Annotated in this window: 66 protein-coding genes and 1 pseudogene (1 of these 67 only partly in view); 56 read left to right on the top strand and 11 right to left on the bottom strand. The window is 40.9% G+C overall.

From position 1 onward, the window contains the following. A protein-coding gene (locus tag AC1TPC_RS20370) for an Athe_2463 domain-containing protein (RefSeq protein ID WP_482068634.1) crosses the window boundary here: on the top strand, positions 1-5379 show its 3' portion. Its footprint begins 1347 nt before the window's first position; 5379 of the gene's 6726 nt are visible here — the last part of the coding sequence; its start codon lies off the left edge, out of view; its stop codon occupies positions 5377-5379. A 41-nt stretch (positions 5380-5420) separates the two neighbouring features. Here the strand turns inward: AC1TPC_RS20370 and AC1TPC_RS20365 are convergent, their stop codons facing one another. Next, entirely contained in the window at positions 5421-5837 is a 417-nt protein-coding gene (locus AC1TPC_RS20365; RefSeq protein WP_482068633.1) for a hypothetical protein, read from the bottom strand. Between the two features lie 249 nt (positions 5838-6086). On the opposite strand from AC1TPC_RS20365, the gene AC1TPC_RS20360 reads away from it, so the two are divergent. The 12 genes from AC1TPC_RS20360 (at position 6087) to AC1TPC_RS20305 (ending at position 13610) form a co-directional block, all read left to right on the top strand. Next, entirely contained in the window at positions 6087-6395 is a 309-nt protein-coding gene (locus tag AC1TPC_RS20360) for a helix-turn-helix domain-containing protein (RefSeq protein WP_482068632.1), read from the top strand. A gap of 19 nt (positions 6396-6414) precedes the next feature. Next, on the top strand, positions 6415-7548 hold the full coding sequence (locus AC1TPC_RS20355) for a toprim domain-containing protein (RefSeq protein WP_482068631.1): 1134 nt from the start codon (positions 6415-6417) through the stop codon (positions 7546-7548). A 120-nt stretch (positions 7549-7668) separates the two neighbouring features. After that, complete coding sequence (locus AC1TPC_RS20350; RefSeq protein ID WP_482068630.1) at positions 7669-7926, top strand: hypothetical protein; 258 nt, start codon at positions 7669-7671, stop codon at positions 7924-7926. 343 nt (positions 7927-8269) lie between these two features. Beyond that, positions 8270-8503 (top strand): hypothetical protein, encoded by a 234-nt coding sequence (locus tag AC1TPC_RS20345; RefSeq protein ID WP_482068629.1) that lies wholly within the window; start codon positions 8270-8272, stop codon positions 8501-8503. Between the two features lie 33 nt (positions 8504-8536). After that, positions 8537-8704 carry a hypothetical protein gene (locus AC1TPC_RS20340; protein ID WP_482068628.1) on the top strand — a complete coding sequence of 56 codons (168 nt, stop codon included), beginning with the start codon at positions 8537-8539 and terminating at the stop codon, positions 8702-8704. A gap of 29 nt (positions 8705-8733) precedes the next feature. Beyond that, positions 8734-9204, top strand: coding sequence for a hypothetical protein (locus tag AC1TPC_RS20335; protein ID WP_482068627.1), 471 nt, complete (start codon positions 8734-8736; stop codon positions 9202-9204). A 27-nt stretch (positions 9205-9231) separates the two neighbouring features. Continuing rightward, positions 9232-9453 carry a hypothetical protein gene (locus AC1TPC_RS20330; protein WP_482068626.1) on the top strand — a complete coding sequence of 74 codons (222 nt, stop codon included), beginning with the start codon at positions 9232-9234 and terminating at the stop codon, positions 9451-9453. A gap of 30 nt (positions 9454-9483) precedes the next feature. Continuing rightward, positions 9484-10389, top strand: a complete 906-nt coding sequence (locus tag AC1TPC_RS20325) for a hypothetical protein (RefSeq protein ID WP_482068625.1) — start codon at positions 9484-9486, stop codon at positions 10387-10389. Between the two features lie 83 nt (positions 10390-10472). Then, on the top strand, positions 10473-10694 hold the full coding sequence (locus AC1TPC_RS20320; protein WP_482068624.1) for a hypothetical protein: 222 nt from the start codon (positions 10473-10475) through the stop codon (positions 10692-10694). Positions 10695-11650: 956 nt separating this feature from the next. Further along, positions 11651-11833, top strand: coding sequence for a hypothetical protein (locus AC1TPC_RS20315; RefSeq protein WP_482068623.1), 183 nt, complete (start codon positions 11651-11653; stop codon positions 11831-11833). 24 nt (positions 11834-11857) lie between these two features. Then, positions 11858-12934, top strand: a complete 1077-nt coding sequence (locus tag AC1TPC_RS20310; protein WP_482068622.1) for a Fic/DOC family protein — start codon at positions 11858-11860, stop codon at positions 12932-12934. Between the two features lie 319 nt (positions 12935-13253). After that, on the top strand, positions 13254-13610 hold the full coding sequence (locus AC1TPC_RS20305; protein ID WP_482068621.1) for a hypothetical protein: 357 nt from the start codon (positions 13254-13256) through the stop codon (positions 13608-13610). A 290-nt stretch (positions 13611-13900) separates the two neighbouring features. On the opposite strand, the gene AC1TPC_RS20300 is transcribed toward AC1TPC_RS20305, so the two are convergent. Beyond that, positions 13901-14029 (bottom strand): hypothetical protein, encoded by a 129-nt coding sequence (locus AC1TPC_RS20300; RefSeq protein ID WP_482068620.1) that lies wholly within the window; start codon positions 14027-14029, stop codon positions 13901-13903. 145 nt (positions 14030-14174) lie between these two features. Between AC1TPC_RS20300 and AC1TPC_RS20295 the strand changes: the two genes are divergently transcribed. The 9 genes and pseudogenes from AC1TPC_RS20295 to AC1TPC_RS20255 all read left to right on the top strand — a co-directional run bounded on the left by AC1TPC_RS20295 (position 14175) and on the right by AC1TPC_RS20255 (position 20749). Beyond that, positions 14175-14744, top strand: a complete 570-nt coding sequence (locus AC1TPC_RS20295; protein WP_482068619.1) for a hypothetical protein — start codon at positions 14175-14177, stop codon at positions 14742-14744. Continuing rightward, positions 14741-15004 (top strand): hypothetical protein, encoded by a 264-nt coding sequence (locus AC1TPC_RS20290; RefSeq protein ID WP_482068618.1) that lies wholly within the window; start codon positions 14741-14743, stop codon positions 15002-15004. Before AC1TPC_RS20295 ends, AC1TPC_RS20290 begins: the two co-directional genes overlap by 4 nt. Before the next feature lie 110 nt (positions 15005-15114). Then, positions 15115-16182: a Fic family protein gene (locus AC1TPC_RS20285; RefSeq protein WP_482068617.1), complete on the top strand. Its 1068-nt coding sequence runs from the start codon at positions 15115-15117 to the stop codon at positions 16180-16182. 123 nt (positions 16183-16305) lie between these two features. Continuing rightward, positions 16306-17070: a hypothetical protein gene (locus AC1TPC_RS20280; RefSeq protein ID WP_482068616.1), complete on the top strand. Its 765-nt coding sequence runs from the start codon at positions 16306-16308 to the stop codon at positions 17068-17070. Between the two features lie 371 nt (positions 17071-17441). Beyond that, positions 17442-17864 (top strand): hypothetical protein, encoded by a 423-nt coding sequence (locus AC1TPC_RS20275; protein ID WP_482068615.1) that lies wholly within the window; start codon positions 17442-17444, stop codon positions 17862-17864. A 567-nt stretch (positions 17865-18431) separates the two neighbouring features. Beyond that, positions 18432-18764: pseudogene (locus AC1TPC_RS20270) on the top strand (NucA/NucB deoxyribonuclease domain-containing protein); the annotation flags it as partial. Between the two features lie 81 nt (positions 18765-18845). Continuing rightward, complete coding sequence (locus tag AC1TPC_RS20265) at positions 18846-18980, top strand: excalibur calcium-binding domain-containing protein (RefSeq protein ID WP_482068684.1); 135 nt, start codon at positions 18846-18848, stop codon at positions 18978-18980. 25 nt (positions 18981-19005) lie between these two features. Further along, on the top strand, positions 19006-19902 hold the full coding sequence (locus AC1TPC_RS20260; protein WP_482068614.1) for a hypothetical protein: 897 nt from the start codon (positions 19006-19008) through the stop codon (positions 19900-19902). Positions 19903-20185: 283 nt separating this feature from the next. Then, the gene (locus AC1TPC_RS20255) at positions 20186-20749 is read left to right on the top strand and encodes a recombinase family protein (protein ID WP_482068613.1); all 564 of its coding nucleotides are present in this window, start codon (positions 20186-20188) and stop codon (positions 20747-20749) included. 436 nt (positions 20750-21185) lie between these two features. On the opposite strand, the gene AC1TPC_RS20250 is transcribed toward AC1TPC_RS20255, so the two are convergent. Both AC1TPC_RS20250 and AC1TPC_RS20245 read right to left on the bottom strand, forming a co-directional pair. Further along, positions 21186-21611 carry a hypothetical protein gene (locus AC1TPC_RS20250; RefSeq protein ID WP_482068612.1) on the bottom strand — a complete coding sequence of 142 codons (426 nt, stop codon included), beginning with the start codon at positions 21609-21611 and terminating at the stop codon, positions 21186-21188. A gap of 96 nt (positions 21612-21707) precedes the next feature. Further along, positions 21708-22619, bottom strand: coding sequence for a hypothetical protein (locus AC1TPC_RS20245; protein ID WP_482068611.1), 912 nt, complete (start codon positions 22617-22619; stop codon positions 21708-21710). A gap of 378 nt (positions 22620-22997) precedes the next feature. On the opposite strand from AC1TPC_RS20245, the gene AC1TPC_RS20240 reads away from it, so the two are divergent. From AC1TPC_RS20240 to AC1TPC_RS20205, 8 genes are all read left to right on the top strand, one after another. Beyond that, complete coding sequence (locus AC1TPC_RS20240; RefSeq protein WP_482068610.1) at positions 22998-23468, top strand: hypothetical protein; 471 nt, start codon at positions 22998-23000, stop codon at positions 23466-23468. A gap of 58 nt (positions 23469-23526) precedes the next feature. After that, entirely contained in the window at positions 23527-23712 is a 186-nt protein-coding gene (locus tag AC1TPC_RS20235; protein ID WP_482068609.1) for a hypothetical protein, read from the top strand. Between the two features lie 309 nt (positions 23713-24021). After that, the gene (locus tag AC1TPC_RS20230) at positions 24022-24957 is read left to right on the top strand and encodes a tyrosine-type recombinase/integrase (protein WP_482068608.1); all 936 of its coding nucleotides are present in this window, start codon (positions 24022-24024) and stop codon (positions 24955-24957) included. Positions 24958-25007: 50 nt separating this feature from the next. After that, positions 25008-26099: a GGDEF domain-containing protein gene (locus AC1TPC_RS20225; protein WP_482068607.1), complete on the top strand. Its 1092-nt coding sequence runs from the start codon at positions 25008-25010 to the stop codon at positions 26097-26099. Positions 26100-26180: 81 nt separating this feature from the next. Then, positions 26181-28889, top strand: a complete 2709-nt coding sequence (locus AC1TPC_RS20220) for a DNA topoisomerase (protein WP_482068606.1) — start codon at positions 26181-26183, stop codon at positions 28887-28889. Positions 28890-28903: 14 nt separating this feature from the next. After that, a complete protein-coding gene (locus tag AC1TPC_RS20215; protein ID WP_482068605.1) occupies positions 28904-29935 on the top strand; it encodes a hypothetical protein in 1032 nt (343 codons plus the stop codon). 27 nt (positions 29936-29962) lie between these two features. Then, positions 29963-30688 carry a restriction endonuclease gene (locus tag AC1TPC_RS20210; RefSeq protein ID WP_482068604.1) on the top strand — a complete coding sequence of 242 codons (726 nt, stop codon included), beginning with the start codon at positions 29963-29965 and terminating at the stop codon, positions 30686-30688. Positions 30689-30744: 56 nt separating this feature from the next. Continuing rightward, complete coding sequence (locus tag AC1TPC_RS20205) at positions 30745-31827, top strand: AbiJ-related protein (protein ID WP_482068603.1); 1083 nt, start codon at positions 30745-30747, stop codon at positions 31825-31827. Between the two features lie 61 nt (positions 31828-31888). Here AC1TPC_RS20205 and AC1TPC_RS20200 read toward each other — a convergent pair whose 3' ends face one another. Together AC1TPC_RS20200 and AC1TPC_RS20195 are read right to left on the bottom strand one after the other, a co-directional pair. Further along, entirely contained in the window at positions 31889-32197 is a 309-nt protein-coding gene (locus AC1TPC_RS20200) for a hypothetical protein (protein WP_482068602.1), read from the bottom strand. Between the two features lie 354 nt (positions 32198-32551). Continuing rightward, positions 32552-32713 carry a hypothetical protein gene (locus tag AC1TPC_RS20195; RefSeq protein WP_482068601.1) on the bottom strand — a complete coding sequence of 54 codons (162 nt, stop codon included), beginning with the start codon at positions 32711-32713 and terminating at the stop codon, positions 32552-32554. 397 nt (positions 32714-33110) lie between these two features. Here AC1TPC_RS20195 and AC1TPC_RS20190 point away from each other — a divergent pair, with 397 nt between their 5' ends. From AC1TPC_RS20190 to AC1TPC_RS20175, 4 genes are all read left to right on the top strand, one after another. After that, positions 33111-33962: an ArdC-like ssDNA-binding domain-containing protein gene (locus AC1TPC_RS20190; RefSeq protein WP_482068600.1), complete on the top strand. Its 852-nt coding sequence runs from the start codon at positions 33111-33113 to the stop codon at positions 33960-33962. A 93-nt stretch (positions 33963-34055) separates the two neighbouring features. After that, on the top strand, positions 34056-34604 hold the full coding sequence (locus AC1TPC_RS20185) for a hypothetical protein (RefSeq protein WP_482068599.1): 549 nt from the start codon (positions 34056-34058) through the stop codon (positions 34602-34604). Between the two features lie 12 nt (positions 34605-34616). Beyond that, on the top strand, positions 34617-34940 hold the full coding sequence (locus AC1TPC_RS20180; RefSeq protein ID WP_482068598.1) for a hypothetical protein: 324 nt from the start codon (positions 34617-34619) through the stop codon (positions 34938-34940). Positions 34941-34968: 28 nt separating this feature from the next. Further along, positions 34969-36444 (top strand): hypothetical protein, encoded by a 1476-nt coding sequence (locus AC1TPC_RS20175; RefSeq protein WP_482068597.1) that lies wholly within the window; start codon positions 34969-34971, stop codon positions 36442-36444. 1325 nt (positions 36445-37769) lie between these two features. Here the strand turns inward: AC1TPC_RS20175 and AC1TPC_RS20170 are convergent. Beyond that, positions 37770-37928 carry a hypothetical protein gene (locus tag AC1TPC_RS20170; protein ID WP_482068596.1) on the bottom strand — a complete coding sequence of 53 codons (159 nt, stop codon included), beginning with the start codon at positions 37926-37928 and terminating at the stop codon, positions 37770-37772. Positions 37929-38248: 320 nt separating this feature from the next. Here AC1TPC_RS20170 and AC1TPC_RS20165 point away from each other — a divergent pair, with 320 nt between their 5' ends. The 7 genes from AC1TPC_RS20165 (at position 38249) to AC1TPC_RS20135 (ending at position 42259) form a co-directional block, all read left to right on the top strand. Then, positions 38249-38512, top strand: a complete 264-nt coding sequence (locus AC1TPC_RS20165; RefSeq protein WP_482068595.1) for a hypothetical protein — start codon at positions 38249-38251, stop codon at positions 38510-38512. Further along, a complete protein-coding gene (locus AC1TPC_RS20160) occupies positions 38496-39287 on the top strand; it encodes a hypothetical protein (RefSeq protein ID WP_482068594.1) in 792 nt (263 codons plus the stop codon). The genes AC1TPC_RS20165 and AC1TPC_RS20160 overlap by 17 nt, the downstream gene beginning before the upstream one ends. A 49-nt stretch (positions 39288-39336) precedes the next feature. Next, entirely contained in the window at positions 39337-39801 is a 465-nt protein-coding gene (locus AC1TPC_RS20155; protein ID WP_482068593.1) for a hypothetical protein, read from the top strand. A gap of 534 nt (positions 39802-40335) precedes the next feature. Continuing rightward, complete coding sequence (locus tag AC1TPC_RS20150) at positions 40336-40578, top strand: hypothetical protein (RefSeq protein ID WP_482068592.1); 243 nt, start codon at positions 40336-40338, stop codon at positions 40576-40578. A gap of 135 nt (positions 40579-40713) precedes the next feature. Further along, positions 40714-40965, top strand: coding sequence for a hypothetical protein (locus tag AC1TPC_RS20145; RefSeq protein ID WP_482068591.1), 252 nt, complete (start codon positions 40714-40716; stop codon positions 40963-40965). Positions 40966-41009: 44 nt separating this feature from the next. Then, on the top strand, positions 41010-41465 hold the full coding sequence (locus tag AC1TPC_RS20140) for a DUF5983 family protein (RefSeq protein WP_482068590.1): 456 nt from the start codon (positions 41010-41012) through the stop codon (positions 41463-41465). Between the two features lie 593 nt (positions 41466-42058). Continuing rightward, positions 42059-42259: a hypothetical protein gene (locus AC1TPC_RS20135; protein ID WP_482068589.1), complete on the top strand. Its 201-nt coding sequence runs from the start codon at positions 42059-42061 to the stop codon at positions 42257-42259. Positions 42260-42441: 182 nt separating this feature from the next. Here AC1TPC_RS20135 and AC1TPC_RS20130 read toward each other — a convergent pair whose 3' ends face one another. Next, positions 42442-43338, bottom strand: coding sequence for an ATP-dependent DNA ligase (locus AC1TPC_RS20130; protein ID WP_482068588.1), 897 nt, complete (start codon positions 43336-43338; stop codon positions 42442-42444). A gap of 898 nt (positions 43339-44236) precedes the next feature. On the opposite strand from AC1TPC_RS20130, the gene AC1TPC_RS20125 reads away from it, so the two are divergent. Further along, positions 44237-44530: a hypothetical protein gene (locus tag AC1TPC_RS20125; protein ID WP_482068587.1), complete on the top strand. Its 294-nt coding sequence runs from the start codon at positions 44237-44239 to the stop codon at positions 44528-44530. 157 nt (positions 44531-44687) lie between these two features. On the opposite strand, the gene AC1TPC_RS20120 is transcribed toward AC1TPC_RS20125, so the two are convergent. Continuing rightward, positions 44688-44963 (bottom strand): hypothetical protein, encoded by a 276-nt coding sequence (locus tag AC1TPC_RS20120; protein WP_482068586.1) that lies wholly within the window; start codon positions 44961-44963, stop codon positions 44688-44690. Positions 44964-44992: 29 nt separating this feature from the next. Here AC1TPC_RS20120 and AC1TPC_RS20115 point away from each other — a divergent pair, with 29 nt between their 5' ends. The 4 genes from AC1TPC_RS20115 (at position 44993) to AC1TPC_RS20100 (ending at position 46142) form a co-directional block, all read left to right on the top strand. Then, positions 44993-45181, top strand: a complete 189-nt coding sequence (locus AC1TPC_RS20115; protein WP_482068585.1) for a hypothetical protein — start codon at positions 44993-44995, stop codon at positions 45179-45181. A gap of 68 nt (positions 45182-45249) precedes the next feature. Then, on the top strand, positions 45250-45510 hold the full coding sequence (locus AC1TPC_RS20110; protein ID WP_482068584.1) for a hypothetical protein: 261 nt from the start codon (positions 45250-45252) through the stop codon (positions 45508-45510). Positions 45511-45600: 90 nt separating this feature from the next. After that, positions 45601-45876, top strand: a complete 276-nt coding sequence (locus tag AC1TPC_RS20105; protein ID WP_482068583.1) for a hypothetical protein — start codon at positions 45601-45603, stop codon at positions 45874-45876. Positions 45877-45938: 62 nt separating this feature from the next. Continuing rightward, on the top strand, positions 45939-46142 hold the full coding sequence (locus AC1TPC_RS20100; protein ID WP_482068582.1) for a hypothetical protein: 204 nt from the start codon (positions 45939-45941) through the stop codon (positions 46140-46142). 71 nt (positions 46143-46213) lie between these two features. Here AC1TPC_RS20100 and AC1TPC_RS20095 read toward each other — a convergent pair whose 3' ends face one another. Next, positions 46214-46498, bottom strand: coding sequence for a hypothetical protein (locus AC1TPC_RS20095; protein WP_482068581.1), 285 nt, complete (start codon positions 46496-46498; stop codon positions 46214-46216). Positions 46499-46757: 259 nt separating this feature from the next. On the opposite strand from AC1TPC_RS20095, the gene AC1TPC_RS20090 reads away from it, so the two are divergent. From AC1TPC_RS20090 to AC1TPC_RS20065, 6 genes are all read left to right on the top strand, one after another. Further along, a complete protein-coding gene (locus AC1TPC_RS20090; protein ID WP_482068580.1) occupies positions 46758-47621 on the top strand; it encodes a hypothetical protein in 864 nt (287 codons plus the stop codon). A gap of 36 nt (positions 47622-47657) precedes the next feature. Further along, on the top strand, positions 47658-49163 hold the full coding sequence (locus tag AC1TPC_RS20085) for a DNA cytosine methyltransferase (RefSeq protein WP_482068579.1): 1506 nt from the start codon (positions 47658-47660) through the stop codon (positions 49161-49163). Between the two features lie 103 nt (positions 49164-49266). Further along, positions 49267-49785: a hypothetical protein gene (locus tag AC1TPC_RS20080; RefSeq protein ID WP_482068578.1), complete on the top strand. Its 519-nt coding sequence runs from the start codon at positions 49267-49269 to the stop codon at positions 49783-49785. Then, positions 49778-50335 (top strand): hypothetical protein, encoded by a 558-nt coding sequence (locus AC1TPC_RS20075; RefSeq protein WP_482068577.1) that lies wholly within the window; start codon positions 49778-49780, stop codon positions 50333-50335. Before AC1TPC_RS20080 ends, AC1TPC_RS20075 begins: the two co-directional genes overlap by 8 nt. 1150 nt (positions 50336-51485) lie before the next feature. Continuing rightward, complete coding sequence (locus AC1TPC_RS20070; RefSeq protein WP_482068576.1) at positions 51486-51791, top strand: hypothetical protein; 306 nt, start codon at positions 51486-51488, stop codon at positions 51789-51791. Between the two features lie 44 nt (positions 51792-51835). Then, a complete protein-coding gene (locus tag AC1TPC_RS20065) occupies positions 51836-52294 on the top strand; it encodes a hypothetical protein (protein ID WP_482068575.1) in 459 nt (152 codons plus the stop codon). A 198-nt stretch (positions 52295-52492) separates the two neighbouring features. Here the strand turns inward: AC1TPC_RS20065 and AC1TPC_RS20060 are convergent, their stop codons facing one another. Then, positions 52493-52735, bottom strand: coding sequence for a hypothetical protein (locus AC1TPC_RS20060; RefSeq protein WP_482068574.1), 243 nt, complete (start codon positions 52733-52735; stop codon positions 52493-52495). Between the two features lie 435 nt (positions 52736-53170). On the opposite strand from AC1TPC_RS20060, the gene AC1TPC_RS20055 reads away from it, so the two are divergent. The 4 genes from AC1TPC_RS20055 to AC1TPC_RS20040 all read left to right on the top strand — a co-directional run bounded on the left by AC1TPC_RS20055 (position 53171) and on the right by AC1TPC_RS20040 (position 56321). Continuing rightward, a complete protein-coding gene (locus AC1TPC_RS20055) occupies positions 53171-54346 on the top strand; it encodes a DUF3560 domain-containing protein (RefSeq protein WP_482068573.1) in 1176 nt (391 codons plus the stop codon). Positions 54347-54371: 25 nt separating this feature from the next. Next, positions 54372-54962, top strand: a complete 591-nt coding sequence (locus tag AC1TPC_RS20050) for a hypothetical protein (RefSeq protein ID WP_482068572.1) — start codon at positions 54372-54374, stop codon at positions 54960-54962. Next, entirely contained in the window at positions 54955-55263 is a 309-nt protein-coding gene (locus AC1TPC_RS20045) for a helix-turn-helix domain-containing protein (RefSeq protein ID WP_482068571.1), read from the top strand. Before AC1TPC_RS20050 ends, AC1TPC_RS20045 begins: the two co-directional genes overlap by 8 nt. Before the next feature lie 350 nt (positions 55264-55613). After that, positions 55614-56321, top strand: coding sequence for a YHYH domain-containing protein (locus AC1TPC_RS20040; protein WP_482068570.1), 708 nt, complete (start codon positions 55614-55616; stop codon positions 56319-56321). The last annotated feature ends 256 nt before the right edge of the window (positions 56322-56577 follow it).

The following is a 56577-nucleotide window of genomic DNA, read 5'->3' as shown; positions in this document are numbered from 1 at the left end:
CCTGCAACACCAAAACCAAGTGTGACTCCAACGCCAAGTTCTGGCCCCGAGGTCACACCGACACCAACACCTAGTAGACCAATAAAGGTCGATATTAATTTCGATCCAATCGCCATCTTTACGGGTGAACAATCAAAGCTTGAAAATAGTACAATCAATTGGGTTAGTTATACATGGTCGTTTTCTTCAAATTTAGCGCCGTTGATTCCGGATGCGGAAGATTTTGAGCATGGTCCTATAACGTTTAACGAACCCGGTATTTATAGCGCTACGTTAACGGCCACGGACGTACATGGTTTTTCAGAAACGAAAACGACTTATCTGTCTGTAAATGATCCGAAGCCAACTGCGATTATTTCTGGCGTAACTAGATGGATACAAGGACGTCCATTCCCATCATTACACCATTTGGACAATTCCTATACGCCGCTTGCAAGTAAAGGGGTTACTATCGATTGGAGCCGTTCTGAGAAACGTTATAAAAAGAATGATGGTACAGCTTACATGAGCGGCTGGCCGAATACAGCTCCAACGGAATTGGGAGAATTTTTTTTAGAAGGAAAGGTTTATGATTCCTTTGGCCGAATGAGTGAATGGGCCATTCATCCACTTGAAATTGTTCCCGATGAACCGCCAACTGTAGATATAACAGCTCCAGAAGAGGGCATACGGAATAACGAAGTTATGCTATACATCGACGCTTCAAGTCCAGATGGAGACGATATTACTCAGTTGAAAATCGAGGAGCGATATGATGACGATGGAGACGGCGACTTTGAAGAAGAAGCATGGCAAGTCCTTTATGAAGGATTGAACAAAAATACGCATACCGTTAAATATACAAGTGTAGGAAAGCGCCAATATCGAGCAGTAGCAAAAGAGAATTTTGGATTATCTGCTGTTTCGGATTTGGCTGAAATCAATATCATTAACTTCGCACCTGTAACCAATTTTGATGTGTTCGGTACAATTCAGCAGCCAGACCAAGGCGAGAATAGCGGTCCACCAATCACAAACTATACGCCTGAATCGATCTTGCGCTCATGGACATTGAAAAAACCATATGTAGGCGGAAATGAAGGTAAATCCGGCTGGAAGGTATCCGGTAGCAACCTAACGACAAGAAATGCTGTTTGGGCTGATTTTAATGGCAATTACAATTTAGCAAAAAACCTTAAAAGATTGCCTGCGTGGGAAGGAAAAGTTGAGAACATCTATGCAGGATATAAAACACGTGTCACTGCTGAAACGGGTTATTTTTACGAATATAGTTGGGGAAGTAATAATGTAAATTGGAGGTTCTTGATTCGGGATGCTAGAACAGGTGCCATTGAAGGTGACTATACGCATCATGGCTCTACTTTTGGAAACGGAAGTATCTTAAATATTAATACAGGAGACATTAATACCGCATATTTTAGTATTGGCAGTAAGGCGAATTTAAGTGGAGGTGGATTACGCTTATACAATGTTGTAACTGGCCAGCTTTTGCAGGACTATCCCAATATAACTCCGATCCCTCTAGGATGGGGGAGTACGGATCAAAGTTACGATATTCAAAAAGTCGTTTTCACGGATGATAAGAACTATGCATATGTCACTTCTTTGTTTAATAATGGTGAGTCAACATGGTCAATAAGAAAAAAATTGTATGTAACGAAGTATGCGTTGCATCAAAAGACAGCTCTTTGGACAGTCCTGCTAGATCAAAATGATGATTATGCCACACATTTTGTATCACAACCAATGGCGATCGACAAAAAAGGAAATTTGCATGTCACGTACTACTATCATGGTATGTTTCAAAACGAAAAAGATTGGACAGGTATATACAAGGTTTTTAATCCGGATGGCGTGAATATCAATGGTACTGGATTCTATCTAGGTGTTTTTTCGGGCGTAGTCACTTCACTGGATAAAACAACAGCTTATGTAACAGCCACTAGATATGTATCTGGTAATTATGGCAGATCCCGAGATGTTGGTGTCATGATTTATAATGCTGATTCCAACACTTTCGCGCATATTGAAAATCAGAGTACATCAATTGCTGATATTGTATATCCAAATTTTATGTTTAATCTTCCTGCTGTGAATAAGGACGGCTATGTACAATTGTATAATGGACATATTATAACTCCTTGGGGAAGTTTGAATAAAAATCATCCTTTAAACGTTTTTAATTCTGTTAATTCTATGCTTGCGCCACACAATACCCAACCTAACTACAGCTCTAGTGAACCTAGCTATTACTACAGTTCAGGATTCTATTCAATTGAAGCTCAAGTAGTAGCTTTTAATCCAATAGTTGCGCAGCCATCAGGAGATTTTTATACATTAGGTGGGGGAACAAGATGGATGTACAAATATACACCAGCTAAACCTGGGTTACAAGCTATGGCGAGGGAAGAGAGCTATCAGAAGTATTTGAGCGTTTTTGCGCCTAATCAGAGTGATATTCATTTAGATGGTGTCCAAACCCAATGGATTACGGGTTACAATGGCGCGAAAAGTCAATTTTTGGGAGTGGAATTTGTTGATTCAACCAAAGTAGCACCTGACGGTTCAATATTTATGAATACCAATGATTTTTATCAGTTGGACTCTGTTATGGGTGGGCAATATAGAAACATGGTCATCCCATTTGTTGGAGAATCTACAGGAGATTTACCACGATTGCTTGATGACAATACCGTTGAAGTAGATAGCGAAACTTGGGGCGGTCTTCTTTATGATCCGGCAAGTGTGATGCGAAATCAAGTGCTTGAATTTAACGTAGCAGTTAACAGCATGACCAATAATAAGGTCATTGGTGCTGCCATTAGAATTCAAGACGAAAAGAATTTGTACGCAATAGAGTGGACGCAGGATACGCTAATTCTCTATCGAGTTGTAAATGGCACAAAAACGGAACTAGCAAGATCCTATTTAGCCCGTCCTGTTGGCATACCAACATCATTTAAAATCGAAGCGATAGGCAGCGTGATTCGTATAATCGTCAATAACGTAAAGCTAATCGAAGTCTCGGACGGTACGTATGCAACTGGATCAGCAGGGCTATTGTCACTTGGACAGCAAATGGCCGCTTTCAGTTTGGTGAAGCGGACGAACTACGGTAACAGTTATCCGGAAAATACCTATGAATCGGTGCTGGTGAACGATCCTATTTCTTACGAAAAACTATTTCAAGATAATGAAAGTGATCCGATGGGAGCGGAGGAATGGAGTTATGCTCATAATCCAAATTATTTTGAAAACCCAGAAGGACTAAGTATTCACAATGGAAAGAAATATTCAAGTACCATAAATGCTTTGGACCGAGCAGGCTTGTATGAGATTACCTTCCGAGGTCAAGATAATCCGGGCCTTGCTGCTTATCGAAAATGGTCCGAGCCAGTTAAGAAAATTCTCTATGTCCACCGAAGACCCGTAGCACAGCCAGACGTCCGCTTTACGGGAAGTGTATTCGCTGAAGGTGCATCACTAGATTATGAGACGTTTGATACGTCTTATGATCCCGACATTGCACATGTGTTATCAGAGAAGCTTTTCCGGACACGATGGGCTGATGAAAGCACATGGACGACAGGGAAACGAGAGTATTATAATCGACCGGGTGTGGAGCTGATAGTACAAGAGCAAGTCCGTGATATTCATGGTGCGTGGTCATTTTGGACACAAACTGTTGTTTATAAGGACGGGATACCGCCTATCAATCAAACGAAGCCTGTTATGACCATTACTGTTCCAGCAGGCATTACAGCCGTCACACCTACCGTACTCATAAAGGAACCTACAATCAGGTGGACATACTATGATGCAGAGAATGATCCGCAGGAGCAATACCGGTTAATGATTTCGTATGTGGATAATAATGATACGGCTTTGTACATTGAACTTGAAGGAAATGCACTTACGTATCCGATGATCGAGGGCACAATTGAAAAAGGTCGTGTCGTAAAGGTACAAGGTCAAGTCTATTCAGCAGGAGTTTGGTCAAATTTAAGTAATAGCAGATATTTTGTGTTGGATGCTCCACCGCAAACCTATTTGCTTTCCTACAATGGCTTGGATGGAAACAATCCCATTTATACTAATTCTAATCGTCCGCAGCTTCGTGTTTTCACTGTAGATCCCGAAAATCATCCGATTTCGGCCATCGATTATGAAGTATTCCGGGCAGATGATGGTATAAAAGTAGCGGATACTGAATTATCCACAGCAGCCACTAACTATACGCCTTCGGCTCTAGCAGAGGGTTTACACTACTGGAAAGCAAGAGCAAACGATAGCTACTTATGGGGGCCATATTCAAGTAATGGATTCTTCTTTGTAGACACAGTAAAGCCAGCGGATGTCAATGAACAACTCGTAATCGAGCCAACGTCCGTAACAGTTAATTTTAGTGCTTTCAGTGATGCAGCTCCATCATCAGGACATGCGAACCGGATCTTCTATTTGCAGAAGGTAAATGCCGATGGTTCGGTCACTAACATTGATTTGAATGCTGATGGCAGTACAGAGTACAGCATACCGCTCGGATTGGGTAGACAGTCATACACAGTTGCTGGATTACTACCAGGGCAAGAATACCGTTTAACGGTAGTTGATTATGACGTTGCCGGCAATGAAGGACATTATGCATATATCTATTTCAACACGAATCGTCCACCGGTTGCGGGTTTCGATTGGTCGCCAAAACCACCATATGAGGGTGATGTAATCACGCTCACTAATCTTTCAGTCGATCCAGACGGCGATCAAATGAAATATACGTGGACTGTTACTGGACCAAACGGCTACTACAATAAGACTTTTACGACTAAAGATGTTGTTCTGCCCCATGAAGTTACTGATAATCATCCGGGCGATTATAAAGTGGTTCTGAGCGTTGAAGACATACATGGTCTGAAAGCAGAGGAAGATGCGATTGCTACCATTAAGGTATTGGATCTCACGATTCAAGGCTATGTGAAGCATACGGAGCGATATGAGGAACTGAGATTGGCTTATAATAAGAGTGTAAGCGGTGATGTAAACTCGCCACGAACGCCCGATATGTTTGTAGCAGGCGAAGCATTCGTATTAGAGTCTAATACCACTAATACCGGCGCATCGAGCACCAAAGCAACCGAAGTACTCGTTGTGAGAGAGCCATTTGATTTTGGTGTTTTACTCACTTCAAAAACCAAGATTAATTGGTTTGGAAAAATGGTTGATAAAACGTATAACGAAAAGCTTAAGGATGGAAAGTACACCTTTACATTTAATGGCACGTGGTCAAATGGACATAAGGAATCTGTTGATGTCGTTGTTAAGATTAAAGGAGATACCAGGAGCTATCTCGACATTCATAGGCAGGAAACAAATACTCAATAAAGCAGAAGAGAGAGGATGCATACGCTTCCTCTCTTTTCATTTTAAAATTCATTGAAATACTTTTTATTTTTCGTGAAACGCAGCTCGCCGCCACCGTCGTCGGCGAACGGAGCACGCCGAACCCAGCTTCCGGAAGAATAACCAGGATCACGAGCTGCAGATTCACCGCGCAGCTGGCCGCCGTAGCTCACGGCGAACGGAGCGCGCCGAATCGGCGCTTCCGGAAGAATAACCAGAATCACGAGCTGCAGCTTCACCGCGCAGCCGACCGTCGTGGCTCCTGGCGAACGGATCGCAGCGAACCGAGCTTCCGGAAGAATAACCAGAATCACGAGCTGCAGCTTGACCGCGCAGCCGGACGCTATCGCTCCCGGCGAATCGATCGCAGCGAAACGTGCTTCGGGAAGAACAACCAGGATCACGAGTTGCAGCTTTGCCCCGGAGCTGGCTTCCGTCACCGGCGGCGCCGATCCGTAAAGCGGGAATTCATCCGGAGGGACATGTGGGTGAGCTGTAGTAACTCAAGCCGGCCATCACACCAGTCTACAACTTTATTTTACTCAGTCTAACTATTTTTTTTTTGACATTTGAAGTTTATTAAACAGCGGAACATCAGCGTTTTCCTTCGTTTGTTGAGTTGACTGTAAAGTAAACATTTGGTATAATTATGGTAGAAATTAAGTGACGAGAAATTGCAGGAGGTAGTTATGAAGGACGATCAAACCTTTGGTCAATATGTTCGTTCATTGCGTATAGCAAAGGATATGAAACAAATTGATGTTTGTGAAATTGCCGATATTAAATCTACTTACTTAAGTAGAATTGAAAACGATAGAGCTGATCCACCTTCAGAAGAAGTGTTAATTCGAATGGCGTTTGCGTTAGGAGAGAATCCTTATCGGCTACTAATCCGAGCAGGAAAGGTGCCAACAGATTTTCAAAATGTAATTATCTCTGATGAAGAGGCATTTCAATATTTAGAGCAGAAAGTACAGGCCAGAGCAAAAGCGAATTAAGCAAACGGAGGTCGAGATTATGGCCATGCATTTCTCTACAGAGTATATCGATATACTGCTAAAACAAGTGGATATGATGGAAGTCATGTTAAAACATGATATCAAAGTAAAAGCTGGTGCCGGCAATAATAACTTTTATCAAGCGAGCTTTTGCTGCAATAAAAAGGACTTAGATAACGGTCGAATCAAAAAATCGACCCAAACATACAAATGTTTGTCATGTAAAGAAGGAGGGAACGCACTACATTTCCTACAACGAGTAGTCGGTATGAAGTTTCCGGATGCGGTTATTGAACTGGCCAATATGGTGGGAATGGAATTACCTGTTGTGGATCCCGTAGAAATAGAAGCAAAACAACGTAAAGAGAAAGCGTTGAAGCTCGCTGCAGACTTCTACAGCGCACAAAATAATTATGAGTACATGTTGAGTAGAGGAATTTCAGAAGAGGTCTTAAAACGCCATAAAGTTGGTTATGCACCAGGCGGACGTGCTCTTCGTAGTCATCTAGAGGAACACGGATATTCCAAAGCAGAACTAATGGAATATCGCTTAATCAATTCAAAGGGTCTGGATTCTTTATTTTACCGAGCCGTGATTCCCGTTTACATGCGCGGAAAAGTAATTGATCTATACGGACGAGCTGTAAACGAAAATAAAGCCGGTATTAAACATTTTTATGTGAACGGTGACGATATCTTAGGCGGTTTTGATTTTATTGATTCAAAACGTGTTGTTCATTTGTTTGAATCGGGAATAGATCGTTTAGCTGCTGAGAGTAATGGGATATTAAACGGTGTAGACTCGGGAGGAGCCCATAAGTTCACTGCGAGCCATGCTAAGCAGCTTAAACGAAAGGGCGTCCAAAAAGTAATGATTATTTATGATGGTGACAGCGCAGGGCGTCAAGGAGCCATGTCATCGGGACAATTGCTTGCAACTGAAGGAATCAGGGTCTGGATCGGAGAGCTTCCTGATGGGATGGATGCTGCGAAAATGTTGTTAGAATTAGGAAAAGATGCTTTTGAAACAGCACTTTATAAACCAAAAACGTTCGAACAATTCAAAATGTATGATGAACTTTCTAAGTACAGCCTATCTGACATTGAAAAGTATATTGAAGATATTAAAGCTTCTGCACTTGTTAATTGTTAAGCAGGCAAGAGAGTGTTCGTGGTGAAACATAAAGGATCAATATGGGTTGCAGAGTAAAAAATTAGACGAGACTTTAATTTGGAATGATACAACATATTGAATAGGGAGCGTGCATGAGAAATGACATTCGAATTTCATGATTTTTTTATCAGTATTGCCTATGGTTATCTAGGACAGTTCGTTGTAATAGGGGACGAGGATGCTCTCGCATACGAAGTCCAGTTTGAAGTAGACGAAGACCAGGACAGATTTGTTTTTAAGCAATTTATTACTAAGCCTTCTCATTTTAGTGATTCAGATTTAACCGATGAAATGAAGCGTCAGCTGGAGGATTTAGTTAATGAGCGTTACATTCCTTCTGATGACGTAACAGTTTGAATAACTTTGAACTTGGGAAGGTGATAAAATGTGCAGATGTTTGCAAAATTTATGTGAAAAACATTCCAAAGGATACGCAAGGAATGGTCTGGACGCTTGCGTTAGCGCTCGAATTACGGGGGAAATTCGGATTGTGCAGTTCATCGAGAAACGCGATAGTTTCGGTGTTAAAATAGGCGGACTTAGACGCTCCAAAGCGAGCAAATATGAGTCTATGCCGAAATTTAGATTCTGCCCAATGTGCGGGGAGAAGATTGATAAAGATTATGCGAGCGTTTGGCATGACGAAAACGGTCAAGTATCTGGCTGAATATAAGTGTTCGTAAGGAAGGTGGTCGTTATTATGCTAGAAGCTGAAAAAAAAGAACGTGCTGAAATGATGCTACGAATTGCAAGAGGCGAAGTTGAAGAAGAGAAACCACTGAAACGATGCGAAAGGTGTGGAAAGAGAGAATTAAGCTTGGATAACCGTGATTTATGCACCTGTTGGATGGATGAACCAAAAAATGATGATCCGCACAGCCACTTGTGCTTGAGCTGCGGTGCTGGTATTTGTACTTGTGAAGACGAAAAGTGATTTAACATATTGAATAGGGAGCGTGCATGAGAGATGAAATGGAAAATGATTCGAAGTTTGCCTTACACACATGAATTTGAACTAGAAGGTAACGACAGAATTGAACTTAAACTGTCATGTCGTGAGTCGGAGATTATGCAAAATATGCGACTAGCATTTGGACGTGATGTTGTTGTAGAGCTATTCGATGCTGAATCATAATGAATACGATTGAACATGGAGGCACACGAGTGGATGCTGATCGGGTTTTTGAGCAAATTTGTTGGTACACGGAGGCAGGGATAAATAGCAGCAGCCTCATGGTTAGGAAGTTTGAACAACAATTTCAATATTCGGATGCAGGCTTAGAACGGCTCATTCGATCCTTTTTTCGATCATTTGCAGAAGCACAATTTGCTTGTCTACAGATTCGCAATGTCCCGTTCGATTATGTAGTTTATCCGATTGTTGATCATCATAAGTTCGCACATTTTTTAAAGCAGCCTATAAATAATTATAGAGGGCCACGCCCAAGAGAAAATGAGCGTGTATCCTTTACGGTGTGGGAAGGAAACAATGCTCCAGAACGGTTAGAAGAGTGGACAGGAGAGGTAATTGAAAAACGAAATAATGGTGTTTTTATGGAATATATAATTCGTAGAGATTTTGACCGTGAAACTATAAAATTATCGCGTGGATATATTCGTGATGTAATTCAATGAAAATCAAGTGTACATCTAGGAGGTTGAATGGAAGAGTTCTATAAAGGAGAGATCGAAAGGTTACAAAAGGAAAATGACAAACTCCATGAATTGTGTTTTAAACAGTCTGAAGAATTGGTCCTATTAAGAATCCAGAATCTTTCTTTACATGAACATATTCAAGGCAAAGTTCTAAGTGAGAAGGAACAGCAGCTGCTTAGAGTAGCTAAATCTATCATCCGTGAACTCGATCCGGAAGTATTAAAATGAATACTGACTTTAATAGAGGGGAGAATGACGATGGCTAAAATTGAAACGAAATTGGAGGATCAGTTGCAGATCGTAAGCGACTTTTTCCAGCGGATTATGTATAGAGGAATGGATGGTAAAGCTGGTGCGGTTTGGCCGGTGATTATCCGGAAATGGGGGAAGGATTTTGATGGCCAGCAATACGTGTACCAGTATCCCGCGACTTTTTTCCGAAACTTGATGAACGTGAATTTCCTGCACTTCTCCACAAACACGAAAATCGAACGCTTAAAGGTCCTGAAGGTCATCGTGGACAAGCTCAATGCTAAAGAGATTGATATCCATCTTTACCACTTTGGGCTTTACCTGCTCTATCCGTATGCAGGAGAGAGACTAAAACGAGAAGATACCGAGGCAGCAGGAAAAAGACGATCCGATTTTATGGATACATTGCCACACTTTGAACTCAAAGATAACGATGAATTTATATCCGAAGTTTGGTCGGATCTGATCGAGCGCCGCTTTCCGGATGTTGGGAAAGAGATAGTTCGAGTACCATCATTCAATGAAATTCGGATTCTGTTTACACCAAACCAATTCGGTAATCATACGGGCAGGTACTACTCAGATGCGGACTGGTTGGAGCCTATTCCAAGTTACGAACTTCAAGTCAAGAAATGGATTGGAGAAAAAGATCCGATGACTCGGCAATCAAAAAAAGAGGGGTTAATCGAGGGGCCGATCATACTTGGTCATTCTGGCGAAGGGGGACTTCGACATTATGTAGGCGGTGAGCCTGTGTATGCCGGTAGCTACATCGAGATTAAATTTGGAGATGGTTGGATCCCTGGTAGGTACGAATGGAGCTTTGAACAAGGTAGCCCAATTCATATTCATTCGGCGCGTCATGAGTGGATATCTATACGCGAAGGCCATACTGTACGAATTCAAGGATGAAATGATCAATTTGCATGTAGTAAGTGCCTCTAAGGTTTAAGTCTTCGTCCAAATAATGATGAATAAAGGAGATCTTTAAATTTATGCCACGTATATTACTTCTATTTTTAGTTTTAGGATTGGCAACTTATTTTATTTACTACTATTCTCACGATAATGAAATTCCAGCAGGACTTGTAACCGATGGGAATGAAAAGGATCTTGTTCAATATTGGGGAAAAGCATCATTTCAACTTAGTTTATTCGTTTCATGTTGTACAGTCGTATTTTATTCAATATGGAAAAAGATTGCTAAAAGGAGCTGATCATATGGTTCAATGGGAGTTTAAGAAAAAGAACTTTGTTGTTTTTGGAAATCGCATGTTACCTCTAGGATGTTTTGGTTTTATAATCATTATTATGGGGTGGATGTTACAAATATGGAGTGATTTTTTCAATAAAATCATTTAGTATAGTTATGTTTTCAATAGGAGGGTTGACACTTTTAGCTATTGTATGTTCAATATTTTATTTTTTGTTTCTTTCTCCTTTCATTAAAAAAGGTTCAAATGGATCTTTGGAAGAAGGATCTTAAGAAAGTGACGTAATGGCTGCGTAGAAGATCGCTAATTAGGATCTTCTAGTGGGAAACCGTAAATGAAAAGAAGGTGCCAATAATTAAAGCGTTTAAAATTATTTCCTTTTGTTTATCACGAATATTCGGAAGATCCTTTGATATGGTTGTGATAAGTCTATTCATCTCTTCCCTAGGTCTAATAAGTACTATTCCAGGTATAGTGCCCGTTTTTTTATCTCAAATATTCATTGTCATTTTCGTACTTTATTGTGCTAGAGCAATTTGGTGGCACTTTAAATATGGGAAAAAAGCAAAAATATATGGATATTTACGGCTAGATAACACCATAGAAATGCATATCGGATCGGAAAATTCACGAATTAATTTTCAGCGTAAGGTTAAAAAAACTATAAGGTATGCGCAGCAACATGGTCATCTTATCGAGTATACTTCAGGAATGTTACCTTATGGCAAGCTAATTCAGAAATATGGCAATGCTTTAGTATCCGTAAAACCTCTAGGTATAATCGGTCAAATGTTGAATGGGGCACTCGCATTAAAATTCGTAGGTGATCAGCCCACATATAGTGTTGCTCATCACTTAAAGTTGTTATTGATCCGAATAAAATAACTAAAAATAAAAAATTGTTCAATTAAAAAGCGTTGTGATTCATACAAACGAAATATCAGATAGGAGATAGTTTCATGGCTGAGGAAAAAAAAGTATCGCGTGAAGAGTTTGAACGGGAATTCGAACAGGTTAATGCCTCATGGGGTTATGAAAATGCAGAACTCGATGAAGAGGGCAAAGAGCTCCTTTTCAAGCGATTGAATAATGAAATTACTGATGAAGAATTTAATGAAGCAGTAAAAAAACTTATTCGCTAATACGTTAACAATGGGGGGCAACATTTGAATTTTTCGAGAGATAAATACGAACGGGAATTTGCTCAAGTTAACGCGTCGTGGGGTTATGAAAATAATGCCTTATCTAATGATGAAAAGGAACAAGTTTATCAAAGGCTAGTCGATAAGGATGTAGTTCGAGTGGCCAAAGGTAACACTAAGCGTGCTGGGGGACATAAGATGAGTAGTGAATATCTCTATCCAGGAACAAACGTATTAAAAAACCATTTTGGTATTCAAAATGAAGAGTTGCTTCAAAAAGCTGAACGTTATCATACAGCATACCGCGCAATGGAATTACGTTTTAGTCCTCAACCAAAAACCTTTGATCTAAATCATTTAAAAGACATACATAACCATTTGTTCCAGGATGTTTACCCCTTTGCCGGTCAAATAAGAACAGTCAATATAGGAAAAAGCAACTTCTGGTTTTGTAATGCTAATTTGATTCCTCGTTTAGGAGATCAAGTCTTTTCCGAATTAAAAGGTGACAAGTTTTTAAAAGGACTAAATAAAGATGATTTTGCTCAAAAAGCAGCTTATTATTACACCGAGATCAATTTCATGCATCCCTTCAGAGAAGGAAATGGTCGAGCAATACGAGAGTTTTTTGGCCAGCTCTCAAAGGGTGCAGGCTTTGAGCTCAATTGGCAATTGGTACCTAAGAATGAATACTTTCAAGCTGTAAAGATGACAGACGATCCCAAACAACTCGGAGAACTTATTAACGTTTTTAAAAAATGTCTGTCTCCTATAAAGGGCGCGGAAAAGGAAGTACTGCAGTGGATTGATCCTGAAGAGAGAGTTAAATTGAAAGATGTTTTAAAAATACCGGATGGTTTGCCTGCAGCTAACGCAAAATTAGATGTAGCTGCTTTAAATAAATTTGTCGATCGTTTTCAAATTAATAAAAAAGATTCATTAATAAATGTTAAATTCCAAGGTGAAGATGGTATTTTAGCTATTGCCTTAGAAAAACACCCTTACTTAAACAGTATAAAGAAAAATCAAATATTGGACCAAGCTGCTGCAGCCAAGGGTTTAACTAAACAACTGAGCAAATTCTTAGAGCCAGGTTCTTAATACATATAGTGAAGGTGATATTCATGAAAATGAAAAAAATGTTAATTGCTCTGATTGCTATTTTATTCATTGGTTTTATTGCTTTTTTGATAGGTGGGATTAATGCATTCTTATCCGTTATAATCGTTTGCTTCATCATATACTGTACATTTGATATTTTAAAAACGGGTTTAATGAAATTTAAAACCATTCGTCAATTTTTCACTCAGAACAAATAGCATAAGGGTAATGGGAGAGCTGCAGCTGCAGTTCTTTTTTGTTTTACGTTTCTACTGGATCTGTCGCGTGGAGTACACAGATCGTACCGGGTGGTCATGGTTTGCAAAACCCCGTTGCCGGCGATCGGATGCCGAACCGAGCTTCCGGAAGAATAACCAGGATCACGAGCTACAGCTTCACCGCGCAGCCGGCCGCCGTCGATCCCGGCGAACCGATCGCGCCGAATCGGCGCTTACGGAAGAACAAACAGGATCACGAGCTGCAGCTTCACCGCGCAGCCGGCCGTCGTCGCTCCCGGCGAACGGATCGCGGGCGAAACGGCGCTTTCGGAAGAATAACCAGGATCACGAGCTGCAGCTTCACCGTGCAGCCGGCCGCCCTAGATCCCGACGAACCGATCGCGCTGAATCGGCGCATACGGAAGAACAAGCAGGATCACGAGCTGCAGTTTCACTGAGCAGCCGACCGTCGTCGCTCCCGGCAACCGATCACGCCGAACTGGCGCTTCCAGTGAATCTGTCGGCGAAATACGTTTCCGGAAGAATAACCAGGATCACGAGTCACAGGTTCGCCCGGAGCCGGTCTCCGTCACCGGCGCGCGCCGATCCGTAAAGCGGGAATTCATCCGGAAGGACATGTGGGTGAGCTGCAGCAACTCAAGCCGGCCACCACACCAGTCTACAACTTTATTTTCTTTTGACAACAGAAAAGACAGCAAAAAAATAAGAACCGATTTGTAGTCGGCTCTTATTTTTTCTTATCCTTTTTTCTTTTTTTAAGTGGCAAGCCAGCATCTTTAGCATAAGCAATGATTCCTTTAGCAAAATCCTTTTTTTCTTCCACCGACCATTTTTCATAAGATTTAGCAGTCAACAAGAGAGTATTCACCCTTTCAGAAAATAGAGATTATGTCCCTAGTATGGACAAACAGTCAGCATATTATACCCCTTTCTCCATATAAATTATGATAAGAACGAAGGCACGCCGTGCCTGAGCTAACCAGTCGAGGGAGGTTTAGAAATTGATGGAGAGAAGAGGAGGAGACGAACGAAAGCGAAAGGTCAGATCGGACAAAAAGGTTGCAGTTGCTCCAAACCTAAAAGATGAATATCGAGTATGGATACATCGCATCGCGCGGAAACTGCAGATACCTGAAGGTGAAGTTGGAGCGCGATTAGTTGTTGCTGCATTGGAAGAAGAGAAATGTATAGAGTTTTTTAGAGCGTATTTTAAAAGGGCATATCATATTAAAGAAAATCATGTTATGTATCCATTGTTTAAGCCGGCTAATATATATGACTTTTTGGATATGAGTACGGAAAGCCATGGACGATTTAAAATGAAATTTTCAAAAACCATGGCCGAGAGGTTAACTGAATTTCAAATAGCGCTAGGAATTTCTTTTTTTGCACATGCGGTAAAAGCATTGCTTGAATATGCACTTAAGGATTCAACATTGTTGCAGAAAGTTGCTCCAGGTGTTGTGATTACAGATTATAAAAAATTATTACCCACGGTAGGCTCTGTAAGTGTTAGCTCAAATCCAAACGCATGGAGTATTTTTAAAGAAGAATGGAGGGGAAAAGAATGAATTTTTTCCGAGAGATTATTGATCCCTATTTAAAGTATCGTTCGTTGGTTATTGGTTTGAAACGAAACGATTATCAAAAACTGCAAATGATAGCTGATGATTTAAATGATCATGTAGACGGAGAATACGAATTTACGCCTGAAAATATTGCTTCAAGAGTGATGAAAACCTTTATAGATCAAGCCTATGCCGATAGCACTAGGCGAATTGTAAAGGCAATACTTCCAGAAGTAAATGCATCTGCTTCACGTAGGAGGTAGATGAACTGTTGATGAGAATCGGAGGAATTAATAAACTGTATATTTTGCTAACTTATATATCTATATATTTTGTGATATAATATATGTAGATATATAAAGGCGGTGTTATTGTGAAACTGTTGTTTTTAACCGATCGTTTGAAAGAAATCCACTGGAGCCCGACTACCATGAACATGCTGCAGCGTGTAGCTGAGTTTAAAGGTAAACAGCAGCTGTTCTTCCAGCAATCTCCTGAAATATTAACAGCCATGAAAAATGTGGCCATGATTCAGAGTACGGAATCCTCTAATCGTATTGAAAAAATTATTGTAACTAGTAAACGCCTTACTGAAATAGTAAATGAACGGGCAGAACCGGTGGATCGCTCGGAGTCGGAAATTGCGGGTTATAGAGATGTGCTTAAGATTATTCATGAATCCTATGAACACATGCCAGTATCAACAAATGTGATTCTGCAGATGCACAGTTACTTATTAAAATATGCAACAGGTAATGGTGGGAAATATAAAATCAGTGATAACGATATCACTGAAGAACTTCCGACAGGAGAGACGATTATACGATTTAAACCTGTATCGGCTTTTGGAACCAAGGATGCTATGCAAGATTTGGTAAATGGGTTTCGAAAGTGGAAAGAGGAGGGAATATATCCGGAACTCCTCCTCATAGCCATCTTCATATTAGATTTTCTATCCATCCATCCGTTCTCCGATGGAAATGGGCGAATGGCAAGACTCATTACCCTTCTACTACTTTATCAAGCAGGCTATGAGGTGGGCCGTTATGTCAGCTTAGAAAAGTGTGTCGAGGACACCAAAGATCAATACTATACCACACTTCAGAAATCGTCTGTAGGCTGGCACGAAGAAAATAATGATGTCAGGCCATGGGTCGAGTACTTCCTAACCATGCTCATAGAAGCGCAGGAAAGGTTCGAACAGCGGATGGGAGATCTAGATCGAGGGAGAGGCTGGAAGTCGCGCCAAGTGGAGGCGGTAATTCAGCAATTGATGGGGCATTTTAGTGTGTCCGATCTAGTTGATCGGTGCCCGGGGATAACCGGTCCTACAATCCGTCAAGTGCTTGCTCGGATGTCCAAGAAGGGAACAATTGTGGCCGTCACAATGGGACGAAACGCTAGGTGGAGAAAAGTGGATAATGAGGAGAGCTTGGAGTAATATCCAAGCTCGTTACATTTTAGTGGTAGACCGATATAATTCACTTCAAAATCGCGGCTATAGGCATTTAAAAGATCCAATATAACGTCGGTTTTGTAATAGAGAATGGAGTGAAGAAGTGACATGGTTAAGCTATCTGATATTGACCCGGAATATTTAAACATGACTATGTTTTTGATGAAATTCACACAAAAGGAATTTGCTGAATCTTTGCAAAAAGGAAATGTCTTTATGAACGATTTTCGAAAATATATCGAAATTGAAAAGGAAACTGGTGAAAAGGGACAGGGAGACGATCTTGAGGGGACATCTGTCTTAAATGTTTTAAATTTCAAGTTAGTTGATCCTGAAACTGAAGAAGTCTTTCTTGAAGGTAGTGCATCACGTGGGAAAATGACACATTATGACCTGTTGTATCAACCGGTTTTTTGTGCGACTAGCTTGGATGGAAGTCTGCTAGAGGTCATAGCTGAGGACGACGATTTTTATGAAACGCGTTTGGTATTCAGTGAGCAGCAGAAGAAGGCATTCACTGAAATTTTCAAGGCTGATCATGTTGTTATTATCCCATTTGATGTATTTGCAGATAAAATCAAAACTCACTTTAAAGAAGAAGGAATAAATATAACAGGGAAAAAGGTCATCTACGATGATTACTCAATTAATCAATCGAAACGATTGCTAACATATCAGAAACTGGAGAACGACGCCTTTTTCTATAAAGAAAAATCGTTGGCGTATCAAAACGAATATAGAATTGTTATATTAGATGAAATGAAAGCACCATACATCGCGAGAATAGGCAACCTAACTGAAAACAGTAAGATAATGACGACAGATGAATTGTTTAGTGGACAATTTGGTTTGACGATCCGAAAAAAAAAATAAAAATGAGTATGTGTAATGTTTGGATGCTCAGGAGTCATCTTGTAATAAGGTGTCTTTTTTTTGTCTTCGATTTATTCGTAACAGAATATACATTCTGTTACGAATGAATAAGAATTCAGGTCCTTTTTCCTTTATATGTGATAGAATGAAGCTAGATTATTCGTAACAGAAGTTTTTTTCGTTTTTCACATGAGGTTAAGCTCCGAGAGAAATCTTTTAGTAAGATTCAATTGCTTGCGAGTAAAAGATATTATTGACATCACTTACCAAATAAAATACTATCAAGATGTAGCGGAAGCACCGCACACAGAGGGACCACAAGGAGAAGCACTCCATGTGGTCCTTTTCGATACCAGGAGGTGAATCCAGTAATGGACAAATTTAAATTGAAACTACAAATGCCCGAACTTCATACCATTACGCCTTATTTGCCCGATAGTACTCAGTTTGAAAAAGAAATTGAAGAAATGAATAGAGAGAGGGAAGAAGAGCGCGAACGTGAACGAAAATATAAAGAAAACGTTCTACATGCATTAAATAATATCGAAAGAAATACTGGAAATATCGTCGATATTGTAAATCTCATCAGAGTGAACAATGATAAGCAAGATCAAGTAATTGAATTGCTTTCCGAAATACTAAGCGTGAGTGGATCCAAAACCCAGGCCGAGGCCGAATCAAAATTTAGAGAAGCGATGAAGAAGATTCAAGAGTTCAATGGGGATGTGGAATCCGTTCAAAAACTTATGGGAGTCTTATCCATGGTGTATAATTCTGTTAGTGGAATGTTTTAGATATTCTGATAATGTAATCTCAGTGGCGAACGTGTCCCGATAACGGTCGACTAACTATCGTGAAACGGGATACAAAACTGGATTTTTTAGGAGTTGTGCTTAAAACGAGAGGGCTGCAGCTGCAGTCTTTTTTGCTATTATGAGTTGGAATAATGTAGTAAACTTTTTTCAGATTATCATAAAGGGGAATGTAGAGTGGGCTTCTTAAAAGTACTAGGTTGGATCTGTATACCATACGTCATGATTTTTATTTCTTGGAAAAGACTCAAAGGAACAGGAAAAGCATTCGGGGTATTATGGTCTTTCATCGCAGCACTAATGGTTGTTACGAATATAGCTAACGGAGAATCGAATCAACAGAATTTAGCGCCTGTAACCCAAACTGAAGTTGCTGTGGTAGCAACAAAAACGCCTATACCTTCCGCAACAACCGATCCAGTTAAAACCGATTCGACTATTACAACCGAGCCTGTTATCACTGAATCCCTTTCAGATTTTTTTGAGCGTAGGCGCGTGATTCTTGAGCAGGAAAAAGAAGACCGGCGGCAAGAATCGATTAAACAGGCAGAGAATAGACAGGAATACGATGTGATCCTAGAATTCCCTGCGGATAAATATCCAGAAACAGCGGCTCATATCTTAAAAGCAATCAAAGCAGGCGAATCTGCTTTTTGTACGATTGATCGTGATGGTGCTGATGAAAATAGAGATGAATCATTAGTAGGCATCCCAACAAAAGATGGGTACGATAGAGATGAATGGCCTATGGCTATGTGTGCTGAGGGTGGTTCAGGGGCAAACATCGAATATATTTCTCCATCGGATAATCGCGGCGCTGGTTCCTGGGTAGGTAATCTACTAGAGGGATATGATGATGGTACACGCGTATTATTTGTTATTGATGGTGAGAGTGACAAAACAAAACCTGCCGCTACTGCAAAGCCTACTCCGATCCGTACACCGGAGCCCACAAAAGACCCATTGGTAGAAGAGGAAATCGTTTATTATGCTAACTGTGCTGCTGTAAGAGTAGCAGGAGCTGATCCAATTTATGAAGGAGATCCGGGTTATAGTTACAAATTAGATCGTGACAAAGACGGAGTGGCTTGCGAATAATAAATAAGGTTTTGGGGTGAGATATATGCCAAATATGTATAATATTAAAATGAATTTTGAAAAAGATTGGGTCGCTATGATACGCCGAAAACTGATAGAAGTAGGATATATACCTAATTTGAATGCTGATGCCAACTCTATTGGTTACCAATACTTCAATCTTCAACGTAGGCTCATACCCCCATTACCAAGAACAATTCTTAAAGCTGCAGACTTTACTTGTCCGGTTGACATGCTTGTTGGTTTACAGATGCTTGAACAGAAAATTACGAATGGGGAATGGCTTAAAGCGTACTTAAGTAGAAGTTTAACCAAGGACGATGATCTACTTAATGATTGGGGTATTTACCATTTACATTTAGGAATTGAGTTGGAGGATGATGGATTCATAGAACGGACAAAACCTGTTTTATTTGCGAGATTTGATAACAATCATGTTTATTTTATAAAAATTATGGAGCATGGAAGAGGACTTCATCCCTGGACGAAACAAGAGATGATTAGAATTATTCATCAAAACTGGCCCGAAACAATCGAAGCATTTCGATTAAATGGGGTAATGGGATTAGAAAAAGCTGTAACTGACGACGATATCAAGCTATTACGTAAATATGGTTCAGTTGCCTTAATTGAACCCGAACCGGGAGTCATTTATGGTCCCATAGGTGGTGGGTACAGTACAGCCAGAACAAGTGTTGAAGATCGTAGAGCATCTGACTTTTGCCTTCAACGTATTCGTGACTATGAAAGGTATCTGCGCGAAAATATAGTAAATATAGTGAAGGAAGTACGCAAAAATATAGGCGTTGACTTTGGTCATAATCTGCATTTTAATCTCGGACTTGAAAATAATGATATTTACGCCTTGGAAATATATCATCGCGTATTTATCAAGCTAGGTCCATTATTTAGTAAGTCTTAAGTGAGTAAATCAATCCAATAATCAATGGATCGTTACGCTAACGAAGAACGATAGTTAAATAAGAAGCATGCTATCCGGACTCTTTTGAGTACCGGATTTTTTTAATACATAAGATAAGTATTAGAAGATAATACTGTCTAAAAAACGATCGTTTTTTAGACTTTATAAACATTAACTGAAAATGCCCCAAACTGACCATTGTTTTAGTCTATTAATTCATCTATTATTCAAGGTACATTAAATATGTTAATCAAAGGTTTAATAGACAAAAGGGGATTAGTAAATGGCTAAAGTTGGATATGCGCGAGTTTCGACTTCCGATCAGTCCATGGATTTGCAAATCGATTCTTTGATGGCTTCCGGATGTGAACGTATTTTCGATGAAAAGGCCTCTGGAAAGAAAAGTGATCGACCTGAGTTAGCTCGTTGCTTGGAGTACTTGCGTTCCGGGGATACATTAGTCATCTGGAAATTGGATCGACTTGGTCGGACGACAAAACAGTTAATCGAGCTTTCGCATGACCTTAAAGAAAGAGGAGTCAGTCTGCAGATCATCACTCTGGGAGTAGATACTAGCACACCAGCGGGCAAGCTTTTTTTCGCTATTATGGCTGGTTTAGCTGAAATGGAGGCAGAGACAATTCGAGAGAGAACCCAGGCCGGCTTACTAGCCGCTAGGTCTCGAGGTAGAAAAGGAGGAAGACCGCCATTGGATAAGAGCAAAGTTGAAATGGCGTTGCTTTTGTATGAAAGTAGGAGATATACGATAAAAGAAATAACAGAGCAGACAGGAGTATCTAAAGCAAAGCTATATCAAGTTCTCAAAAACAAAAACACTTTAGTCTGAAATATCACTTACAGGTCTATGGAATTTCAGCGATCCTTATATAATCAGATTCGTTTTCCTACGGTCATTGGTGTAAGGACGTAATCTACAGAGACGCGGGCCGAGTATATACATGTGTCATTATATCTTATTACGCGACATCTAAATCAATCGATATCATACGCATTGAAAATTGTAAACTTTACATATATCAATTATTTATAGATTAAAAAAGCCCTAGTCCCCTGGGCTCTTTTTTTTATTATCATCCAAATATTGAAGTTTGTTAATGTGATAATGAACTATAGATGTTTCAAGGTAACCAGATACCGTACCATGCAAACTGGCCGCACTGCGTATGTGATCGTATATCATCACTTGCCACAATAGAAACAAACAGTCGAGCCGGCACGTGGAACCGAAATGATTTTCCAAGAATTAGTACGAGCCGGTAGCGTCATGTAGTGACTCTGGAAGGTGCTTTTTTATTACCTGTATAATTAGATGCTAAATAAAACAATAAAGCTGCTATAGGCATCGCATAGAGAGCAGGGTATCTAATTAAATTTATGAACATAAAAAGGAATGGTAATAAGACAATAAGCATTCTGGATTTTGATATATAGCCGTTTACGGCAGTCTGTAAAATGAAAATTGATGAATTAATAAAAAAACTAACAATTCCGACTGCCAAAGCAAGTATGACTAGGAGCATTGCATCATTTCCTTCATACCAAACATATGAGCCTCGCTCATAGAGAGTTGTACCCCAATAGTTTAACAAAAAGGATATTAATGTAGTGGCATATGTCCATCTCTTAATTTTCTTACCATCTGTGGCCAACAATTTTTGGCTATATTGACGTTTACGTTTAGTCGTCATAAACCCACCCCTTATATGAGGAATTACGGTAAGATTTAGAAAAAGTTCCCGATAGAACGAGATAAGGACAAAAGTTTACCGATAGTAGTTTATTAACTAAAAAGGAAGATCAAGATGGTAGGCACCCGCAAGATTATCAATTTTGCTTTTCGTTTCATCATCTAGATCTCTTAGCTCATCTAGATACTGAAATGGCATTTTGTATAGTCTTACATTTCCGGGTCCAGTAAATTCAGCGGGTTCCAGTAATCCTCGATCCGCTAGATTTGTTATTACACTACGGTAATTTTCTGATAATGTACTGGTATTTGCAAACCTTCTTTCCCATTTCTTAATTAATTTTATAGTGTCTTCTTCCATCCACCTAAAACCAAAATCTCGATTACCTGTATCGAGAATATATGCGAGCAATAATATTTCATTTGTTGTCAGTCGTTCTATGATTGTGTGCAAGGAATCAGTAGTCATCGTCACTTTAGTTTGAATAGGATCTACAGTAGTTCTTTTTTGCTTATCTTTCAAAAGTATTACTATTTTATAAAGGTGATCGATAATATTTGTAGCATCGTATGGCGCATAAACGCCACTAGCCCCATATTGAGCTTTAAAATCACGGACTTTTTTAACTTCATCTAGGTCAACGTTAATAGGAAGATTTTTTTCTACAAAGTAAACCATAACCTCTTTGCCTTGCTCAATAAAAATATTAATCTCTTCAAGGGTACCTGATAAGTTCTTTAATGTAGCTGTCCCGAGCTTAGTCCAGAAAACACCAATGACGATATCACATTTGCTAACAAGCTGCTGATTGATTATTTGTTGTGCTTCGATTCCACTATATGCTGGGGCAACATCATCCTCCCAACGTCCTGGAAGCAGAACAATATTCAATTGTTCAGCATACAGTTTGTTCCATTTAAATATTGCAGTTTCGATCGCGTCACGTTCAGGTGCTACATCCGAAGGTGACGCGATTAAAACGTACAAAACTTCTGCTTGAAAGCTCATGCAAACGGCCCCTTATCTAATTAAATTTACGCATTATAGTTAGCAATTCTAAGACTTACTTTATTTCTCAGTCTACAACTTTATTTTCATAGTTCACAACATTATTTTTCAGTCTTAGGTTATAACAACCTGTTGGGTTATCGTACTCAGCCGTCGCGGCAGCACAGGTCCCATTAGGAAGTAACAGCCGACCAGCACGCAGATCTGCAACGGAGAAGCTATAGCTGTTAATCGATTTTTCAGTCCGTTAAACATCCTAATTTTTCCTGAAAACTTATGCTTTACAGACAATATCTATGGTATAATTAGTATGTAAAATAGAGTTATTACTGTGTTTATAAAAGACCAAAGTTCTGGAATGAAAGGAAGTTTTCTGTCATGAAAGCTAAACAATCCGCGTATCTCATTTGCTTTATTTTTTCACTTGTACTATTTGGAGCAGCAAACATCATCGATCAAATAGTAGGGCAACCAGAGTTTTCAAAAAGCTATCCATTATTCATTTTTATGGTCTGGACGGCGGTTGTAGCCACTTTTTTGCATTTAGGTTGGCGAACAGTCTTCATCGTAAATGCACTTTTTTTATACGCAATTCAGATCTATACAGTCATTTATCATGCTCCAACAATAAATCCATCCAGCTTACAATGGTTAATCGGTTCACTTCCCTTCGCTCCTAAATATATGATTTCCATTCCAGTTCTCTTCCTTGTCAGTCTGGTTTACCAATATATCTCTTTCTTGATTCAACGTAAAAAAGCAGACATTGAGTCTGAGTACGAATACGTATATGAAGACGAAGAGGAAGAAGACCAAGAAGAGTACAATGCCATTCAACCTAAAATTTAGAAGTGCTCGGAAAGACAAGTTCATATAGGTTGATATTGAAAGGGGGTGATATTGAAAAATGGAGAAACAGTCAGGCAAGAGTAATAAGCTTCTTTCCAGCCTGCTAATTGGACTAGGAGTTTGGTGTTTGTTAAGTGTAATTTCGGGAATGGGGTATTCTTCAAACGAGCAGCGATTGATTTTAATGGTTTATGCAGCTGCACTAGTATTTATGGGAGCCTGGAGTTTTGACCAACGGTATTAAAGGAGTAAAGATATGAACTATCCCAAATGTGACGCCAAAGTGCTAGAGACTATCGGGTACTTTGAAATCAAAGCAGGACCACTGGAGCTGAAGAACTCTCAAAATGTTTTTGGTGATATACCAGCAATAACCTTGCAGGTATGTAGTCGTGAACCATGTGACTACGCATTATTAAGGGCAGCCCCCGAATCCCTCTCTTTGGCCAAGAGAACTGTTAGGGATCACGTGCATGCGCACCGGAAACTGCCGTAAAACAAGATTACCATATTCAGAGTTTGAAGCATATGGTACTTAACGGCAGGGGTTAAAATGGAGAATTATAAAAAGTGGCTTTGCGATCGAAAAAGTAGCAAGCACACAATAACGAATTATTTGAATGTTGCTCAATACTTCCAAGAATGGTACCTCAAACATTTAAACGTTAGTTCATTCGATCCAATTCATGTTACCAATGAGATATTACAGGATTGGAAAAACTTCTTGTTAAATGAAGCAACATATACTCGGTTGCATGAAACAAGAGGGACCATTCCAGCGCATAAACGTTATTCTATTTCTTCCGTGCAGACATTCATTAAGTCAATTAGAAGGTATTTTGAATTCCTAAAAGATTCTGGTGTGATAGACAGCAACCCAGCAATCGATCTTCATCCTCCAAAAGTAGAGTATGATCCTAATGATGATCTCCGCTGGTTAAAGGAAGAAGAAAAATTAAAATTAATTGATTTTGTTGTAGATCCAGAATTAAAAATGAAGAACGAATGGAAGTATACACGTAACAAGGCTATCATATTTGTTGGCCTTTACGCTGGATTACGTCGAAGCGAAATAGTCAATTTGCAGACCGATCACATCTCTTTCGAGAATGCATCATTGACAGTAAGTGATGGAGAGAAAACAAGAAATATACCCATTCATAAAGATTTGCTCTTCGCATTAAAGGATTGGTTACAATTGCGTGGGGAACAAGATCACCCCTATTTTTTCGTCTCACAACGCGGTGGCATGCTTTTTGAGAATGCCATTTGGCGGCTTTGCGAATCGATAGCTATTAAAACTAAAATTGCTTATTTTACACCGAGTACGCTCCGACATACTTATGCACGCGACCTTGTTATGAATGGATATAAGTTAAAGGACATTGCTTATTTGCTCGGTCACACCAACCTAAACTTTACTCGGGCCTACAAGCGCCCGGGTAAAGTAAAAGAGAAACCTGATAAAAAATCAACAAAGAAGCATTGAGCAAATATCAATTACTTTTAAATCAATATTCATGAAAAAGGGAGATTAGTATGGAAGAGATATTCAATTGGTTACCCGTATTATTTATTTCCGCATTGTCAGCCTCATTATTCATTATTACTTATCTTCTATATAAAAGATGGCGTACACGCAATTATTTTGTACTGGCATCAACAGCCGGCTTTACTTCAATTATTCATTTCATTCTATTTTTAGCAGCTGCGATTGGAACTAAAGGATCTTTGCCACTTGAAGAACTATACAGCGGATTTTCTGTTGGTTTATTTGTATGTTTGCTGGCTGCGTACTTCCATTTTTTTATTCCGAAGAAAAATAAAGAATTTAAGATCCTCTTGATCCTAGGCGGGAGTAGTCTGTTACCTTTAGTTCTTTTTTTCGTGAGTAATATTATTGCTGCTAGTTTACTTAGCATCCTAATTTTTGGATTCACCAGCTATATGATCTTTAAGATCATTCCCCAGCTGCCCAAGCAAAGAAAATTCCTTCTAGCTCATGTCTTGTTTGCAGTGGGGGGGATCTTACAAGTACTATTTCTGCTGATTAAGGTGGAGAATAGTTTATTAATCACATCGCTGCTCATTACCGGCGCATATGTTTTTATGCTTGCCATTTTTTATGACCGGATTGTTGATATGGTTGAGGCTGTATCTTATACAGCTGTGACAGATGGTTTAACGGGCTTGTATAACAAGACGCATTTTGTTCGGAAGGTTAAGGATCATATCGATAATAACTCAGCTGAAGCATTGATCTTTACGGACATTGATAATTTTAAACGTCTGAATGATACGCAGGGGCATTCCGTAGGTGATGAAATATTGAAACTGGTAGCAAAGACAATGAAGGAAACCTTCCAAGATGTAGGGCTTACTGGCCGTTACGGCGGAGAAGAAATGGTTGCTCTGATTACCGATCACAGAGTTGATCCTGGTGAGCTTGCAGAGCTATTTCGTTCGCGAGTCGAAGAGCTTACGCCAGCTTTATATCCTGTAACAATAAGCGTTGGTTACAGCGTTTATGAGGATGAAGTGACGCCGGAGCAGTTCATTAAAAAAGCCGATGAAGCTATGTACTTAGCGAAAAACAGCGGAAAAAACAAAGTTATTGCTTATCAGGAGTAAAGAAAATAGAATTTTTATTTTTTCGTTATCAGTGTTGCTTAATAGTAAAGTTACTTCAGACAAATGAGGGGGATCTCAATATTGTATAACAGAGTCATTCTTGCTGAGAAACCCGATATGGGCGATAACATAGCCAAAGCTTTAGGGATTGTCTCAAAGAAGCGCGGCTACATAGAACTGAAAAATGGGGATGTTGTAACCTGGGCCATTGGCCATCTAATAAGATTGAAATCACCTGATGCCTATCCAGAATATAAAGCATGGACATGGGATGCGTTGCCGGTGATTCCTAAACAAATGGATACTGAGGTTTATCCGACGAAGGTAGACCAGTTTAATATCGTTAAAGAATTACTTAACATGAGTAAAGAATGTATTTTGGCAACCGACCCGGAACGAGAAGGCGAGCACATTGGGCGGCTTATTCTTAAGCAGGCAGGGTATCAAAAAAAATGGAAACGACTATGGATCGATGATCTCACAGAAGCGACCATACTTGCCGGCATGGATAATTTGAAGAGTTCAGACGATTTTACGTATTTGGGGGATGCTGCTTTAGCACGTTCCTATGCAGATTATTGGCTTGGATTTACAGCCTCTCGATTCTTTTCACTACTTGCAAGTGATGTAACAGGGGGCCGTGCTAATCTTTCTGCTGGCCGCGTTCAAACGCCAACGCTGCGCCTTGTATTTGATCGCGAAAGATTGATGGAAAACTTCACACCGCAGCCATTCTACGTGCTAACTGCTGAATTTGTAACGTCTAAAGGATCTTATAAAGGACAGTGGTTTAAAAATGAAAACGATACGACAATAAACAGATTTGACGACAAATCAAGGGCAGAGTTTATAAGAAAAAAGATTGTTGGCCAAACGGGTGAGGTTCAAAAGTATACGGTCAAGGAAGTGAAGCGTGCTGCGCCGCTACTCTTGAATACCTCGGCCCTAAAAACAGCTGCGAGAAAATCACTAGGATTTAGTACGGTGAGAACAACTGGAGCGCTGCAGGCGCTCTATGATAAACAATTTGTATCGTATCCTCGAGTCGATAGCAGACATCTTTCTGAAAATAAAGCGGATGAACTGGCCAAGCATTTAACTATTCTTAAAGGGAAAATCCAGTATACAAACCTGTTTCCTGAGTCGATTGAATGCTTGAAAGGAATAAGTCGCTTTGTAGATGACAAGAAAGCAGCCACACACCATGCAATTGTTCCAACAGCAAAAGATCCTTCTTCAAACAGTTTGGATGCAAAACAAAAACTCACAGAAGACGAAGGGAAACTCTATGAGCTCATTTTGCGGCATACTCTGGCAGCGCACCATCCAAGCGGTCTCGATCGGGAAACAGAAGTTATTACGCAGATAGCGTCTGAAACTTTTTATACCAGATCAATTGAAGTAATTAATCCAGGATGGCGAACATTGCTTAAAGCTGATGATGAAGAGCAGGAGAACGATGAGGCAGCAAAGGCTACTCAAACAGCGCGAATACCCGGTCTTGAGAATGGCATGCCGGCGAAAGCGGCCGCTGCAGATTTCACACCAGGTAAAACATCTAAACCGAAACGTCTTAATGATGATGAGCTCGAGAAATTAATGGAGAATGCAGGGCGTTTTGTTGATGAGAACGTGGACGATGCTATTCTCGAAAAAATAAAGGAAAAGGGGATCGGTACTCCGGCTACAAGGACCAATATCGTACAATCCCTAGTCGATCGGGAATACATTGAGATCACGAAGAACCTTGTTTATTTAACCAATAAAGGGCGCTCGTTTATGGAAATGGTCTATGAGCATCCAATCGCTAGTATTGAGCTCACCGGTGAATTTGAAAAAAAGCTGAGCGATGTAGAAAAAGGAGAACGGCCAGTCGCGGAATTGCTTTTAGAATTTAAGCAATACACCGCAGACATGCTGCAAACCAAGGAAGATCTTATAAAACGAATATCTCAATTGCCGCAATCAAATCATACTTTCGAGAATGTAGAGGAAATTGGGGCATGCCCGAAGTGTGGAAAGATGGTTACTGAATCACCCAAAATGTTCAGCTGCAGCGGTAGGAAAGATGGTTGTGATTTCACCATTTGGAAGGAATTCCGTGGTACCACCATTAAAATGAAGCAGGCTCGGGATCTCGTTAATGGGAAAGAAATTCTCCAAAAAAACATTTCAGGAAAAGATGACAAGCCGGCATATGAAATCTATCTCAAACTCGATGACGGGAAACTCCAAACCCGGTTTCCAACGGTTGACGATAATAGCCTTGGAAGCTGTCCGACTTGTGGTAAAGCTGTTGTTGAAGGCGCAAAAGCGTTTGGATGCAGCGGTTGGCGATCAGGCTGTAAATTCACGATATGGAAGTCATTCCGGAATACAGAGTTAACCCCAAAAATAATTAAGTCGTTATTAGCAGGAAAAGAAGTGCAGCTGCAGGGACTGCAGAGTGAGAAAGGTCCTTATGATCTTTATCTTAGCCTTAAAGGTGATAAAGTCGAAACACGTATGCCTACAGCAGAAGATAAAAGCATTGGCAGTTGCTTACTTTGTCAAAAGCCAGTGGTTGAAAATGAAAAAACTTATGGCTGCAGCGCTTGGAGAGATGGTTGTAAGTTCAAGTTAAGTAAAGAATTTTTGGGCCAAAAGATCGCAACCGTTCAGATCAAAAAACTATTAAAAAGCGGCAAAACTGATAAGATATCAGGATTTGTAAGCTCTACGAAAGGAACTTTCGATACGGCACTTGGCTACGATAAGGCATCTAATCGCTACTCATTTATTAAAGCTTAGAGGAGGATTTGAACATGATATTAAACCGTGAGCAAGGACTAGATTACTTGCTAAATATGAATGACAAAGAGCTATCTTTGTTAACCGAGAACAATACGGCATGGAAAATAAGTACGTATAATCCAGATGGTCAAAAAGAATATGTCGCGATCCGCTTAAATGAATATGATGCGGGAACAATTGACGGGAAAATGGGCGAGGTGCTTTCTTCAATTTTTAATGGGAGTGAATCCATATTGATCAAAAAAGAAACGAACCTCAAGACATTACAAGAACTTTATATAGCTTCACCGGAGCAACATAAAGCATTCTTTGAAATCGATGGTAAAAGAGATTTTTATAATGAGTTAAATGCTATGCAAGCTGGTGAAATGAAGGAGTTTCAATTAGGCAGCAACTTAAATGATATTTTTGTTGAAAGGCAAGGTATCATGTTTACGATTCGGGAAGAATCCGCAGCTGCGCCTATCCATTTTACTGGTACTTTAGAGCAGACTATGGCTGAACTTTCAAACCTCAATAAATCTTTGATGGAAAATCGTGTGTCTGACTTAATTAAGGGCATTCAAGCAGATGAGAAAATGAGGTTTTTCTTCAATGATAAGAGTCCGATCGATGTTACTAAATCTGGAGAATCCTTTATAGCAAAAAAGCTTGTTAATGATCAACCAGAGGTTATAATCATTGGAACCGTCAATCAAGTTTCAGCTTCAATAATTAAGTCGAATGGAATCGGACCTGTTGCAGCTAAAGATTCACGACAATGGATTCATCCACTATTAGATGAGAACTTAAAATCAGTACTTATGAAATCAAAAGGAGTTCCAACAGAAAATCTACAAGGGAAATTAGATCAAAGCGTAATGAAATACCGCTTAACAAAAGATGGAACTTTGGATTATATGGCTAAAGACCAGATTAATATTCATTCAATAAAATTAAAAGATGCGCCGTATCTAAATCAACAAAATAAATCAATAATGCTCGATGTTGCTGCCGGAAAAGTAAAACTCATGCCTAATATGTCTCTGAATCAGCAAATATAAAACATACAGTAAAGTGGGAGAGTATCGATGTCTCGTAAGAAAAAGAAACAACAGCGCGAACTTGAAAAACTTATAGAGGGCTTTTTAATGCTTTGCATATTTGGTGCCTTTTTTGGCGTGTTTAAGGTGACGCAATCACTCGTAGCCAGCGGCATCTCAGCAGGAGTAGTCATTGGTATTTATATTGCCATTCGCTTATACCGTAATATGCTTTATGAAGATAAATTAAAAAAGTCAGGAATCAGGGACATTGATAAAATGGAGGGGAGGCAATTCGAGCTTTATTTAGGGCATTTGTTTAGAGGGCATGGTTATAGCGTAGAAGTAACGAGAGCGTCTGGTGATTACGGCGCGGACTTGATCATTAATAAGGCTGGCAAGAAAATCGCTGTGCAGGCAAAGCGTTACAGTAAGTCTGTAGGACTAAAAGCCGTGCAAGAAGTGAAATCATCAATAGCTATTTACGGTGCTTCTGAGGGATGGGTTATTGCGAATCGTGATTATACAGATGAAGCATATTCGTTGGCAAAAGCGAACAATATTAGATTGATTAATCGAGATGAGTTAATCGAAATGATATTGATGCTAAAACAAGGATCGGTACTTACGGAGAAGGTGGCTAAAGAGCAGCAGGCTAAGCACCAAAAATTCTGTAAACAATGTGGTAAAGAAATGGTCTTACGTAAAGCCTCAATAGGAACAGTTTATGCCTGCAGTACTTATCCAAAATGTCGTCATGTTGAAGCTGTTTAGTTTATGGAACTGCTTTCCTATAACTACAGAGGCTATGTTATAACGAAGGGAATGTGATGGTGATTATAATTAACGAAGTTGTTCGTCGTAATTTACTTGATGAACTTTTCTTGTTACCTTACAGATTTGAGGGCAGATTGAGTAATACAACAATTTTTCTAAAACGATTTTTGACTCTTAATCCTAAGTTGGAAAGAGATATAAATAAACACGTTGACACTTTTAGTGATTGGGATGAAGAGTATTTATACTACGATGTTTTAAATATTCTTGCCGTTGAAGATGGAGTGTTTTTGAAGTTTCTAAATGAGATTGTTCATCCTGCAGTAAGGTCGGACGACGGTTCTCAAAAAAGCTTAGTCGGAGTGATAAACAAGTATTTATCTCATGTTGGCTATCAGCTTCAAGTAGTGGGTGATATTACAGGATATCCTGTGTACGAAGCAGTGAAAACAGGATCAGCAAAGGGAAACATTAAGAACCTGATATTTTCTGCAAACGGATATAAGCCGGAAATCGTCATAGATGATTCCCTTGAAAACAATATAAGGATAGTAAAACATGAGGAACATTGCTTAGTATACGATTTACCGATTCCAACCGCCATAGGGATGACATGGAATAATTTAGTTGACTGGTGGGCAGCAAAAGAGGGACTTGTATGGAAAGATAGTGAAAACAGCTTATATTCTCGATTATTTAAGTCTTTAGATTCTCCACCCGAAGAACTTCTATTTCATACATACTTTAAGGAATTTCATGATAGATTGGGCGAAAAACTGCCAGCATTAATCCCGCAAGTTTATATGCATTATGATCCACTTACTATGACACAGCTAAGGGGTGTCACTCGGTTACCTCGTCAAAGGATGGATTTCCTGATTCTGTTTCCAACCAATGAAAGGGTCGTCATAGAGATCGATGGAAAGCAACACTACTCCGAAGATAATATAGCAAGTCCGAAATTGTATGCGGAGATGGTCGCGGCAGACCGTGACCTAAAGTTAAAAGGATACCAACTATATCGGTTCGGCGGTTACGAGCTTCTGAAAAGCCAAGGGGGGGCCGGCTTGATCGTTGACTTCTTTGAGAGGTTGTTTGTGAAACAGGGAATTATCCAAAAAGTAACAACGAAGTAGTCCATCTGAAAATGCAAAAACATAAAAGCCCTCCTTAATTGGAGGGCTTTTTTATGGAACTTTATGATAGGCTGCTAGCGTGGTTCACAATTTCCATTGATCTTTTCAAAGCCTCTAGCATACCACCGTAGCTGTTAACACTTGAAATAGATGAACCATCAGCAAAGCCAATGCTGCCTTCCCAGCCTGAAGTTAGTTCTACTACTTGATTCATATTTATTAAAGCTGGATAAGGAGCTCCATCATCTTTAATGTACTTTGTTTTTATTGTACTTCCTACTAATTCAATTTTACAAAATCCATGTTTAGAGAGTACTGGAACTAGATCATTGAATTCAACGTTGCTTATCTCATCGGATAAACCATTCACCGTTACAATAACGGTTTGTTCTCTTCCCTTTACGATGCACTTAATCCATTAAGCGCAAGATGTTTGTCCCCACTTATAACAATAAATTGCTGCATCACAAATGCCTCCCCTTTTATTTAACTCTATTAATTATCTAACATATACCATGAACAGATACAAATATCAACAATTTTTACCAGATCAAACTAAATGAAGCGAACCCCAGGGAATTAATAAAGGAGTTCGCTTTCTTTTTTTACCCCGAAACCTCAATGACATTCATGAAAAGAAACAAGAAGGTAGCAGACCAGATAAGGAAGCAAAGGGAAAAGGTAGACAACCGGCTCTCGCCAGTTGTCCTTGTTTGCTCATCGCCTAACGGCAGTCGCCGATCAACGGAGGTTGGAAACGAATGGACGTGGTGCGAAGCTGGCTTGCTCCTCGATGTTTTGTCCCGCGTTCATCCAAGATGTTTGCCGTATCCGTCATCTTAGACTGCCGTACCGAACCTTGTCCTGCAAGGGTGGCTTTTCTCATTCGAGAACGCCATCCCTTCGGGCATACCCTTGCACGCCAAGAACCGGCACAGCAAAACGGTCTATGACGGCTACGACAAACGGATGAACGCTCCTTCAAAACATCATACGTAAGGCAGCAAGTTCGCAAGTCACTTTTCTGTTTCCTACCTCCTAAATCATTGCGCTCATTGCCGCGCAGGCTAGACAAGCAAACGAAGCCGGATAAAGGGGTTCACAACTATAGATTTCATTAGGGAGATGGTCAGTAATGTCCAGAACAGCACAGGTTATAGCGGTTTCTCAGCTTAAAAGGCGTTTAGAAATGCGGAAATTAACGGTTGTTGGTTCGCTTCTTATCAAATAATTGGACGGTGAAAACACCTGTCCCATATTGCAGTTAAAAAAGGAGAGGTTTTATGAAAAACGCAAAGCAAACTACAAAAAAGCAGCCGAAGGTAAATGATCTATTTAAGAAGTTAGAAGAGGGGGTAAAAAACGTTTATTCCTCGGAGACTTGGAAAAACATGCTCAAATTCCAATCCGCTTTTCATGATTACTCATTCAATAACATGCTACTCATTTATCTGCAATGCCCGAATGCTACCCATGTTGCAGGGTATGATGATTGGCAAAAGCTCAAGCGTCAAGTGAAGTACGGTGAAACGAGCATTAAGATCATGGCACCAAATTTTAAAATAGAGCGAAACGAACAAAACGGCGAAGAAAAAAAGATTTTGACAGGTTTTCACCAAACGTCCGTTTTTGATGTCAGTCAGACGAAAGGAAAGGATCTTCCTGAGCTCATCAAAGAGCTGAAAGGCGATACAGCAAGCTTGCGCCAGTTCTATGAATTTGCTAAATCGATTAGTCCTTTTCCTGTCGATGAAGTCACGCTGAAGGATGGAACAAAGGGTTACTTCTCTCATGAGACCGTGTCTATCGGGATTAAAAAAGGTATGGCTGTTAAACAAAAATGTAAAACGCTTATTCACGAATTAGCTCACGGCTACTTACACCGCCTTGACGATCCAAGGCGCGAAACACTTTCACGGAGCGATCGTGAAATTGAAGCAGAAGGCACAGCTTTCGTTGTTCTATCCTACTTTGGATTTGATACAAGTGAATACAGTTTCCCTTATGTGGCTTCATGGAACGGTACAACAGCAATGGAATCCATCCAGCGTGCTGGTGATGTCATTCAAAAGACAGCAAAAAAGATTATCAATCAATTAAACGCAGTAATGAATGAGCGCTCGGAAGCTGCTTAAAGGCTTCTGAAGTGCCCTCCCCCAAAAATGGGGGAGGGTCCAAATAAGGTAAATCCCGCGTCGGGTTTTCGATTAGAAGGAGAGGAAAAACCTATGTTTCTAGATACTAAGCAAACCCTCATTAAAACGGCCATAGAACATTTTAATATCTTAAGATCGGATCTAAAAGAGATTATGAGCATGCATAGTCAAACGGTGCAAATGGATCGAGCCGTTATGCAATGGGATGATGAAGCCGTTTGTCTGAGCGGTGAACAAGTGGATCGGAATATTTTTTCAGAGTGTGTGACTGATGTCATCAGTTTAAAGTATGGGCTGAAGGTGGCCAATGAGATATGGGAAGAACACGTTGACAAATTATTTTATTTTCATTTGCGCATTGTTTTGTTCAGCGATACAGCATTAATGGATATTTCATATATCACCGTGCCTGCGCTCATACGAAATCGCGGATTAGCTGATCACTTTTTTAAATGGGCAGCTAGCCTGGCATTAGAACTGAATATTCCGCTGGAGGTCGAAATGGCGGATGTAAGCCCAGATTACAACGAATATGAAGGAGTCACCACGCACCTTTGTAAGAAATATAACTTAGTTCCTCGGATCGACTTATTTTCAGAATATGGGCTGTATACAGCTTAAAGGAGAGAGTATATGAAATTGACTAATAAACAAAGAAAAGCATTATCCGAACTTGCCGTAGCCTACGGCAACCTCTCAAGTGTTTGGCCTGACGAATGGGAGGGACCAGATAATTTTGGCGGTGCGCTTAATCAAGAAGGACTTTTACCTCGAATCTCACTGGATGAAGCCGAAGGGGTGCTATATTCCCTTCTAGATAAAATACAAACCCCGGGTCTTGTGAGCTGCCAGCCTTGCGGGGGTGAAGGGAAAAAGGACGGCGAGAAATGTGATATCTGCTCAGGCAGCGGTCTTGTATCTGAAGGGGAGCCTGGCAGCGAAACATGTATTGAATAGATCAAATTCAAGGATGGGGGGAATAAGGGTGGAAAATAGAAGAGATGCAGCAATGATTGAATTTCAAAAGAATAAAGAAGTAATCGTAATAGATAGAAAAGGAACTTGGTTGACGGGTTATATTTGGCGGAAAATGTATGACTATACGAAATTCGCTTTTAAAATCGAGCTAAATTTCATTCCCAATCCGGATCGCCTGCCAGCTGCTGATCCAGATGGATACAAAGCAGAAATCTTTATGCGAATGAACGAAGATAGGGATACATTAAAAAAACGGATAAAATCATACATCGGTTATACACCGGATAATGAAACCGTTTATTTTGTTTGGGACCGGTTGGAGCATTTCAAGAATGCGTATGCGGAAGAAGATGCATTCTATGCTGGCCAAGATCGAGCAGCAGCGCAGCTGCACTTGCAAGAGCTCATCAAAGTAGCCGTTGCACGATTCGTTGCCGGCGAGAAAATTGAAGATCATTCGCGCTGGAAGAATTCAAAACCTATTATGGAACACTACTTAACAGAACAAGAAATCGAAAGTGCTACTGAAGCACAAAAGGTTCTGAATGGTCATTCCTATATTGAGCCGTTAAGTGTATTAGGAAAGGTGGGGCATCTAGTAGCATTTAATAAAACGATTGATGATGAATGTATCAAGTTAAACCGCATGCAAGAATGGCAGGATTCGCAGCTGAGAAATCAATGGCACCGAGAGCTATTGGAATCGGATGTTGCGTTCCGCCGTTTGGTAGCGCTGGTGCTGCATGCAAAGAAAGAAATACGAGCATCTAGTCTTGATAAGGAAGTTGCTCAAGCGCTATTCGGATACTGTCGCTCCTTTGATGAATATCGAGATCGAGTGTATCCGCATTTCCAGGACCTTATGAAGATCTACCGCTTAGATTCCTACGATACACACAACCTTTGGATCCTTGGGAATGAGTACATCAAAGAAGGAGGCATGCTACCTCTTCCCCTTCAATCCGTACATACCCGAGAGGAAGGAAAGATTTATTATGGCGATTATGTTCATGATGGTTCGGTAGGTTATGAGGTGGAGTCTATTGCACTTAAATACGTTTACACCCGTTATGGGAAAATTTTAAAGCGTTCTGTTAGGCATTTTGAATACATCCCTTATATAGATAATCCGATTACGGTAGATGATTATCTGCAGAACGAACGAATTAAATTAAATAATTACCGTTCGATTCCCAATGCACATGAACGTTCAATGCAAGATGTTATACAAATCCTTTGGTCAAAGCGTGTGAAATACAAACGGCGGGAATGCTATTATAAGGAAATGGTTTCATCCGAACAGAACCTATTAAAAAAGAAAGCACTTCAATACTTCATGGATGGTCTACGGGTTATGGAATTACGTGATCAAATGGCTAACCTCAAAGCACTTCACAGTTTCTCTATTCAAGAAAGCTATAACCGAGCACAGCAAGAATTAGAACGCATCGAAAAGCGAATTCCATTCCTCATATGTTCTTGATTCAACCAGCTGCTAAAGCTAGCTTTCCCCCAGCTCGTCCAGTCGGAAACGCTAAGCGAACGGCCGGTTCTAAGGCGATCAAGTCATTCGCCTAAGAACCGGCAAGTTCCATTACCCTTTTAATCCTCCTTTGCGTACCGAAGCAAAATCTTTAAACCATCAAAGACGAACAACTAGTAGACAATCTAGGATGTAGTTGAGTATAGAACCCGAACATTAGGAGTGAAAATCAATAGAAAATGTTCGTAAAGCTCTTCATTGGTTTAAAGCATAGATGTGGATTTTATAAAGAATTTTTATAGAAAAAACACAGAAAAAATACAGATATTTAAACGTGAATCACCGAATAAGTCTGCTATACTATTAACATGAACAGAATTGGGCGCCGTGATTACGGCGCTCTTTTTTCATACTATTTGAATCTGGTCCTGATTATATCAGGGCCATTTTTGTATGCAAAAAGAGCAAAACGCTCAGCCGAAAAGGCTTTTTAAACCGAGAGGGTGGTTATGACAGCCATATCGACACTATAAGAGTAACAAGCTGCTAAGAGTACTAATCAGCTGCACACTGTGTTCATCAAATTGTAATCAAGCAGGCAATTTTGATATTTTTCTCCGCCTATGATAAAAAACTGTCCAAGCTTTATTGATATTTGTAAGTGAGAGGGGTTGTAAATTGCTCAGTTGTCGCACATAACTGTGAAGCGCATTATTTCACTCCAAGGGAGAAGCTTATTAGATAACAGAAAAGGTAGACTTACGCCGACCACAATGTGTGCGAAACATACCGTGCACATCGTTATAACCAAGGAAAGGAGGCATGGCTCATGATTGTATGTAAATGGAGGGATTTCAAAGCGTAGCAGCTATTAGAATCCGAATGTGTGACTAAATTCATTCGAAAGGAGGAACCCGCAATGATGAGCTTTCTTGGTACCGCGTATGTGCTAGTGAAGTTAATCGGTGCAACAGCTGGCACGATTTATGCCTGCGTGAAGTTGTACCGCATTAGAAAGCTCGGCAAAACGAAATAAACCGCTGCATAAGGGTTGCAGCCCTTAAGAGCGGTTTATTTAGCCGAGTATTCTGTTTTGAATCGAATCCCTGGTCGTAACCGCGATCGGGGATTCATTATACCTATTATTGCCTCTATAATAACATTCAACCGCAGCACCAGCAATTCGTAAAGATGAATGGATCTTACCCGGTCGTAGTAATCCACGAAGCCTAGCATTCCTGAAATAAAAAAAAGACAGCACAGAGGGCTGTCTTTCTTTGCGCTATGCTTCAAGAAAGACAACCTCTGCAGAGCTGATGCCTCCGCTACGCTGCAGCATCATAAGGCACCGGCGAATCGCACCTTTCGGCCACCATAGGCTGCTCCACTACTATCGTTTTCAACCGCTGTATCCGTACCCATAACGAATCCGACATCCTAGCCTGCCATTCAGAACCTTGTCCTGCTAGGGTGGCGTTTCTCATTCGAGAACACCATCCCTCCGGGCATACCCTTGCACGACAAGAACCTTCACAGCATTTCGGCTATGACGGCTACGTTATACGGATGTTCAGCTCTTTGAAAACGACATACGCTTTGCAGAACGCCAGCGGTGGCGGAGTGCTTCTTCACAGGCAAGACCTTTAGGATTTCCGCTCATTGCCGCTCAGGCTAGACCGGCAAACGATACCGGATGTTTAGGGAGGAACTGTGACTACTGTGTGTTGGGGGTATGAAAAATGTTGTGTCGGAGAAAGGTTGTTGACTATTTCTTGATGGAATTTTACTGAACGGGGGAGTGTTTATGGTTCAAATGACAATTCAAGATTGTGGGGTAGACATGCTTCAGCTTGATAGTGTGTTTACCGAATTATCCAAGCAGCTCGAGAAGCATAATACTGCGGAAAGCATTTCGCACCTTCAGTTTATGATTGCCATCGAGGAAAGAGCTCTAAAGCTTCAGAAAGGTATTCACCGTCAACGCTGTGAGGTTCGAATAGAAATGTATCAAAATCAGCTATTAAGAATTCAGAAAAAGGAGCTGCATGAGTATGAGTCAGCAAGCTGAAGAAATCGATTTGTTTTCCTTTGTATTTGAAAATGTTGTTACGGAGCAAATGCTCGAGAATGCGCTGAAGGATGTCGTAGCTGCTGCTAAAAAATCGGGTAATACGCATTCCTTCCATATTCATAGGCAACTGAGCAGGTCAACTGCTAACTTATTGCCAGATCTTCAGAGTCGGGGTTTTCTTGAGGTATGGAATCAAGGCAGAATGTGTGAGCTTAAGAATGAATACCGAGATTGGCATGATCCGGAAGAAGTTGCGGCTAATTACCGAGAGGATGCGCTCAAATCAATAGCAAATGGAATGAATGCTTATGATCTAATGTCTAATCGTAATACCATAGTTGGTCCCGGTATTGATGAGGCGGTTGAACTGGTCCGGATTGAATTATTCACAATGCTTGGGATTGATCATGCACGATCAAACAGTAAGGCGCTAGGTTATGCCATTGATTCACAGCGAAAGAAGAACAAGACAATGATTGCTGATATTCATGAGTCTACAAAGAGTCTATCGGATTGGAGATTGGTGAAAGACTATTTCGACACAGCTCGGTTCGAGGAAATTGCTTATGACGGAAAGTCCTGTTATGTCAAATTAAGCCCCACTACCTACAAGCTCATATGTTTAGCACAAACCAGTTCTATCAAGGATGTACAAATGCTCGTTCCCTATTTTGGGAGCTCATCATCGAGGCAGAAACAAAAGGGATGTAGAATCGTTCTTCTAGATGGAATGATTGAGGAAGAGCCAACAGAGGAGCCGCAAGCAGCATGACTAATTAAACATGCAGGATGCCCAATTAAAGGAAAAGGATGTGGTTAGTATGTTCAAAAATATAGTCAATAATTTAAAGTCGGAGATTGCAGCAGCTAGACTAAGAGAGCGCGAGGAGGAGGCGAAAGCAAAAGCAGTGCGGTTGGCCAGCATGCGCCGAAATTGGCGACAATTAGGATCCGATAAGCTTGTGGAGCAAATGGAATTGATTGTTCTAAAGCGGTTGAAAGCCTACCACACTGATTTCTATGAACTCGATATAGCAAGGTTGGTAAGGATCGGCGAGGTTCCATTTTGCTGGTTTGTTCGGAATCACGGTACGGATTTACTGCCAATGGAGGGTGAGGAGCAGACGATGCAGCAGGCGGAGGAGTGGCTGAATGCGCTACGTGTCCAGTTTGGCCAAGGCCAGAAGGTGGCAGACAATACCAAGCTTTATATTTGCTATCCAAAAGATAAACAGATAAAAGCTGTGAAATCATTTTCGGATGTATCTTTTAGAACGATCGTCTAAACGTCAGGATCTCTGGCGTTTTTTTGTTGCGGAAAAGCATGGTGGCCAACGCAAGTCTGCGTGCCTTTTTTTACTCGTCAAACCAATGAAAGGCCAAGTGATAAGGCAGGCCGTCTGCTTCAGCTGCGCTTCTGCAGTCTGGCCCAATGAATGACCGGTAGCCTTCGCAGTGCGATCGCAGCCGGCTGCTGCACTCATGTCGTTTCAAAGGCTGCATCCGCACTCATAACCTATCCGTCATCCTAGCCTGCCATCCCGAACCCGATCCTGCAAGGGTGGCTTTTCTCTTTCCGAGAACGCCATCCCTTCGGGCGAACCCTTGCACGATCTGAACCGGCATTGCAAATCGGGCTATGACGGCTACGTTATACGGATGTTCAGCCCTTTGATAACTCCATACGTTCTACAGCTAACCCGCAGCAGCGTTCTGCTAGTACTACCGGCAATACCTTAAAGATTTCCGCTCATCGCCGCTTAGGCTAGACCGGCAAACGATACCGGATTTTAGGGGTAAATATAAATTGATATCAGGAGATGGTTTTTATTTCGAAGTATCTCATTACGAATTATCGTCATCTTGTCAAAGATCGGGTTTACGAGTTTACCAATTCAGTAGGAGAGGTTTTTACATATCACTATCGGGGATTTCACTACTGCGAGGATTGGGATGAAGATGCGCTGATTTTTTGGGCGCCAGGAACGACGAATAAAGTGGATGAATGGTGCGCGAGCGAGATGGAGAGTGCGCTATTAATTGCCTATGGCGGAGAAAATTAAATAGGATTTGGAGCTGAATAATCATTAAGCGAAGTGGCGTCAAGTCAACGAATCATAGAGTCGAAACCCTGAGAAGGGTCGCTACCGGGTTAATCGCCGGAGCCTGATGACGACAGATTAAAGGAGAAATGAACGATGACTAATCATGAGAAAGTGAAACGTCCTTACATTATTGCACTTTGGGATGGTGATGAGCCTGAAGCTTTGGCAGTAGTGGCCTATGACATGAAGGAAGCGAAAAAAACGGCGATTCAGCAAATCAAAGATAATCGTTGCGAAGTTAAAGATGAAGAGCCGCGAGTCGATCACAGATTTTCTTTCGAGATTTCGTGTGCGGGAGATATGGACGGAAACGTCTATGATGTTGAATTGCGTCAGAAACTTTAAACGGTATGGCGTTCCAACAATCTAATAATGAGGAGATGTATAGCATGTTAATGACATACGGACAGATGAAAGTTACAAAATGGACCGAAGTAGGCGTAGAGGGCTTCGATCATGATGGTGTTGCATTTATGCAGCCAGCACTTAGGGATGCGAGAGGAGATGCTTATTTCTGCTTAAATGATGCAGAATGGTACGCGAAAGAGTTTTTAACCAAAAAAGAATATCCGGTTCAAACGATGTTGGATCTTTCCACTGGCCACGTTAAGAAAGATACTGTTCATTATTTACATGCACAGGCTAATACGCTAAACCCAAGTTTTATCGTCTACGAGAAAGGATATTACGGATTCTTCTTTCCAGTCATGCCGGAGGAGCGAACCGATCTTCCAGAGGACTTACAACAGCTGCTGAAGTATGCCAATGATCGAAATTGTTCCTGGTGCATGCTTGATGCAGATGGTAGTATCGTTAGCGATTTGCCGTTTGAGGATTGGGATTGATAAGTAAAATGGACAAAAGCAGCCTTATGGCTGTTTTTGCGCCGGGAAAAGGTAAACACCGTGATTTCATCCCGGTGTTTTTATTTATGCAACGAGGTAGCGAGCTGCTTCGCAGCTCCTTTTGATTTCTATATTAATTTTCTAACTTCATTTATGAATAAAAAAATATTGGAAAATTGCAAGCGTACGTTTTCAATGAAAATATCGGTTTAGAGAAAATAGAAGCCTGGAGGAAAGTAGATGATCATTGCCACATATACTGATATAGTAAAGCATTCACTAATCTTTCGAGGTTAAGGAAATGCTTTTTTTTCGTTAAAAACATTTTTCATTGACGCATATATGGCCATGGTCGTCCATATACTAGAAGTATAAAGGTAATGATAAGAATGGGGGAAATAGCGGCAAAATATATTTGTGTTTTACACTCTAAATCTGTTATGAAGCTACCAAATCCTACGTATAATAATAATGCGAACACCGTTAAAATTTAACAAGGTTAAAAGTATATATTAACGATCTTTTGTATATAATTTCGGGGAGGTGGTTCTATTGAATGTTTATGGAAAAATAAATAGAGAGGAGGTAAAACGATGAACGATTTATTCGATGCTTTCGTTGATTGGCTTGAAAGAAAAGCCGAGGATGTACATAAAACAACATCCTATGCAAGAGCTATTTATACATCTATACAGTTTGTTGACCTGGCTAAAAAAAAGAAAAAAGAAAAAGAAGAATCAACCAAAAAGGAAGACTCTTCTAGTGGAGAAAACAAGAACAATTTAAACTCTTAATTCCTACCTGCCTGGTAAGCGAAGGAATTAAAAATTAAGCTTTGGGCTCTTGACCGAATCTCACCTCGGTCGAGGGCCTTTTTACTATTATATTTGTCTTTTTAAAAAAACTCTATACTACGAGCCTATGCAAAGTTTGCCCAACTCATGACGGAGCAGAGCAAGTATCCTCATCCAAATCGTTAAGCCGTAGTCGGCCGGCTAAAATAGAACTCCTCGAATTTCGGGGATCGCAGTTTTCCATCTTTAGTGAAGCACTGAAACTTTATTTTGCAACTTATTACCGGTTCAAGAAAGCGCCAATCTTTATTTTCGCCGCGAACGAGCTGCTTGGCTATTTGATTAAATGCACGAATCACATCTGAGCTAGGTGGGAACTCCATCACACCTACATACGCATCATTGACCGTTAATCCCCAGCCAAATCCGCCCTTAAGCCTTACTGACGCTATCTGGCAAATCAAGTACTGATAAGCCTTTATCTTTACTACGTTTTTAGAGCGCTTATCTAAGAGCATGGGGGCATCCGGATTATATTGACAGATCCCCTCTAATCCAAGCTCCTTCGCATTTAAGAATAGAGCTTGGCCATCATCATATATTGGGGTTATAGAAAGGATCTCTGAAGGTTGTACTATCGTTGATAGGGCATCTCTGCGCTCCATAAAGCTCTTATCCAGCATTGACTTACCATCTAAATAAAGGATATCCCACAAGGGGAAATGAGCCCTTAGTGTTGTGGCTATTTGCTTTACAGCAGATTCTTTTTTTGTATTGAATCTGGCCATGGCATCGTCCCACCACAATTTAGGTGGTTGATCTTCAGGCTGCGTTAGATCAAATGCTATACATTCACCGTCAAGGATCGCTGTCTTCACGGGAAGAGTTATATTCATCAGTTCCGGAAACCGTGAAGTGATTTCCGTACCATGTCTTGTAAATGCTCTAACCTTACCATTGTCATAATGAATCAACGATCTAAAGCCATCCCATTTCAAGCTGGATTTCCAGTTATTCTTTATCTGGTTCGGCTGCAAAGGATGTAGCAGCATCGGTTTTAAAGGCTGGTTCAACATCATCGGGCATCACCCTCCATAATAAACATATCATGGTGCTTTGCCTAATTGTATATGGAATCATTGGCTAAGCTGAGAATTATGTACATGTTTCATTATGTCCAATCGTAGGATGCGTAAATCACAAGTTCTTATTCATGGATCAAGTCTAGCCAAGCATAGATTATGTTTTGGATCCCCCAGTAGACCACCCACTAAACGCTAAAGCGAACCGAGAAGAACACTCGGTTCCATTTGGCGTTTTTGCTTTGCTTCACGCCGCAACCGCGGGTACCCGGCAGCAAGGAAGCCAATCATGTCATGCTCTTAAGCTGCGCATTATTCGAAGGGCAATCGAAAGTTATGTTAATAGGAAAGGAGAGACGAACTACAAAATGGGACCGTGCACAGCGACAAGGTGAATCCAGCGCATCAATTGTTAAGCATTCAGAAACTTTTGTATAAGCCAAGCAGCAATGGAGAGCGCCACCAAGGATGAGTGCCGGTATGTTGACGAATCAGATGAAATAACGCACGACCAGGCATTATTCATGGTAGGCGTATTGACGAATGGGATTTCTAAAGGTTACTGGTTGTATATACAAATCGTGCAGTGTGAGCGTTCGCAAGGTAGTGCCTACACTACAGTGTGGAAAAGAAGACAGCATTATTCGGAGGACAATCGGAAGTTATTTTAAATAGGAAAGGAGAGATGAGCTACAATATGGGACCATGAACAGCGACGAGGTACATGTAGCAATGGGAAAGTGGTCAAAACAGGTGAAATAACGCACGAACAGGCACTATTCATAGTAGGAGGATTGACGAATCGCATTTCTACAGGTTAAAGGTTGTATATCCGATACGAATCGTACTGAAATGTGAGCGTTCGCAAGGTAGTGTCTACACTAGAAGGGAGGTGATGCAAGTTGAGGGTTTAATGAGTCGCTACGAAGGACAAGCCAACAAGAACAATAGAGAGGAGGACGAAGCAATGGATTTAGCTCAAGCAATGGACTGGTTAGTAGAAAATGCCAATGTTCTGCACCATTTCGCTAAAACAGTGAGCGTAATTGCTCCAAAGATGCTTAAAAGCGAAAGAAGTAAACCTAAAAAAAAGCGAGAAGAGACCCCAGCTACACAGCAAATGGTCACTTCTCGAAAAACTAAGCGAAACATGAAAAGAAAAAGCAAACAAAAAAATCGTCAAGCTTAATACTCGTCGTAAAAGTCGGTTCGCTCCGACTGTCACCGAAACCCTGCTGGTTGCACCCGGCGGGGTTTTCTTTAGTATAACCGTTTAATCTAACGAAATAAACGTGTTTGCTTGAATTCCCAGCTAATGAGGATCGCATAACTAAACTACGAGACAATCAATAACCACTCATAAAAAACCGTGATGGGTTTTTCACCCTAGCCTTCATTTCCGATTTGCTCCAATCAAGGCCTTCGAAGCAGGGCAGGCAGCATGCCTCCGCTTCTCTCTGGCATCCTTCCCAAAGAATAATGCACCGGTGAACTTCGCGCTTATCGACGCCGCAGGCTGCTGTGCTCCTGGATGTTTTCAACCGCTGCATCCGTACCCCTAACGCATCCGTCATCCTAGCCTGCCATTCAGAACCTTGTCCTGCTAGGGTGGCTTTTCTCATTCGAGAACGCCATCCCTTCGGGCATACCCTTGCACGACAAGAACCTGCATAGCAAATCGGGCTATGACGGCTACGTTATACGGATGTTCAGCTCTTTGAAAACCCCATACGCTTTGCAGATCGCCAGCGGCGGCGAGCTGCTTGTTTCACCGGCAAGACCTTTAAGATTTCCGCTCATCGCCGCTTGGGCTAGACTGGCAAACGATACCGGATATTAGGGGGCCTGAAGGGTCTTTTGTATCTATAGCATTTAAAATTTGACACTACTATATTGGAGGTTTTTTTAATGGCGAGTATGAAACAGGTTGTTCGGAAATATGCGAATCGAGTTATTAAGATGTTTGTGAAAAGTGGTCGAGTTTGGGACGGCGACGAGTGCTGGGAACAAAACATTGAAGGCTTGGAGGGAGTTAGCGAGATTTGTGATAGTTTCCACAAGGAAATGAAAGCTGCAACGGATTGGAAGAAAGATATGCCGGATCTTGTGGAACGCTCCAATATGGTCGAAGTCATCACAACTGAACATTTTTGTGAAAAAGGCTTATAGTGCCGGCAGCATGGGTTCGTCCGTTTTCTAGTAAGCCCATCCTGAAAGAATAGAGTTCTACCACCTATAAGAATTGAAGGCGGTTTTTATATGAAAAAAGCAATCGCTAAAAAGGTATTTGAGGCCATGATTTTCGTTTGGGATCTTGCTGATCGTGAACCAACTAATCGTCAATGTTGGGAGCAATTCTATGATATGAAATTTTCTGAGCTGGATGAAAAATTGAATGATGATGAGTTTACTGCTGTAGTAGCTGAGCTGGTTGCCGCAGCGTTCATAGTCGAGGTTGAAAGACCATTCGTGACATTGTACGCCCCGACGGAAAAAGGTATTGCTCGGCTAGAGGCAGTAGCCCAAGCAGCTTAAGAACGGATTTCGCCATTAATAGATTACTCGGCTCACTAAATAGATAACTGGAGGGAAAGTAGATGACGAAAAAGATAATTGTTAAACACGGTGATGAGGTCATTTTAAAAACAGAAGGCGAAGAGGTGGATGTTAAGAACTGGATTGGTGTTTTTAAAACAATCTCCGTTACTTGCTCTGACGAAGAGGTGCTAATCAGGGTAACGGACAACGATGAAGAGTATGATCGCAGTAAAATTTTAATCCCGACTCAGATAACCGCATGAGGCGTCAGGAAAAAAACGAAATTGAACTTCTCTATAGGCATGATTGATAGCCAGCAGATCGGATCTGAAGGCTATTTTTTATTGAAATGGAAGCCCCGCATAAAAACGGCGCGGGGCACCGATTGGACTTCGGCCTCTGGCCATTTCTGAAGAGAAAAATCGGAAAAGCAGGTCAGCATGCCTGCATTCCATTCCGTCATCCAGCCCCTAAAGAGTCCGGTGAACTTCGCAATGATCGGACGCCGCAGGCTGCTGTGCTTCTGGATGTTTTCAACCGCTGTATCCTTGTCCCTAACGCAATCCGTCATCCTAGCCTGCCATTCAGAACCTTGTCCTGCTAGAGTGGCTTTTCTCATTCGAGAACGCCATCCCTTCGGGCATACCCTTGCACGACAAGAACCTGCACAGCAAATCGGGCTATGACGGCTACGTTAGAAGGATATTCAGCTCTTTGAAAACACCATACGCTTTGCAGATCGCCAGCGGCGGCCAACTGTGTTTCACCAGCAAGACCTTAAGGATTTCCGCTCATCGCCGCTCGGGCTAGACCGGCAAACGATACCGGATATTAGGGGGAATTCGTGATATTACAACGATTATCTAGGAGGTAGATATATGCAAGTGACAATGGATTTTTTTGCAGGTGAGATGTCGATAGCATCCTTCAACACGCGAGGTTTGCGACCGGAAGAAATGACACTATCACAGTTTTTATCTGATCCAACGTGGATCGCTCAGCTGGATCCTCATGCAAAAGGCGAGTCAAAAGGGATGTTCGAGCTGATAGAGCCAGATGGGAAAAAATATAAAGGTGGATGGATAGGTAAGTTTCGCAGTCCAGAACTGGCCAAACGAGATTTTCATAAGAAGGCCATTTATTATTCCATTCACAGAGGCTCCACTTTATCCGAACGTGTCTTGGCTGATTACCCTAAAATGTTGACTGCTCAGCGTGGAATTTTCAATAAGATAAACGATATTCATTTGACGATCGGAACGCACCTCCGGATTAGGATCGGGAATGAAGATCGATATGTTCACTACATGGATATCCCCCTCTATAGCCGAGTAAGCATGAGGGAATTTGTTTGGAATCATCAGCTGGTTAAAGAAGGCGAATCGCGGTATGGGAATGTGCTCGAGCAGATGGCAATCGCACTAGAAGTAAAACTAAAAAATAGCGTAGTCCCTAATGATAACCGACCGCATTTCTTCTTTGGGAAATATGAAGGGGCTTTAAAATATGGTTCGGGTGACACTCGGGTTAGGTTTATGTTACCGCAAGAAATCGATCAAGATGGTTTTGTCATTAGGCATTCCATGCATGAGGGAGTGGTGCAGTATAACGCTGGTTCAACCATGCCAGCTGTCCGTTATGCAGATGAAGGTGCGGAGAAGACCCATACACTTTATCCTTCGCAGTTTATAGCTATTAAACAGGGGAATGCAGATTGGGACTCCGTTCAGCAATCACTATAAACATGGAGATTACTCGGGAAAGGGAGTGGAGATAACATGCAAATTAAAACGGAATTTACTGCGGTCTTTCCATTTGGGGGGCTAGGGGGTGGCGCGTTAGGCTTTCAGGATGCAATGGCAGAATGGGGCGGGTCAGTTGGTAGATGTAGAACGCTCTATTGCGCAGACTCTGACGCGGATGCGTGCGAAGATTTCCGGAATATAACCGGATCCCGCGCTGTGCAATTGGATTTCTTTACAAGGAGTATGTACCGGGATTTTCATGGATGTGAACCGCCAGAGGATTGGCGGGAGCTAACGGCTGCAGATATTTATGACTTAAGTGATGGAGAAACGCCGGATGTGAAATTCTCATCAGCTCCATGCAAGGGATTTAGTTTTTTACTTTCAAATAAAAATTCCAAGTCACAAAAATATCAGGCACTGAATCAGCTTGCATTAAGGGAAACCGAGCTCTACTTAGAAGCATTTGAAGATGATCCTATTCCATTCATGATAATGGAAAATGTACCTGGTATCCGAACGAGAGGCAAAGCTATCTTGAGCAAAATAAAAAACAAGCTTAAGAATGCCGGATATGCGCTGCGTGAAGAGATTTTCGACTGCGGAGTAGTCGGCGGACTCGGGGAGAAAAGAAAGAGATACATCTTAGTTGCTCGCTACATACCGAAAATGTCGGCTGAAGTATATCTGCCAGAACCAAAAAAGCTGAAGAGCATTGGAGATGTGATTGGTCCTTTGCCACTACCTAATGATCCATCCTGCGGACCGTTACATGTGTATCCCAAGCTCGCGTTTATCAGCTCGGTACGACTTGCCCTGATTGATGCTGGCAAGGATTGGCGTTGCCTCAATGAGAAGAACCATAATGACTATGCTCTACAGTATACACCGCGTGGATCCGGTGCTTATGGTGTCCAAGATTGGAATAAGCCAGGTCATACCGTGATTGGAAATGCAAAAATTACGGGAAGCAATGGAGCTGCAGCTGTAGCGGATCCGCGTCTTAAACTAAACCCGAACTGCAAAGCAAACTTGTACCGAATGCACCGTTTCGATGAAACGGCTCCAACGATCACCGGAGCAGCTGGCCCAAGTAACGGCGCACTATGTATTGCAGATCCCAGAGTCATGGATTATCTGCAGCAATTCGATGGCGTTTATCAAATCGTAAAACGGACGAACGAGCTCGTTCCACTCCTGGATTATACGTTAACTCCGGCGAGCCAAAAACGTGGTCAATATGTTGTTCTGTCAGAGGATGGAACTTGGCACCGTGCTGTAACAACGTACGAGATGGCAATGATTCAAGGTTTTAATCCCACGTTACCGGACGGTAGACCTTTTCAGTTAGTTGGCAATGACAAACGAGCGCAGCGCGAGAGAATTGGGAATGCAGTACCTCCGTTATCAGCAAAAGCGTGGGCAGAGGTTATCATGGTCGCATTAATGGCCAGTAGCGTAAACGCTTGGACGATGGGCACCACCGGATTATGGGTGAATCCATTTTCTAAGAATGAAGAGCTGCAGCTGGTGCATTAAGAAATAGAACGAACTTAAAGAGGGGAGTGATTAGCTTGTTAAATAACAATACTTGCAGGAGGAACTATCACTCTCCTAAAAATAAAATCAAGGAGGACTCTGCATGATGTATGAAATTGATGCAAGATCTACTTTACGTTCTTTCATTCGGAAAATAGAAAAAAAGAAGCAGTTTGTTACCGCAAACGGAAAGGCAAACTTGTATGTAGGTAAGACCCATTTATCTATTTACCTGCGGACCATGACCAGTAAGAGATCGATGTCTTTAAAGTTGAGCGTCATAAGAGCGGCCATTCAGCTAACCTATTACACAAGAACCGTAACACGGCTTGATCTGGAGCAATTCACGAAGGGAGCCAATAGCGCACTACTTGGAATCATCATTGAAATTTTCGGTGACAAAGGCAAGATTTCAAAAACGGCAAAAGGCATGCTGCGTCTTACGCTTCGCGGTATTAGATACTTCTTTGCTGGAACAGACCGGATAAAACGAGATTTAGAGATAGCTGCAGCTAATGGAGCGAGGTTCGTTTTAATGAGTTATATTCATATTCGTAATCGAAAGGCATGGAAAAAACATGTGGAAAGGTTAGGTCTTAAAGTGCTTCTCGATAGTGGCTAGTGGCGCATTTACGGAATGGCAAGCCAATAAGAAAGGGAAAAATATAGAACCAATAGAACTGCAAGCATATATACAATTTATTATAGAGCACCAGGATGTCATTTATGGGTTCATGAATTTGGATGTAGTGAATGATGCTGCAGCAAGTAAGAGAAACGCAAACATCATGAAGAAGGCCGGATTGAACCCTATAGAAATTTGGCATATTGGAAGCAGCCTTCGAGAGTTGGAAAGTTTGATTAAAGAAGATCATACACTCATTGCGATCGGGGGAAGCGTAGGGGTTTCTGAAAAGAAGAGAAAGCACGTATTCCGAAGAATATTTAAGTTGTATCCTGAGCAGAATTTTCATTTTCTTGGAGGAAGCAGCATGCTCTTAAATTGTTTCCCCTGGTTCTCCGCTGACTCAACAGGCTGGAGTGTTGGGAGAATGTACGGATCCATCATTGATGAAAAGGGGCAGCGTAAGGCTCCTGCAGGTATGGAAGGGCTAGATGCATTGGCCTATAACTGCAGATATTTCACAAGCCTTGAATTAATGGCATCATAATCATTATGGGAACGGAGAAACTACTACAAAGCGGCTTACGGAAGGGAACTTGTTAAACGCGAGCACTTCCGTAGCCGGCTGCAGCAAGCAACACTTGAAGGAATCAATAACAACACATGTGGTTGTAATGTGAAAACTCGATCTCATTTCCGTGTGTGTCGATTCTAAAAAATAACAATGTCTCTTCTGACTTTTTATCCAAAATTTCCGATCTTAATGTATCCTGAGTTTTAATTATAAAATTGTTTTCATGTCCTGCATCACAAGCAAGCTGGAATCTCTCATAATACACATCTGCTTTTTCATGAAAATGAGCTAATCTTTTCGCACATACTTCGCAAATTACGATAAAATTATGATTAACATCAGACTCCATACAAGCGCTCATCTCAACACTCCATTTCATGATGGTCTTCTCAAATAGTATACAATAAAAGAAAGTACATGGGAGTAAGGCTTGAATAAAGTGGCCCGATGTTAAAACATATAACCAAATGAATATGATCAGGAGTGATTCGTGTGAATTTAATAGATTCCTATTGTGAAGTTTGTAACCAGAAGGGTTATATTGTACCCGAAGGAGCGTTCATAAAACACTATGTTAAAACGCATCAAATCTTTAGTCTTTATTGCCTTGAACAACTCGAGCAGGGAAAAAACATCATACATAACACTAATGGTTGTACAATTTGTAATCCTAATATGAAGGAACCAGGATTCTTCGCTAAGCTTTTCAAAAATAAGTGAATAAATAATAGGTAATGACGCATATAAGCGTCTTTTTTTGTTTTATAGATACAAATATTTTAAGTAGATCCACGCTAAAAGATAGCGCTGCAGGAGTTCGGGACAGTATGCTGCCTGCAGTCGAATTTTATATATAAGCCCCTGGGGAAAGGTAACGAGATTTATTCAAATCTCCTCTTGAACGATATGGTTTTAAACCTCACGCTCCGACCTTACCACTCCGCGCCTATGGCAATGCAAGGCCGAGCCCCTAGCGGGGTGGACGAAGACCATTCCACGGCGGGAGCAGAGAGCGGACTAGTCGCCCGTCTCACATCCCTTGTTCCATTCGTCCAGCCTTGCATTGCCGGCGCTTCATGGTGCGGACTGCGCGTGAGGTTGAAGAAACAAGGAGATGATTCAAATGAAGCAAGGGCAAATCGTATATTCATTCTTCATTGTAGATCAAGGTCTACTTTATTTGGAGAGCTTATTCATGACGGAAGATCGAAGCGAGGCTGAGCGTTACGCCAGAACGTTTACAGCCGAATATTTGGTCACCCATGGTTACGACGGTGGAGGGATTGAAAAAGAAACAGATGACGGTTACGCCATCATTGTTAAGTCTCGTTATGGTGTCGCTGCATGCGTCTATCAAGAACTCATTTGGAACTATCGTATGAACGGTGAAGAACCTATAAATTGGGAGGAAGGCAAAAATGCGTATTAAATCGAAAGATATCAAACAAATTCTAAATATGAGGAGCAATGAAAATGAAGACAAATAAGATCCCCTTTTATCTCTTATTAGAACAGTTGGTTAGCCATTTAAATAACCTTGATCCAGACAGGGATCTTCTATACTTTGAAACATTCAATACGAAAGTAGAAGGCAAGCAGTTCACTTATGATGATAAGCAGTATCAGGTCATAGATTTCACTTTCGATAATAATGAAATTCCTCTTTTGGATATTCTTCGGAGCGATATAGCCACGCTCTCTCTCGAGTCCCTAGAGTGGGATGAACAGATTAAGCGATGCGAGGATGAACAAGGGTATTACACCTTAGATGAACGTCCTTACATGGATCTACAGTCTCCCTTCTTAGACCATAACAAATGGTGTTTCGCTCCAGGAGGTCGTTATTCGTGGAATATACCTGGCATCGAAAATGGCACATTAATTGGTTTTTACTGGCTTCCGATTACTGCAATCATGAGGGAGCTTAAATAATGATAAAAACGTAATAGCCGGCAGATCAAATCTGTGGGCTATTTTTTATAGCAATGGAAGTCTCGTCCGCGTGGACGTGACCCCTTATTACATTTTGGCCAGTGGCGACCGCTGCCTGAAAAATCACCAGCCAATTGCTCGTCACTGACCGGACGATGTATATCCTCGATGTAAACCACTACAAAAAAAGGCATGTACTTAGCTGTAGCCTTTATTTCCGCTTTGCTCCAATAAAGACCGCCGTAGTAATGCAGGCAGGATGCCTGCCGCTACACTCTGGCACCCTTCCTTAAAGATTAAAGCACCGGTGAACTTCGCAATGATCGGACGCCGCAGGCTGCTGAGCTGCTGGATGTTTTCAACCGCTATCCTTACCCCTAACGCATCCGTCATCCTAGCCTGCCATTTAGAACCTTGTCCTGCTAGGGTGGCTTTTCTCATTCGAGAACGCCATCCCTCCGGGCATACCCTTGCACGACAAGAACCTTCATAGCAAATCGGGCTATGACGGCTACGTTAGAAGGATATTCAGCTCTTTGAAAACCCCATACGCTTTGCAGATCGCCAGCGGCGGCCAACTGCTTGTTTCACCAGAAAGGCCTTTAAGATTTCCGCTCATCGCCGCTCGGGCTAGGCCGGCAAACGATACCGGATATTAGGGTAGAACTAAAAATTTATCAAAAGGAATGATTAGGATGAAAAAGATCGACGGAGTGGTTGTTATTACGAAGAGTAAGGCTGTCATGTAAGAATCTCATACGATTTGATATCGATAGAAGGAATTTTTTCCGCCACGTAAAGGACTTTTGCGAACTTTATACGGGTAAGTGCATTTGAAACAAGCAAAAAAACATTCAAAGGAAGTAGGAAATTATAATGACTAAACAATATATTCTAAATCGCGAAACTTCTAAAATTGAATTGCAGTTCTCTAAAGAAGAGTTTAAAGCGCTAACCACTGATGAGAAAAAATCAATAAAAAGTGCATATCTCTTCTCTGGTTCACGTTCAGCGTGGGTGTCCCGTTCAACCAATAATCATTATTCAGCTATCCGTGTAGCTAAACAACTAGGCTTTACGGATGGCGGTAAAACTGGAGAGCGCTTGTCCTATGCTGAGGAAGTAGAAAGACAAGTGGGAAAAGCAGAAGCAAGTATTGAGCGCTTCGAGAAGTATGCGGACAATGCAGTGACAAGAGCAAAAAACCTGCAATCCGGCTTAAACAGTATGCGCGGTGATAATTCATTTTTTACGCAACCGATTATTGCAGGACATGCAGGAAGTCAACGGTTTGCACGTCATAGAGAAAAAATGTATGACCGTTACCATAAAGGATTTGAAGAGTACCGTAAGAGTGAATATTTCCGTGATAAAGCTGAAACAGCAGAACAAACAGCAAGTATGAGTAAATTTAAGAATAGATCATATTTAAGTAACAGAATTGAAGAATGTAATAAAAATATCCGTGAATACGAGCGTCGAATGGTTCGAGCAGAAGAGACTCAAAACGAAGCATACATGGAAACGCTATTAGAAAAAATGGAATATGAAGTAGATAAACTTGCATTTCTCCATAATAAAATGGACGAGATCGGCGGCGTTCAATTTAATAAGGATAATCTAAAAGCTGGTTATCTCGTTAAAATTCGCGGTAGATGGGATACAGTAGTTAAAGCGAATCCAAAGACTGTGGAGGTTAAACCCGATGTTGTTCCATACACTCTAAAGTACGCTTATGCTGAAATTAAGGAAATGAAAATTCCAGAGGGATGGATGGAAAAGAAAAAGGAAGCAGTTAATCCTTTTGAGGTAGATGATATTGTAATTCGTACAGCTATTAATAGTAATAAAATTATTAAAGCTTTCCAAGTTGTTAAAAAAACGGACAAAAGCGTGACAATCAAACCAATATTGATAGAAAACAACATCCCTCAGATTAATAAATTTAAAATAGGATTACAAGAGAGGCGTACAGTTAAACAAGATAGAAATAACAATTTTGTAGTAAATCATGATGATTGGTATCTATACAAATATAACAGCGCAGTTTAACAGTCATCCATGGAAGGGAATCGGCATGAGCATCATACAAGCAGATCTCAAAAGGAAAAGGGATACAAACGAAGGGAGGAAAGATATGAAGGTGTATCACTTGCACTTTCATATCATATACGATATGATAAATACAGTAATTGAGTTTATGAATGACCCTAAAACGGGTAAAAAGCAGGTTCTTGATCTGATACGGGAACTTGGATTGAAGGGGCAGCAGGACGCTGATATTTTACAGTTGTACATGCTTATCATTCGCGGATTACAGTTTTTAGAGCGGTTCGGCTTACAGGAGGCTTTTAAAACCTATTTTAAGACACATCGGGAAGATGGACTTCCTTATACCATCATGCTGGTAAAAGAATTACGCAATCATGTACCATTGATTGAATTCCGTGTTAACTGGAAGGGGATAGGGGCATTCAGGGCTGTATTCTTTGAACAGCAATGGGATGAGCAGCAAATTCTATTTTTCGTTAAAGCAGTTGTGAAGGACAGGACATTTGATTCTGAATTTGAGCGTGTTGTTCAGGAAACTGAAAACATGTATACCGATTTTTTGACTCATCCAGAGAAATACCAACTTAACTTAGTGGGAGATGGTCAAATTGACTAAACGACTTGGTGATGATTTTAAAGCGCTACAGCAGGAAGCAATGGCGATTCCAGAAGTACGGGAATACCTCCAGAGCTTCTCGGTAATCATTGGAGATATTGTCTATGCACGGCGTATGCAGCTCAATTTATCGCAAAAGGAGCTCGCTGAAAAAGCGGATACGATTCAAGCCCGTATTTCGATGATTGAAAAAGCGAGTGGAAATGTGAGCCAAGATGTTTTGGATCGCGTTTTCCGAGTATTGCAGCTACAAGATATTCATGTTTCGTTTAATGAAGAAGCAGCAACGCTGGCCTACTAGGTTGGCGTTTTTTTTGGCCAAATCGCGCCCGGTCTACATTCTGCTGCTCCTCAGCACAACGTAGGCCGGGCGCGTCCGTTCCGGCCGCGAGCGGTAGCTAAACGCTGTCGCGTTTAGCTGGTTTGTATAAGGTCCAATTATAAAATGAGAGTGTCACTCCTATTACGACGATTGTGGCAACCTCCTTCATTGGGTTGCCTTCATTTTCTCATGAATGGTTTGGACGTTGAAGGTGGGCTGGATTTGACGCTTACGGCTTAACGTTATTGTTGTAAATTCTATTGTTGCATAAGTTTTCCAAAATGCTTTAGTATAGTAGTAGAAAGAAAATATTACTAGGGGGCTATTTTGTGAAGAGAAGTTTAGCTATCATCGTCTCATGTATTTTGATTTTATCCTTGTTTATGCCTACGTTAGCATTAGCGCATTCAGGCCGTACCGATAGTAGCGGAGGACATAATTGTTCCGCAAAATCACAAGCAAAGGGTTTGTGTACTGGTTATCATTATCATAACGGGGGATCAAGTAGCTCAGGATCTAGTTCATCAAGCACATCTATCAAAATAACTAAAGAAAAAATTATAAGTAATGTATATCCTTCAGCCCCGCATTGTAAAAGGGTTAAAGATGTTTACAAGTCGAGTGATACATACTCCAATTATTATGAAAGAGTTTGGGATTGTAATTATTACACTGAAAATGGTTCAGTATATACATACTTAAATTTAAGTTTATACGTAAATAACAATTACCAATCACTTAATACTCAATTAATCAGCATAAAAAATACAACCTATATCTCTGTTAGAGATTTTTCACAAGCATCTGGTTATAGTATTGAGTTTGATAAAGCAAGAGATATTAACCTTAAAAAAAATAAAACTAATATAAAGATACTTAAGGTTAATAATAAGATTCTCTTTAATGGCAAATTTACTGGTGTTAAAGCTGTTAAAGCTAATGGATATTACTACATTCCATTACGTTCTGCTTTAAATTGGACTAATGGAAAAATAAATTCCATCGATAATTTTAATTTGTATGTTTCGATAAAATAAGTTAAAAACCCGCCGTTCTTTGTGAAATACACTCCTTCAAGTAAACATTAGAAAAACCCATCTGGGAAACTGATGATGCTTTAGGGAGTGTATTTTTTATGAAGAAGAAATAAAATTTCGTTAAATAACCGTGTTTGCTGTGACTTGCGGGTGCGCATGCCGTTGGCTTAGGGCAAGTCCGTCTAGCAGCCAGCGAAGTTCGCGGGAAGAGACGGTGACGGCACCTTCGCGTCCCTTTGGCCACTCAAACGTACCG

The organism is Paenibacillus sp. Y280 (genome assembly GCF_056786335.1).
The sequence above is the reverse complement of the archived record's forward strand: the minus strand, read 5'-3'. Positions and strand labels throughout refer to the sequence as shown.

Excerpts from the sequence above, each read along its gene's own strand:
- AC1TPC_RS20155 (WP_482068593.1), top strand. The coding sequence starts at position 39,337 with ATGTTCAAAAATATAGTCAATAATTTAAAGTCGGAGATTGCAGCAGCT.
- AC1TPC_RS20165 (WP_482068595.1), top strand. The coding sequence starts at position 38,249 with ATGGTTCAAATGACAATTCAAGATTGTGGGGTAGACATGCTTCAGCTT.
- AC1TPC_RS20180 (WP_482068598.1), top strand. The coding sequence starts at position 34,617 with ATGAAATTGACTAATAAACAAAGAAAAGCATTATCCGAACTTGCCGTA.
- AC1TPC_RS20190 (WP_482068600.1), top strand. The coding sequence starts at position 33,111 with ATGAAAAACGCAAAGCAAACTACAAAAAAGCAGCCGAAGGTAAATGAT.
- AC1TPC_RS20090 (WP_482068580.1), top strand. The coding sequence starts at position 46,758 with ATGCAAGTGACAATGGATTTTTTTGCAGGTGAGATGTCGATAGCATCC.
- AC1TPC_RS20080 (WP_482068578.1), top strand. The coding sequence starts at position 49,267 with ATGATGTATGAAATTGATGCAAGATCTACTTTACGTTCTTTCATTCGG.
- AC1TPC_RS20260 (WP_482068614.1), top strand. The coding sequence starts at position 19,006 with ATGCCAAATATGTATAATATTAAAATGAATTTTGAAAAAGATTGGGTC.
- AC1TPC_RS20095 (WP_482068581.1), bottom strand. The coding sequence starts at position 46,498 with ATGAGAAAAGCCACTCTAGCAGGACAAGGTTCTGAATGGCAGGCTAGG.
- AC1TPC_RS20145 (WP_482068591.1), top strand. The coding sequence starts at position 40,714 with ATGACTAATCATGAGAAAGTGAAACGTCCTTACATTATTGCACTTTGG.
- AC1TPC_RS20070 (WP_482068576.1), top strand. The coding sequence starts at position 51,486 with ATGAAGCAAGGGCAAATCGTATATTCATTCTTCATTGTAGATCAAGGT.
- AC1TPC_RS20215 (WP_482068605.1), top strand. The coding sequence starts at position 28,904 with ATGATATTAAACCGTGAGCAAGGACTAGATTACTTGCTAAATATGAAT.
- AC1TPC_RS20245 (WP_482068611.1), bottom strand. The coding sequence starts at position 22,619 with ATGAGCTTTCAAGCAGAAGTTTTGTACGTTTTAATCGCGTCACCTTCG.
- AC1TPC_RS20140 (WP_482068590.1), top strand. The coding sequence starts at position 41,010 with ATGTTAATGACATACGGACAGATGAAAGTTACAAAATGGACCGAAGTA.
- AC1TPC_RS20280 (WP_482068616.1), top strand. The coding sequence starts at position 16,306 with ATGGTTAAGCTATCTGATATTGACCCGGAATATTTAAACATGACTATG.
- AC1TPC_RS20250 (WP_482068612.1), bottom strand. The coding sequence starts at position 21,611 with ATGACGACTAAACGTAAACGTCAATATAGCCAAAAATTGTTGGCCACA.
- AC1TPC_RS20055 (WP_482068573.1), top strand. The coding sequence starts at position 53,171 with ATGACTAAACAATATATTCTAAATCGCGAAACTTCTAAAATTGAATTG.
- AC1TPC_RS20050 (WP_482068572.1), top strand. The coding sequence starts at position 54,372 with ATGAGCATCATACAAGCAGATCTCAAAAGGAAAAGGGATACAAACGAA.
- AC1TPC_RS20105 (WP_482068583.1), top strand. The coding sequence starts at position 45,601 with ATGAAAAAAGCAATCGCTAAAAAGGTATTTGAGGCCATGATTTTCGTT.
- AC1TPC_RS20340 (WP_482068628.1), top strand. The coding sequence starts at position 8,537 with ATGAAATGGAAAATGATTCGAAGTTTGCCTTACACACATGAATTTGAA.
- AC1TPC_RS20350 (WP_482068630.1), top strand. The coding sequence starts at position 7,669 with ATGACATTCGAATTTCATGATTTTTTTATCAGTATTGCCTATGGTTAT.
- AC1TPC_RS20195 (WP_482068601.1), bottom strand. The coding sequence starts at position 32,713 with ATGAGAAAAGCCACCCTTGCAGGACAAGGTTCGGTACGGCAGTCTAAG.
- AC1TPC_RS20345 (WP_482068629.1), top strand. The coding sequence starts at position 8,270 with ATGCTAGAAGCTGAAAAAAAAGAACGTGCTGAAATGATGCTACGAATT.
- AC1TPC_RS20130 (WP_482068588.1), bottom strand. The coding sequence starts at position 43,338 with ATGATGTTGAACCAGCCTTTAAAACCGATGCTGCTACATCCTTTGCAG.
- AC1TPC_RS20170 (WP_482068596.1), bottom strand. The coding sequence starts at position 37,928 with ATGAGAAACGCCACCCTAGCAGGACAAGGTTCTGAATGGCAGGCTAGG.
- AC1TPC_RS20060 (WP_482068574.1), bottom strand. The coding sequence starts at position 52,735 with ATGAGAAAAGCCACCCTAGCAGGACAAGGTTCTAAATGGCAGGCTAGG.
- AC1TPC_RS20125 (WP_482068587.1), top strand. The coding sequence starts at position 44,237 with ATGCAAGTTGAGGGTTTAATGAGTCGCTACGAAGGACAAGCCAACAAG.
- AC1TPC_RS20100 (WP_482068582.1), top strand. The coding sequence starts at position 45,939 with ATGACGAAAAAGATAATTGTTAAACACGGTGATGAGGTCATTTTAAAA.
- AC1TPC_RS20085 (WP_482068579.1), top strand. The coding sequence starts at position 47,658 with ATGCAAATTAAAACGGAATTTACTGCGGTCTTTCCATTTGGGGGGCTA.
- AC1TPC_RS20355 (WP_482068631.1), top strand. The coding sequence starts at position 6,415 with ATGGCCATGCATTTCTCTACAGAGTATATCGATATACTGCTAAAACAA.
- AC1TPC_RS20225 (WP_482068607.1), top strand. The coding sequence starts at position 25,008 with ATGGAAGAGATATTCAATTGGTTACCCGTATTATTTATTTCCGCATTG.
- AC1TPC_RS20210 (WP_482068604.1), top strand. The coding sequence starts at position 29,963 with ATGTCTCGTAAGAAAAAGAAACAACAGCGCGAACTTGAAAAACTTATA.
- AC1TPC_RS20185 (WP_482068599.1), top strand. The coding sequence starts at position 34,056 with ATGTTTCTAGATACTAAGCAAACCCTCATTAAAACGGCCATAGAACAT.
- AC1TPC_RS20230 (WP_482068608.1), top strand. The coding sequence starts at position 24,022 with ATGGAGAATTATAAAAAGTGGCTTTGCGATCGAAAAAGTAGCAAGCAC.
- AC1TPC_RS20205 (WP_482068603.1), top strand. The coding sequence starts at position 30,745 with ATGGTGATTATAATTAACGAAGTTGTTCGTCGTAATTTACTTGATGAA.
- AC1TPC_RS20065 (WP_482068575.1), top strand. The coding sequence starts at position 51,836 with ATGAAGACAAATAAGATCCCCTTTTATCTCTTATTAGAACAGTTGGTT.
- AC1TPC_RS20315 (WP_482068623.1), top strand. The coding sequence starts at position 11,651 with ATGGCTGAGGAAAAAAAAGTATCGCGTGAAGAGTTTGAACGGGAATTC.
- AC1TPC_RS20290 (WP_482068618.1), top strand. The coding sequence starts at position 14,741 with ATGAATTTTTTCCGAGAGATTATTGATCCCTATTTAAAGTATCGTTCG.
- AC1TPC_RS20110 (WP_482068584.1), top strand. The coding sequence starts at position 45,250 with ATGGCGAGTATGAAACAGGTTGTTCGGAAATATGCGAATCGAGTTATT.
- AC1TPC_RS20160 (WP_482068594.1), top strand. The coding sequence starts at position 38,496 with ATGAGTCAGCAAGCTGAAGAAATCGATTTGTTTTCCTTTGTATTTGAA.
- AC1TPC_RS20275 (WP_482068615.1), top strand. The coding sequence starts at position 17,442 with ATGGACAAATTTAAATTGAAACTACAAATGCCCGAACTTCATACCATT.
- AC1TPC_RS20135 (WP_482068589.1), top strand. The coding sequence starts at position 42,059 with ATGAACGATTTATTCGATGCTTTCGTTGATTGGCTTGAAAGAAAAGCC.
- AC1TPC_RS20360 (WP_482068632.1), top strand. The coding sequence starts at position 6,087 with ATGAAGGACGATCAAACCTTTGGTCAATATGTTCGTTCATTGCGTATA.
- AC1TPC_RS20325 (WP_482068625.1), top strand. The coding sequence starts at position 9,484 with ATGGCTAAAATTGAAACGAAATTGGAGGATCAGTTGCAGATCGTAAGC.
- AC1TPC_RS20150 (WP_482068592.1), top strand. The coding sequence starts at position 40,336 with ATGGTTTTTATTTCGAAGTATCTCATTACGAATTATCGTCATCTTGTC.
- AC1TPC_RS20255 (WP_482068613.1), top strand. The coding sequence starts at position 20,186 with ATGGCTAAAGTTGGATATGCGCGAGTTTCGACTTCCGATCAGTCCATG.
- AC1TPC_RS20120 (WP_482068586.1), bottom strand. The coding sequence starts at position 44,963 with ATGAGAAAAGCCACCCTAGCAGGACAAGGTTCTGAATGGCAGGCTAGG.
- AC1TPC_RS20235 (WP_482068609.1), top strand. The coding sequence starts at position 23,527 with ATGGAGAAACAGTCAGGCAAGAGTAATAAGCTTCTTTCCAGCCTGCTA.
- AC1TPC_RS20320 (WP_482068624.1), top strand. The coding sequence starts at position 10,473 with ATGCCACGTATATTACTTCTATTTTTAGTTTTAGGATTGGCAACTTAT.
- AC1TPC_RS20330 (WP_482068626.1), top strand. The coding sequence starts at position 9,232 with ATGGAAGAGTTCTATAAAGGAGAGATCGAAAGGTTACAAAAGGAAAAT.
- AC1TPC_RS20240 (WP_482068610.1), top strand. The coding sequence starts at position 22,998 with ATGAAAGCTAAACAATCCGCGTATCTCATTTGCTTTATTTTTTCACTT.